The sequence below is a fragment of the Pseudomonas fluorescens genome, assembly GCF_002837185.1.
Taxonomy (GTDB): domain Bacteria; phylum Pseudomonadota; class Gammaproteobacteria; order Pseudomonadales; family Pseudomonadaceae; genus Aquipseudomonas; species Aquipseudomonas fluorescens_AM.
Window position 1 is genome coordinate 1 of the sequence record NZ_KZ478007.1, and the last position, 57149, is coordinate 57149.

The 57149-nt window shown below is 60.9% G+C and carries 51 protein-coding genes and 2 pseudogenes (1 of these 53 running past the window's edge); 25 read left to right on the forward strand and 28 right to left on the reverse strand.

Annotated features, from left to right (window positions below; all coding sequences use genetic code 11):
• Positions 1–305, forward strand: a 305-nt coding sequence (locus tag CIB54_RS19310; protein ID WP_157829743.1) for an integrase core domain-containing protein, incomplete at its 5' end; no start/stop codon positions are given.
• Between the two features lie 130 nt (positions 306–435).
• Here the strand turns inward: CIB54_RS19310 and CIB54_RS19315 are convergent.
• The 4 genes and pseudogenes from CIB54_RS19315 to CIB54_RS19330 all read right to left on the reverse strand — a co-directional run.
• The gene (locus tag CIB54_RS19315; protein ID WP_065949855.1) at positions 436–1014 is read right to left on the reverse strand and encodes a DUF4337 domain-containing protein; all 579 of its coding nucleotides are present in this window, start codon (positions 1012–1014) and stop codon (positions 436–438) included.
• A gap of 54 nt (positions 1015–1068) precedes the next feature.
• Positions 1069–1434 carry a DUF2784 domain-containing protein gene (locus CIB54_RS19320; RefSeq protein WP_101220690.1) on the reverse strand — a complete coding sequence of 122 codons (366 nt, stop codon included), beginning with the start codon at positions 1432–1434 and terminating at the stop codon, positions 1069–1071.
• A gap of 49 nt (positions 1435–1483) precedes the next feature.
• A complete protein-coding gene (locus tag CIB54_RS19325; RefSeq protein ID WP_101220691.1) occupies positions 1484–1810 on the reverse strand; it encodes a helix-turn-helix domain-containing protein in 327 nt (108 codons plus the stop codon).
• Positions 1794–2045: pseudogene (locus CIB54_RS19330) on the reverse strand (type II toxin-antitoxin system RelE family toxin); the annotation flags it as partial. The pseudogene CIB54_RS19330 and the gene CIB54_RS19325, both read right to left, overlap by 17 nt.
• A gap of 227 nt (positions 2046–2272) precedes the next feature.
• On the opposite strand from CIB54_RS19330, the gene CIB54_RS19335 reads away from it, so the two are divergent.
• On the forward strand, positions 2273–2959 hold the full coding sequence (locus CIB54_RS19335; protein ID WP_065949853.1) for an HAD-IA family hydrolase: 687 nt from the start codon (positions 2273–2275) through the stop codon (positions 2957–2959).
• Positions 2960–3103: 144 nt separating this feature from the next.
• Here CIB54_RS19335 and CIB54_RS19340 read toward each other — a convergent pair whose 3' ends face one another.
• On the reverse strand, positions 3104–3850 hold the full coding sequence (locus CIB54_RS19340) for a 3-oxoacyl-ACP reductase family protein (protein WP_101220693.1): 747 nt from the start codon (positions 3848–3850) through the stop codon (positions 3104–3106).
• Between the two features lie 106 nt (positions 3851–3956).
• On the opposite strand from CIB54_RS19340, the gene CIB54_RS19345 reads away from it, so the two are divergent.
• Complete coding sequence (locus tag CIB54_RS19345; protein ID WP_101220694.1) at positions 3957–4886, forward strand: LysR family transcriptional regulator; 930 nt, start codon at positions 3957–3959, stop codon at positions 4884–4886.
• 33 nt (positions 4887–4919) lie between these two features.
• On the opposite strand, the gene CIB54_RS19350 is transcribed toward CIB54_RS19345, so the two are convergent.
• The 3 genes from CIB54_RS19350 to CIB54_RS19360 all read right to left on the reverse strand — a co-directional run bounded on the left by CIB54_RS19350 (position 4920) and on the right by CIB54_RS19360 (position 8393).
• A complete protein-coding gene (locus CIB54_RS19350; protein ID WP_101220695.1) occupies positions 4920–5648 on the reverse strand; it encodes an aspartate/glutamate racemase family protein in 729 nt (242 codons plus the stop codon).
• Between the two features lie 13 nt (positions 5649–5661).
• On the reverse strand, positions 5662–7191 hold the full coding sequence (locus CIB54_RS19355) for an NCS1 family nucleobase:cation symporter-1 (RefSeq protein WP_101220696.1): 1530 nt from the start codon (positions 7189–7191) through the stop codon (positions 5662–5664).
• A gap of 467 nt (positions 7192–7658) precedes the next feature.
• A complete protein-coding gene (locus CIB54_RS19360; RefSeq protein ID WP_065949848.1) occupies positions 7659–8393 on the reverse strand; it encodes a phosphoadenylyl-sulfate reductase in 735 nt (244 codons plus the stop codon).
• A gap of 150 nt (positions 8394–8543) precedes the next feature.
• On the opposite strand from CIB54_RS19360, the gene thrH reads away from it, so the two are divergent.
• The gene (gene thrH / locus CIB54_RS19365) at positions 8544–9161 is read left to right on the forward strand and encodes a bifunctional phosphoserine phosphatase/homoserine phosphotransferase ThrH (protein WP_065949847.1); all 618 of its coding nucleotides are present in this window, start codon (positions 8544–8546) and stop codon (positions 9159–9161) included.
• A 68-nt stretch (positions 9162–9229) separates the two neighbouring features.
• Here thrH and CIB54_RS19370 read toward each other — a convergent pair whose 3' ends face one another.
• From CIB54_RS19370 to CIB54_RS19390, 5 genes are all read right to left on the reverse strand, one after another.
• On the reverse strand, positions 9230–9586 hold the full coding sequence (locus CIB54_RS19370) for a helix-turn-helix domain-containing protein (protein WP_101220697.1): 357 nt from the start codon (positions 9584–9586) through the stop codon (positions 9230–9232).
• 244 nt (positions 9587–9830) lie between these two features.
• The gene (gene pabB / locus CIB54_RS19375; protein ID WP_065949845.1) at positions 9831–11174 is read right to left on the reverse strand and encodes an aminodeoxychorismate synthase component I; all 1344 of its coding nucleotides are present in this window, start codon (positions 11172–11174) and stop codon (positions 9831–9833) included.
• 101 nt (positions 11175–11275) lie between these two features.
• Positions 11276–12262, reverse strand: coding sequence for an alpha-L-glutamate ligase-like protein (locus CIB54_RS19380; RefSeq protein WP_065949844.1), 987 nt, complete (start codon positions 12260–12262; stop codon positions 11276–11278).
• The gene (locus CIB54_RS19385) at positions 12262–13794 is read right to left on the reverse strand and encodes an osmotic stress tolerance membrane protein RloB (RefSeq protein ID WP_065949843.1); all 1533 of its coding nucleotides are present in this window, start codon (positions 13792–13794) and stop codon (positions 12262–12264) included. Before CIB54_RS19385 ends, CIB54_RS19380 begins: the two co-directional genes overlap by 1 nt.
• 5 nt (positions 13795–13799) lie before the next feature.
• A complete protein-coding gene (locus CIB54_RS19390; RefSeq protein ID WP_065949842.1) occupies positions 13800–14336 on the reverse strand; it encodes a retropepsin-like aspartic peptidase RloA in 537 nt (178 codons plus the stop codon).
• A gap of 265 nt (positions 14337–14601) precedes the next feature.
• Between CIB54_RS19390 and CIB54_RS19395 the strand changes: the two genes are divergently transcribed.
• The 6 genes from CIB54_RS19395 (at position 14602) to prpD (ending at position 23162) form a co-directional block, all read left to right on the forward strand.
• Positions 14602–15300: a GntR family transcriptional regulator gene (locus tag CIB54_RS19395; RefSeq protein WP_065949841.1), complete on the forward strand. Its 699-nt coding sequence runs from the start codon at positions 14602–14604 to the stop codon at positions 15298–15300.
• Between the two features lie 13 nt (positions 15301–15313).
• Positions 15314–16207, forward strand: a complete 894-nt coding sequence (prpB, locus tag CIB54_RS19400) for a methylisocitrate lyase (protein WP_101220698.1) — start codon at positions 15314–15316, stop codon at positions 16205–16207.
• A 162-nt stretch (positions 16208–16369) separates the two neighbouring features.
• Positions 16370–17497 carry a bifunctional 2-methylcitrate synthase/citrate synthase gene (gene prpC, locus CIB54_RS19405; protein WP_065949839.1) on the forward strand — a complete coding sequence of 376 codons (1128 nt, stop codon included), beginning with the start codon at positions 16370–16372 and terminating at the stop codon, positions 17495–17497.
• A 202-nt stretch (positions 17498–17699) separates the two neighbouring features.
• Complete coding sequence (gene acnD / locus CIB54_RS19410; RefSeq protein WP_101220699.1) at positions 17700–20294, forward strand: Fe/S-dependent 2-methylisocitrate dehydratase AcnD; 2595 nt, start codon at positions 17700–17702, stop codon at positions 20292–20294.
• A gap of 11 nt (positions 20295–20305) precedes the next feature.
• Positions 20306–21496 carry a 2-methylaconitate cis-trans isomerase PrpF gene (gene prpF / locus CIB54_RS19415; RefSeq protein WP_101220700.1) on the forward strand — a complete coding sequence of 397 codons (1191 nt, stop codon included), beginning with the start codon at positions 20306–20308 and terminating at the stop codon, positions 21494–21496.
• 181 nt (positions 21497–21677) lie between these two features.
• The gene (gene prpD / locus CIB54_RS19420; protein ID WP_065949836.1) at positions 21678–23162 is read left to right on the forward strand and encodes a 2-methylcitrate dehydratase; all 1485 of its coding nucleotides are present in this window, start codon (positions 21678–21680) and stop codon (positions 23160–23162) included.
• Positions 23163–23269: 107 nt separating this feature from the next.
• On the opposite strand, the gene CIB54_RS19425 is transcribed toward prpD, so the two are convergent.
• Genes CIB54_RS19425 through CIB54_RS19445 form a run of 5 tightly spaced genes read right to left on the reverse strand, consistent with a single transcriptional unit; the run spans position 23270 to position 28754 of the window.
• Positions 23270–24001, reverse strand: coding sequence for an alanyl-tRNA editing protein (locus CIB54_RS19425; protein ID WP_065949835.1), 732 nt, complete (start codon positions 23999–24001; stop codon positions 23270–23272).
• 2 nt (positions 24002–24003) lie between these two features.
• On the reverse strand, positions 24004–24996 hold the full coding sequence (locus CIB54_RS19430; protein ID WP_065949834.1) for a serine O-acetyltransferase: 993 nt from the start codon (positions 24994–24996) through the stop codon (positions 24004–24006).
• Between the two features lie 37 nt (positions 24997–25033).
• Complete coding sequence (locus tag CIB54_RS19435) at positions 25034–25948, reverse strand: PLP-dependent cysteine synthase family protein (protein WP_101220701.1); 915 nt, start codon at positions 25946–25948, stop codon at positions 25034–25036.
• A gap of 14 nt (positions 25949–25962) precedes the next feature.
• Positions 25963–27825 carry a molybdopterin-synthase adenylyltransferase MoeB gene (moeB, locus tag CIB54_RS19440; RefSeq protein WP_101220702.1) on the reverse strand — a complete coding sequence of 621 codons (1863 nt, stop codon included), beginning with the start codon at positions 27823–27825 and terminating at the stop codon, positions 25963–25965.
• Positions 27826–27860: 35 nt separating this feature from the next.
• On the reverse strand, positions 27861–28754 hold the full coding sequence (locus CIB54_RS19445) for a DMT family transporter (protein WP_162515426.1): 894 nt from the start codon (positions 28752–28754) through the stop codon (positions 27861–27863).
• Between the two features lie 160 nt (positions 28755–28914).
• On the opposite strand from CIB54_RS19445, the gene CIB54_RS19450 reads away from it, so the two are divergent.
• Positions 28915–30339: an aminotransferase-like domain-containing protein gene (locus tag CIB54_RS19450; RefSeq protein WP_065949881.1), complete on the forward strand. Its 1425-nt coding sequence runs from the start codon at positions 28915–28917 to the stop codon at positions 30337–30339.
• 97 nt (positions 30340–30436) lie between these two features.
• Here CIB54_RS19450 and ppsR read toward each other — a convergent pair whose 3' ends face one another.
• The gene (ppsR, locus tag CIB54_RS19455; RefSeq protein ID WP_003230310.1) at positions 30437–31255 is read right to left on the reverse strand and encodes a posphoenolpyruvate synthetase regulatory kinase/phosphorylase PpsR; all 819 of its coding nucleotides are present in this window, start codon (positions 31253–31255) and stop codon (positions 30437–30439) included.
• Between the two features lie 178 nt (positions 31256–31433).
• On the opposite strand from ppsR, the gene ppsA reads away from it, so the two are divergent.
• The 8 genes from ppsA to CIB54_RS19495 all read left to right on the forward strand — a co-directional run bounded on the left by ppsA (position 31434) and on the right by CIB54_RS19495 (position 39574).
• Positions 31434–33809 (forward strand): phosphoenolpyruvate synthase, encoded by a 2376-nt coding sequence (gene ppsA / locus CIB54_RS19460; RefSeq protein WP_065949830.1) that lies wholly within the window; start codon positions 31434–31436, stop codon positions 33807–33809.
• 106 nt (positions 33810–33915) lie between these two features.
• Positions 33916–34905 (forward strand): alpha/beta fold hydrolase, encoded by a 990-nt coding sequence (locus CIB54_RS19465; protein WP_101220704.1) that lies wholly within the window; start codon positions 33916–33918, stop codon positions 34903–34905.
• 231 nt (positions 34906–35136) lie between these two features.
• Positions 35137–35628: a ribonuclease E activity regulator RraA gene (gene rraA / locus CIB54_RS19470; protein WP_101220705.1), complete on the forward strand. Its 492-nt coding sequence runs from the start codon at positions 35137–35139 to the stop codon at positions 35626–35628.
• A gap of 25 nt (positions 35629–35653) precedes the next feature.
• Positions 35654–36649, forward strand: coding sequence for a zinc transporter ZntB (locus tag CIB54_RS19475; RefSeq protein WP_065949827.1), 996 nt, complete (start codon positions 35654–35656; stop codon positions 36647–36649).
• Between the two features lie 86 nt (positions 36650–36735).
• A complete protein-coding gene (locus CIB54_RS19480) occupies positions 36736–36981 on the forward strand; it encodes a CrfX protein (protein ID WP_065949826.1) in 246 nt (81 codons plus the stop codon).
• Positions 36982–36983: 2 nt separating this feature from the next.
• Positions 36984–37808, forward strand: coding sequence for a mechanosensitive ion channel family protein (locus CIB54_RS19485; protein WP_003193288.1), 825 nt, complete (start codon positions 36984–36986; stop codon positions 37806–37808).
• Between the two features lie 87 nt (positions 37809–37895).
• Complete coding sequence (sigX, locus tag CIB54_RS19490; RefSeq protein ID WP_057721193.1) at positions 37896–38486, forward strand: RNA polymerase sigma factor SigX; 591 nt, start codon at positions 37896–37898, stop codon at positions 38484–38486.
• Between the two features lie 107 nt (positions 38487–38593).
• Complete coding sequence (locus CIB54_RS19495) at positions 38594–39574, forward strand: OmpA family protein (protein ID WP_065949824.1); 981 nt, start codon at positions 38594–38596, stop codon at positions 39572–39574.
• Between the two features lie 60 nt (positions 39575–39634).
• Here CIB54_RS19495 and cobA read toward each other — a convergent pair whose 3' ends face one another.
• The 8 genes from cobA to CIB54_RS19535 form a co-directional block, all read right to left on the reverse strand.
• A complete protein-coding gene (gene cobA, locus CIB54_RS19500) occupies positions 39635–40378 on the reverse strand; it encodes a uroporphyrinogen-III C-methyltransferase (protein ID WP_065949823.1) in 744 nt (247 codons plus the stop codon).
• Positions 40379–40387: 9 nt separating this feature from the next.
• On the reverse strand, positions 40388–43096 hold the full coding sequence (locus CIB54_RS19505; RefSeq protein WP_101220706.1) for a nitrate reductase: 2709 nt from the start codon (positions 43094–43096) through the stop codon (positions 40388–40390).
• The gene (gene nirD / locus CIB54_RS19510; protein WP_057721197.1) at positions 43096–43413 is read right to left on the reverse strand and encodes a nitrite reductase small subunit NirD; all 318 of its coding nucleotides are present in this window, start codon (positions 43411–43413) and stop codon (positions 43096–43098) included. The genes CIB54_RS19505 and nirD overlap by 1 nt, the downstream gene beginning before the upstream one ends.
• Positions 43410–45863: a nitrite reductase large subunit NirB gene (nirB, locus tag CIB54_RS19515; protein ID WP_101220707.1), complete on the reverse strand. Its 2454-nt coding sequence runs from the start codon at positions 45861–45863 to the stop codon at positions 43410–43412. The genes nirD and nirB overlap by 4 nt, the downstream gene beginning before the upstream one ends.
• Positions 45864–46087: 224 nt before the next feature.
• Positions 46088–47758, reverse strand: a complete 1671-nt coding sequence (locus CIB54_RS19520) for a bifunctional protein-serine/threonine kinase/phosphatase (RefSeq protein WP_101220708.1) — start codon at positions 47756–47758, stop codon at positions 46088–46090.
• On the reverse strand, positions 47758–48969 hold the full coding sequence (locus tag CIB54_RS19525; protein ID WP_065949819.1) for a nitrate/nitrite transporter: 1212 nt from the start codon (positions 48967–48969) through the stop codon (positions 47758–47760). Before CIB54_RS19525 ends, CIB54_RS19520 begins: the two co-directional genes overlap by 1 nt.
• Positions 48970–49153: 184 nt before the next feature.
• Complete coding sequence (locus CIB54_RS19530; protein ID WP_065949818.1) at positions 49154–49729, reverse strand: ANTAR domain-containing response regulator; 576 nt, start codon at positions 49727–49729, stop codon at positions 49154–49156.
• A 10-nt stretch (positions 49730–49739) separates the two neighbouring features.
• Positions 49740–50966: a CmpA/NrtA family ABC transporter substrate-binding protein gene (locus CIB54_RS19535; protein ID WP_065949817.1), complete on the reverse strand. Its 1227-nt coding sequence runs from the start codon at positions 50964–50966 to the stop codon at positions 49740–49742.
• A 259-nt stretch (positions 50967–51225) separates the two neighbouring features.
• Between CIB54_RS19535 and CIB54_RS19540 the strand changes: the two are divergent.
• The 5 genes and pseudogenes from CIB54_RS19540 to CIB54_RS19560 form a co-directional block, all read left to right on the forward strand.
• Positions 51226–52044 (forward strand): annotated as a pseudogene (locus CIB54_RS19540) (secretin N-terminal domain-containing protein); the annotation flags it as partial.
• 106 nt (positions 52045–52150) lie between these two features.
• Positions 52151–52372: a FliM/FliN family flagellar motor switch protein gene (locus CIB54_RS19545; protein WP_065887857.1), complete on the forward strand. Its 222-nt coding sequence runs from the start codon at positions 52151–52153 to the stop codon at positions 52370–52372.
• A gap of 160 nt (positions 52373–52532) precedes the next feature.
• Positions 52533–52919 carry a winged helix-turn-helix domain-containing protein gene (locus CIB54_RS19550; RefSeq protein WP_101220709.1) on the forward strand — a complete coding sequence of 129 codons (387 nt, stop codon included), beginning with the start codon at positions 52533–52535 and terminating at the stop codon, positions 52917–52919.
• On the forward strand, positions 52912–53376 hold the full coding sequence (locus CIB54_RS19555; RefSeq protein ID WP_065949814.1) for a transglycosylase SLT domain-containing protein: 465 nt from the start codon (positions 52912–52914) through the stop codon (positions 53374–53376). The genes CIB54_RS19550 and CIB54_RS19555 overlap by 8 nt, the downstream gene beginning before the upstream one ends.
• 81 nt (positions 53377–53457) lie before the next feature.
• Positions 53458–54477, forward strand: coding sequence for a quinone-dependent dihydroorotate dehydrogenase (locus CIB54_RS19560; RefSeq protein WP_065949813.1), 1020 nt, complete (start codon positions 53458–53460; stop codon positions 54475–54477).
• 127 nt (positions 54478–54604) lie between these two features.
• Here CIB54_RS19560 and rmf read toward each other — a convergent pair whose 3' ends face one another.
• Positions 54605–54820, reverse strand: coding sequence for a ribosome modulation factor (gene rmf, locus CIB54_RS19565; protein WP_002553055.1), 216 nt, complete (start codon positions 54818–54820; stop codon positions 54605–54607).
• A gap of 532 nt (positions 54821–55352) precedes the next feature.
• Between rmf and rlmKL the strand changes: the two genes are divergently transcribed.
• On the forward strand, positions 55353–57149 hold the 5' portion of the coding sequence (gene rlmKL / locus CIB54_RS19570) for a bifunctional 23S rRNA (guanine(2069)-N(7))-methyltransferase RlmK/23S rRNA (guanine(2445)-N(2))-methyltransferase RlmL (protein ID WP_101220710.1). It continues 468 nt past the right edge of the window; the window shows 1797 of its 2265 coding nt (coding positions 1–1797); its start codon is at positions 55353–55355; its stop codon lies off the right edge, out of view.

Consider the following 57149-nt stretch of genomic DNA (forward strand, 5'->3'; position numbering starts at 1 on the left):
ATCCCCAGGATGTGTTGTTTCATTCTGACCAAGGTTGTCAGTACACCAGTCATAAGTTCCGAAACGAGCTGCTGAAACAGGGGTTTAGGCAGAGTATGAGCCGTAAAGGCGAATGCTGGGACAACGCCCCGATGGAGCGTTTCTTTGGCAGCTTGAAATCAGAGTGGGTGCCTGAAACGGGCTACAAACTGGAACATGAGGCCCGAGCAGACGTGCAGCGCTATGTCTCGCGCTACAACATCAGCAGGCCTCATAGCTACAACGACTACCGGTCGCCGGTCGTGAAGGAAAGGTTGGCGGCGTGAACCTTAATCAGTGTCCAAGATTACTTGACCAGTTCAGCTTGCCCCCGATAGCGGTGGGTCAACCAAAATCAATGTTTGCTGGGCCGACGTCTTCGCGGGCAAGCCCCCTCCCACATTTGCCCGCGCTCGGTCAGAGGTGCAGCCACGCCAGGCCGCCGAGTACCACGGCCACGCCGCCGGCGGTGTACGCCATGCGCTTGAGCCATTCCTTGCGCGTGAGCAAGGTGATCGCCGCCAGTGAGATCGCGATCTGAATCGCCGTCATCGCCTGGGCCCAGCGATGGTGCTGGTGCAGCGCTTGTTCGGATTTGCGGTCCCATTCCAGGGAGGTGGCTTCAAGCTTCTCGGCTTGTTTGCGCACCTCTTCCTTCTGGCTTTTATAGCGCTGGATTTCATCGTTGTAGTGGGCGGCATCCACGCCGGGAATATGCGTGGCCAACTCCGCCAGGTTCTGGCGGCTGGACTTGGCCTGGTAGTAATTCCACTGGTTGGCGGCCTCGGTCTTGATGATCGCGGCGTTGTTCTTGTCCATCGCCGCCTCGCTTTCGCTGGAGCCGGCCTGGTAGCTGAGCATGGCGCCGACGGTGGCCATGATGGCCGTCATCACCGCGATACGACTGGCAAAGGTATCGCCTCGACCGTGGGCCTGTTCGGTGGTGTGTTCGAGGTGCTTTTCGTGGGGGCTGGGGACTTCGAAGGCTTCGGACATGGCGGCGTCTACGAGGGAGCAGAGGGAGCCTGATTCTTCACCAGTGCGGCTGTCTCAAGCCTGTCGATAACGCCGGATCAGGTGCCCATACACCGCAATATTGATCAACAGCACCAGCGCGCCCAGCCCTAGCTGGATCTGCGGCGTGAGCCCGGCCGGGTAGATCAGCGCGAGGAGGTAATGTTCGATGAAGCCTGCGCCATAACCGTCTTGCCCGGCCAAATGGCGCAACAGGTTTTCCCAGCGGGTGAGCGGGCAGGGCAGGTGAAACACCTCGACGGCAACGCCCCAGGTGGCTGCGGGCAGGTGCAGCCAGATCAGCGGTCGCCATTTGAGCGCCAACAGGCCACCGAACAACACAAACAGGATGAAGCATAAATGGAACAGCACCAGGCTGTCGGCGGCTAAACGGTAGAGCATGCTTGGGTTCGCTTTGAGGGCGTCGAAGGCGCGGGCTTTGGAGATGAAGTTATAACTCAAGTTGACAGGCGTTTATGCCAACGGCCCTGGCGATTTTTTCCCGCGTGGTTCGACGTGGTTTGGTGACCGCTTCTTGCTGGGCGAATGCCGATTGTGAAATGCCCAGGCGCTTGGCAACTTCATCCTGGGTGAGGTTCAAGTGCTCGCGCCAGGCCCGTATGGGTGTCGCTCCATCTACCAGGCGGCTGACGACAGCGTGGGTAATCAGGTTCGGGTCGTTTTGCCGGGCCAGATAATGTTCATAGGGGATCACCACAAAGGCTGGCTTGCCCTCGATATTGTGGATGATCTGTACGGCAGTAGGGTCGTTCGTCACGTTTCTTGACCTCTAGAATGCTGACCCCATGGATGTCGCCGTCCCAGTCGAAAAGGACGCGATAATTACCCACCCGCAACCGATAGCCGTGTGGATGGTTGACCAACGCTTTGACGTTGACTGCATCGGGCATGCGCTCAAGCGCTGATACCGCATTGCTTACCTGTTGCTGATGGTAGGTATGCAGCCGAAGCAGTTGTTTGACCGATTTGCGGGTCCAGTGGATCGAATTCATTGGAGGCTAATAAGTCTTTTATAAGGTTTGCAAGGTGCATTGTTAGATCACGGTCGAAAGCTGATCGCTATTCACTCACAAACTCTAGACAGGCGCCGCGCACGCCTGCAGGTAAAACTGTTGCGTGGTATGAATGACCTATCGGGGTTTCACCGAGGTTGCTCGCAGGCAGCCGGGCCCGCTATTGTGCTGAATCCTTTTAGTCTTCCCCCAGGGTTTCTGTTGTGATGAACGCACCGCGTACCGCTGTCCCGATCAAGGCTGTGATTTTCGACATGGACGGGTTGTTGCTGGATACCGAAGGCATCTACACCGAAGTCACGCAAATTATTGCCGAACGCTACGGCCGCACCTATGACTGGAGCATCAAGCAGCACATCATCGGGCGCGGTGCACAGGACCTGGCCGACTATGTCGTCAAGGCGCTGGACCTGCCGATCACACCGGCTGAGTTTCTAGAGATTCGCGAGCCGCTGATGAGCGAGCGTTTCCCCAAGGCCCTGGGCATGCCCGGCGCCGAGGCGTTGGTGCGGCATTTAAAAGCGCATAACATTCCGATTGCCGTGGGCACCAGTTCGTCGCGTAATTCGTTCGGCCACAAGACGACGTTGCACCGTGAATGGTTTGGCCTGTTCGACACCATCGTCACTGCCGACGACCCGGAGGTCGGCGCCGCCAAGCCCGCGCCGGATATCTTCCTCACCGCCGCGCGCCGCCTGGGCGTGGCGCCTGAGGATTGCCTGGTGTTCGAGGACTCGCCGTTCGGCGTGACGGCAGCGAAAGCGGCGCACATGACCGCCATCGCCGTGCCCGATGAAGCCATGGCTGACAGTAAATATCAGCATGCCGACCAGATCATCCGCAAACTGGCGGATTTCGATCTGGCGGCCTATGGCTTGCCACCCATGGCCTGATTCAACATCGGTCTGAAACTGTGGGAGGGGACTTGCCAGTCAGTTAAGCGTACACCGCCCTCTCGTAGGAGCGAGCAAGCTCGCTCCTACAGACGGCATTAGGGCAAGCCCCCTCCCACAATTGGTTTGTAGTTCTGCAATAAACTATGCGCTGAACCCCCCATCGATGGTCAGGCTGGCACCGGTGATATAGCCCGCTTCCGGCCCGGCAAGATAGGCCACAAAACTGGCAATCTCCTCGACATGGCCATAGCGCCCCACCGCCATCAACCCGATCAAACTCTCGGCGAACTCACTGTTCGCCGGGTTCATGTCCGTGTCCACCGGCCCTGGCTGCACGTTGTTGATGGTAATCCCCCGTGGTCCCAGGTCTCGTGCCAAACCCTTGGTCAAACCCACCAGCGCCGCCTTGCTCATCGCGTAGGGGCCACCGCCGCCAAATGGCATGCGCTCGGCGTTGGTGCTGCCGATATTGATCACACGGCCACCTTCGCTCATATGCTTGGCGGCTTCCTGGGTGGCAATAAAGACGCTGCGCACGTTGATCGCCAGGGTCTGGTCGAAGTCTTCCAGCTTGAAGTCCGCCAGCGGAGCGATAGCCAGCACGCCGGCGTTGTTCACCAGGATATCCAGGCGCCCGAAGGCCTCGACGGTGGCGTTGACCGCAGTGCGAATCGCCGCGGCATCGGCACTGTCGGCCTGAATCGCCAGGGCTTTGCCGCCTGCGCTGATCACGCTGTCCTGCAAGGCTTGCGCCTTGTCGGCCGAGCTGACGTAGGTAAAGGCAACGGCAGCGCCCTGCGCGGCCAGGCGCTTGACGATGGCGGCGCCGATGCCGCGGGAACCGCCTTGAACCAAGGCGACTTTGCCAGTGAGGATTGCTGTAGTCATGTCGATCTCCAAGTAGTTGATGAGCCGAGTATCGGCCTCACACGACCAGGCCGGTAGAGCGAGATTGCTATAGTCTGTGTAAACCAAAAGTTTACAGTGGTGGTTCATGGAGAGCTTTGGCAGTATCGAATGCTTTGTGCGTAGCGCCGAGGGCGGTAGCTTCGCAGAGGCTGCACGACACCTCAGCCTGACGCCGGCGGCAGTCGGCAAAAGCGTGGCCAAGCTGGAAGCACGCCTGGGCGTCAGGCTGTTTCAGCGCAGCACCCGGCGCCTGACCCTGACCGAAGCCGGCAAGCTGTTCCTGGGCGAAGTCAGCGGTAGCCTCACCACGATTCAGAACGCCGTGGCCAATCTGGCCAGCGCCGAGGGGCGCCCGGTGGGCACGCTGGAGGTCAGCATGGGCACGGTATTCGGCAATCGGTATGTGGTGCCGTTGCTGGGTGAATTCATGCGGCGCTTTCCGGCGATCAGCCCGGATTGGCACTTCGATAACCGCCAGGTGGACTTGATCGGCCAGGGCTTCGACGCCGCCATTGGCGGTGGCTTTGAACTGCCCCAGGGCGTAGTGGCGCGCACATTGACCCCGGCGCACCGGGTGCTGGTGGCGTCGCCGGCTTATCTGGCGCAACACCCCGCAGTGCGTGCGCCCGAGGATTTGTCGCGTTGCCACGGCATCCTGATACGTTCGCCGCAGACAGGCCGGGTGCGTTCATGGCAACTGACCCACCGCGAGCGCGAGCACAGCCCGCTGCTGCTCAAGCCCGCCATGACCATGAGTGATTCCGAAGCCGCCTGCTGCGCCAGCGCCCAGGGCCTGGGCATTGCGCTGGTCAGCCTGCCGATGGCCGTGCCGTTCCTCGACAGCGGTGCGGTGGTGCGGGTGTTGCCGGACTGGTATGTGGATGACGGGAATATCTGCATCTACTATGCCGAACACAAGTTGCTGCCCGGCAAGACCCGGGCGTTTGTGGATTTCGTGATTGAGCAGTTTGCCGAGCAGCAATTGGGCCGCAGATTCAGTGCGGTCGCAAAGTAAACAGAGTTCCAAGTGTGGGAGGAGGCCTGATCTTCAGTGGCCGAACTTGCCGGGCCAGCCCAGGATTTTCTTCGGCCTTGGCGTCGCATAGGTCCTGACCTTGGACGTCGACAACCCCAACCGCACCAGCGACTCGGCGATCGTCACCGCCGCCGTCACCCCATCCACCACCGGCACCCCGGTGCGCTGGCGAATCTGCTCGTCCAGCCCGGCCATGCCGCCGCAGCCCAGGCAGATCACTTCTGCCTTGTCCTCAAGGATGGCCAGTTCCGCCTGGCGCACGATCGCTTCCATGGCCGCCACTGGGTCTTCTTCCAACTCCAGCACCGCCATGCCGCTGGCCCGCACCGAGGCGCAGCGCTGGTACAGACCGGCGAGCTTCAGGCGGTCTTCGATCAGCGGTACCGTGCGGTCCAGGGTGGTCACCACCGAGTAGGCATGGCCCAGGAACATTGCCGTGCTGGCCGCAGCCTCGGTGATATCCACCACCGGCACGTTGAGCAGCTCCTGCAAGCCTTCGCGGCCATGCTCGCCGTAGCCGGCCTGGATCACTGCATCAAATGGCTGGTCGTAGGCCATTACGCGGTCCATGACCGCGATGGCGGCCAGGTAGCTTTCAAAATTGCCCTCCACCGACTCGGCGCCGAAGTAGGGGGTCAGCCCCACAATCTCGGTGCCCGGCGAGGCCACGCTTCTGGCCTGCTCAGCGATGGTCTGGGTAATGGATTCGGTGGTGTTGACGTTGACCACGAGGATGCGCATGGAAAGTCCTTGTTTAATGACTGACGTTATCGACGGCAATGCTTTCGCCGCTGACGTCGGCGTAGAACGGCTGACGCTTGGCGATCAGCAGGTACAGCAACCCTGCAATACCGGCGCCAAACAGCCAGGAGAACGGCGAGACGCTGGCAAATCCGGGCAACAGTGCCAGCAGGATGGCAATCACCGCTGCCGGCACGAACGCCGCTACCGCGCGCAGGTTCACGCCCCGGCTGTAGTAATAAACCCCCTGCGCGTCTTCGCTGTACAGTTGCGGCACATCCACCTGGCTTTTGCGGATCAGCCAGTAGTCGACCATGATCACCCCATACAACGGCCCCAGCAGTGCGCCCAGCCCGGAAAGGAAATACACGATCACCAACGGGCTGTTGTAGAGGTTCCACGGCAAGATCAACACCGCGACGGTGGCGCTGATCAACCCGGCGCGACGGAAGTTCAGGTACTTGGGCGCCAGGTTGCTCAGTACAAACGCCGGGGCGACGAAATTGGCCATGATGTTCACCGCCACCGTGACGATCAGAAAGGCCAGGCAGCCGAGCACAAGGAAGAAAGTATTGGGAATGGCGGCGATGATTTCGGTCGGGCTTTCGATCACGCGGCCATTGAGCTGGAACTGCCCGCCGCACAGCAGCACGGTGATGGCGGCGAACACCAGGATATTCACCGGCAGGCCCCAGAAGTTACCCACCAGGATCGTCCTGCGGCAGGGCGAGGAGCGCGCGAAGTCGCAGAAGTTAAGGATGAGCGTGCCGTAGATGGCCAACCACAGTGCGCCTCCGGCAAAGATATTGCGCCACATCTCACCGCCGCTCAGTGGCTCGCGGATCGACCAGGCAATGTGGCCGCCTGCCTGGAAGTACATCCAGCCGGCGAGCGAGGCCACGGTGAGCAGAATCACCGGTCCGGCGAATCCTTCATAGCGACGTACCATTTCCATGCCATAGGCCAGGATCACCAATTGCACCAGCCAGATCGCCACGAAACACGCCCAGCCGAGCGATGACAGGCCGAGAATCGAGTTGTGATCGTAGTCGGCAAACCCTGGATGAATCGCCGTGAGCAGCACGCGAAACACCACCGAGGCCAGGTAGGTCTGGATACCGAACCAGGCAATCGCAATCACCGCACGGATCAACGCCGGAATCTGTGCACCGTGTATACCGAAGCTGATACGGCTGATCACCGGGAACGGCACGCCGGTCTTCTGGCCCATGTACCCCGACAGGTTCATGAAGAAATACACCAGTGCCGCCCCTATCCCCAGGGACAGCAGAATCTGCCAACCGCCCAGGCCCAATGCATACAGGCCGATGGCGAATGAATAGTTGGCGATGTTGTGCACATCATTGGTCCACAGCGCAAAGATGCTGTAGCGCCCCCAGCGGCGACCTTCGGCCTTGGTCGGCGCCAGGTCCTTGTTGTGCAGGCGTGGGCTGAGAACCAGCGGGCCGGGGCTGGCGGCCTCGGGATTCAGAGCGGAGGAGGGCAGATCCAATGCGACGTGATGGGAGAGGCTTGTACGCATTCCGGCGGGCTCCAGCACATCCGCAGCAATGCGGCAGATGGCAAAGTGTATGTAGGTTTTGTATTTATTGTATACAAAGCGTAAATACTCCTAAGCCACATGCGTGCCAGTTTTCGATCTATGAAAATAGAAGCTAATTTCTTTTTTATTGGCTGTTTAAATAACTGGCTGAATTTAAAGCGATATAAATTGACCGTTCGAACAGCTATTTATTTTCTTGAGGATGGGGAGTGATCTGGGAGGGCGAAAAATTTTAGAAAGGAAGTGTTACGTTTTGGTGCGCTTAAAACTCGATTGCACACATAAATGGCACCGATAGTTACAGGCGTGTGTACATTTGAAGTGCCAACGCGAACCCAATGTGGGAGGGGGCTTGCCCCCGATTGCGGTGTGTCAGTTAAAAATATGCTGACTGACACTCCCTCATCGGGGGCAAGCCCCCTCCCACAGTCTTTACCGCGTCAACTTCACGCCTTGCTGATGATATTCCCCGCGTGCAGCCCGCATTCCTTCTGCGTGGCTTCTTCCCACCACCAGCGGCCTTCACGCTCGTGCTGGTTGGGCAATACCGGGCGGGTGCAGGGCTCGCAGCCGATGCTGATAAAGCCGCGCTCGTGCAGGCTGTTATAGGGCAGTTCAAGCATGCGGATGTAACCCCAGACTTCCTCACTGGTCATCTGCGCCAGCGGGTTGAACTTGTACAGGGTACGTTCTGGGGTAGAGAACGCCGTATCGATTTCCAGCGCGGCCACCTGACTACGGGTGCCCGGGCTCTGGTCGCGGCGCTGGCCGGTGGCCCAGGCGCGCACGCCTGCGAGTTTGCGGCGCAACGGTTCGATCTTGCGGATGCCGCAGCACTCGCCATGACCGTCCTTATAGAAGCTGAACAGGCCTTTCTCCTTGACGAAGGGTTCCAGCTTGCTCTGGTCCGGCGAGATCAGTTCGATGTCGATCTTGTAGAAGTCACGCACCTGTTCGATAAACCGATAGGTTTCCGGGTGCAGGCGGCCGGTGTCGAGGCTGAACACCTTGACGTTCTTGTTCAGCTTCCAGGCCATGTCCACCAGCACCACATCTTCGGCGCCGCTGAAGGAAATCCACAGGTCGTCACCGAACTGGCTGAACGCCAGCTTGAGAATGTCCTGGGCGGACTTGTTGGCATAGGTCGTGGCGAGTTCAACGACGTCGAAGGCTTGGTTCATCAGGACGGTTCCTACAGGTCAGTGGCGCTGAGCGCTCTATAGGCGGCGATGGTATCAAAATCCGCCCTGCGTTGCGGCGGCGTGCGTGAGTCGCTAGAGTTCGGCAGTCCTTTTGCTCGCTCAACTTGAATAATACGAACGGAGTGTCTTGTGGAAATTGCCTGTCTCGACCTGGAAGGGGTACTGGTTCCGGAAATCTGGATCGCCTTCGCCGAAAAAACCGGTATTGAATCCCTGCGCGCCACCACCCGTGACATTCCCGACTACGACGTATTGATGAAGCAGCGCCTGCGCATCCTCGATGAGCACGGGCTCAAGCTTGCCGATATCCAGGCAGTAATCGCGACACTCAAGCCACTGGAGGGCGCCATCGAGTTCGTCAACTGGCTGCGCGAACGCTTCCAGGTGGTGATTCTCTCCGACACGTTCTACGAGTTCTCCCAGCCGCTGATGCGCCAGCTGGGCTTCCCGACATTGCTTTGCCACCGCCTGATTACCGATGAAAGCGACCGGGTGGTCGGCTACCAGTTGCGCCAGAAAGACCCCAAGCGCCAGTCGGTGCTGGCGTTCAAGACACTCTACTATCGGGTGATCGCTGCGGGTGACTCCTATAACGACACCACAATGCTGGGTGAGGCTGATCGTGGAATTCTGTTCCATGCGCCAGAGAATGTGATTCGTGAATTCCCGCAGTTTCCGGCCGTGCACACGTTTGAGGACTTGAAGCGGGAGTTTATCAAGGCGTCGAATCGGCAGTTGAGCCTGTAAATTATCCGGCGCGGCTGATGGCCTCATCGGGAGCAAGCCCCCTCCCACATGAGCCTCCCAGCCTGCGCCTAAATGCCTGCCAGCAATCGTTCGTAAGGAATACACAATCCCTCATGCAGGCGTTTGATCATCGCCAGGCTCAGTTTGCGCTTGCCGTTCAGAACTTCTGACACTCGCCCGCTCGGGCCGATAAAGGGCTCAAGATCGCGGGCGGTCAAGCCCATTTGTTCCATGCGGAATTTGATCGCTTCTACTGGATCCGAAGGCGGCATTGGAAAATGTTCCGCCTCGTATTTCTCGATGAGAACGGCGAGAATTTCCAGTTCGTCACCTTCGGGGCTGCCGGTGGCCGCTCCCCAAATCTGCTCGACGCGCGCGAGCGCAGCGGCCAGGTCTTCCTGAGAATGAATAGGTTTGATGTTCATCACACGGTCTGCGCGTTATTTTCCTTATCTCCCATTTTGGGAGATTGTGGGGCGAAGTGGCCGAAGATGCAATTCCTGAAACAAATCCTGACGATTGAGCAGTCGCATATGTGATCCTTCACAGACGGCCGGTGGGCGGTGGAAGACGGAAGCTATCGCGCAGCTCACCGTCGGTCCACAACCGTTCTGATTCAGGGTTTTTCGTGGCGAAGTCGCTGCCTTGCGCGGCAGGAATGGCCTGGTTCTAGAGCGCTTCCAGGGTGTGTAACAACACCCGTACCTTGGTCAGCGACTCTTGATATTCCGCCTCCCACTGCGAGTCCGCCACGATCCCGCCGCCGCCCCAGCAGCACACCTGTGCGTCCTTTACCAGCAAGCTGCGGATGGCAATGGAGCTGTCCATTTCGCCGCGCACGTCCAGGTACATCAGCGAGCCGCAGTACAAGCCACGTCGGGTCGGTTCCAGTTCGTCGATGATCTGCATGGCGCGGATCTTCGGCGCACCGGTGATGGAGCCGCCGGGGAAGCTGCCTTTGATGAGGTCGAGGGCATCCTTATCGTCGGCCAGTGTGCCGGTGACGCTGCTCACCAGGTGGTGCACGTTGGGGTAGCTTTCCAGGCTGAACAGCTCCGGTACGGTTACCGAGCCGATACGGCAACTGCGGCCGAGGTCGTTGCGCAGCAGGTCGACGATCATCAGGTTTTCCGCGCGATCCTTGGGGCTGGCCAACAGTTCGTTGGCGTGCGCCGCGTCAGCCTGCGGTGTCAGGCCACGGGGGCGGGTGCCTTTGATCGGGCGGGTTTCGACATGGCGCTCGCTGATACGCACGAAACGCTCGGGCGACAGACTCAATACCGCACCGTGATCCGGGAGGCTCTGGAATCCGGAGAACGGCGTCGGGCACGCTTGGCGCAATGCACAGTAAGCCACCCATGGATCACCGGCGCACGGCGCGCGAAAACGCTGGGCAAAGTTGACCTGATAACAGTCACCGGCCTGGATGTAGTCCTGGATGCGCACGATGGCCTGGCGGTACGCCTCGGCCGTGAGGTCCGGCGCCATCGGGCCTTGCAGCGTGAAGCTGGCCGTTGACTCAGTGAACGGCCGACTGAACAAGGCAATCAGGCGCTGCCGCTCACTGTCGACCAGTGTGGGATGAAACACCAGTTGGCTGGTCTGCGTCTGGTGATCACTGATCAGCGCCCAGGCGTACAGGCCCAAGCGCGCGTCCGGCAGGTGCAAGTCGTCCACCGCCAAGTGGGGCATGTGTTCCAGGTGTCGGCCGAAGTCGTAACTCAGGTAGCCGATCAAACCACCGGCAAAGGGCAGCTCTACACCGGCGGGCAGTGCCGCGTCGCCCAAGTGCGTCAGGCTTTCGCGCAAGCGTTGCAGGAAATTGCCGCCGCTCTCCTCAGGCTCAACCGCCAGGGTCGCCTCGGGCCAGGCACTGAGCAGGTCATAACGGCCACGCTCGGCAGCCGGTCGACCGCTGTCGAGCAGCACCGCGCCAGGGGCATGACGAATCGCCGCAAAGTAGTGGGCGGGGTTGGCCCGATAGGGCAGCGGATGTACGGAACAAGTCGACATGCGGGGTGGATCAGCCAGTGGCGCGGGGGGGAAGGAATTGTAGTCCCCTGTAGGATTTGCTCCTAGAGGGGATGTCGGGGATAGACAGTTTGAAGACCGGATCAGCCTTCCACCGGCGGAATATGGCCGAACATTTCCTGTACGAACTTGACCCGCTCTTCCACGGTTTCCGTCACGCCGGCGGCTTTCAGTTCTTCCAGCCGCGCCTCCACCGCATGGGTGCGCAGGGTCAGGCCGCAGTCGTTGGCAATCTGGATATTCAGCCCCGGCCGCGCATTCAGCTCCAGGATCAGCGGGCCTTTTTCCTGGTCCAGTACCATGTCCACGCCGATATAGCCCAGGCCGCACAGCTCATAACAGCCGGCCGCCAACTTCATGAAGCCGTCCCAGTTGGGCAGTTGCACGCCATCCACCGCATTGGTGGTATCGGGGTGTTTGGTGATGATGTTGTTCAGCCAGGTGCCACGCAGGGTCAGGCCGGTGGCGAGGTCCACGCCCACGCCAATCGCGCCCTGGTGCAGGTTGGCCTTGCCACCGGACTGACGGGTCGGCAAGCGCAGCATCGCCATCACCGGGTACCCCATCAGCACAATGATGCGGATATCCGGCACGCCTTCGTAGCTGATGCTCTTGAAGATCTGGTCGGGCACCACGCGGTATTCGATCAAGGCGCGGTCGCGGTGGCCGCCCAGGGAGTACAGGCCGGTCAGGATGCTGGAAATCTGATGCTCGATTTCTTCATGGCTGATGATCTTGCCGGACACCGTGCGATAGCGCCCTTCAAAACGGTCTGCCACCACCAGGATGCCATCGCCGCCCGCGCCCTGGGCGGGCTTGATCACGAAGTCGCTGCGCCCGCCAATAATGTCGTCGAGCCTGTCGATTTCCTTCTCGGTGGAGATCACCCCGTACATCTCCGGCACGTGGATGCCGGCCGCCAGGGCCCGCTCCTTGGTGATGATCTTGTCATCCACGATCGGGTACAGGCTGCGCTTGTTGTACTTGAGCACGTAGTCGGCGTTACGCCGGTTGATGCCCATGATCCCGCGCGCCTCCAGGGCTTTCCAGGTCTTCCAGAAGCCGAACATTACGAGTCAGCCTTCAGGAACGCCTTGAAACGTACCAGTTCGGTCAGGCGATAACCGCGATAACGCCCCATGGCCAGCATGAAACCTACCAGGATCAGCAGGATCGCCGGGAAGGTGAACACGAAGTAGATCAGCTCCGGCACGCTCATGATGATGTGCGCCAGGGAGGCCGCGAACAGCGTGCCGATCGCCACTTTCAGCGCATGGTTGGCGCCGCGCTCTTCCCAGGTGATCGACAGGCGTTCGATGGTCATGGTCAGGATCACCATCGGGAACAGCGCCACCGACAGGCCTCGCTCAAGGCCCAGCTTGTGGCTGAACAGGCTGATGGCGGCAATCAGCACCACCACGAAGGTCAGCACCACCGACAGCCGTGGCAGCATCTGCAGCTTCAGGTGCTCCAGGTAGGACCTGAGCGACAGCCCCAGCGCTGTAATAATGGTAAACAGCACAATGCCGAAGCCCAGTTGCGTCTCGCGAAATGCCAGGGCAATCAGTACCGGGGTGAAGGTGCCAAGGGTCTGCAGGCCGATCAGGTTGCGCAGGATCAGGATCACCAGCACGCCAATCGGGATCATCACCATGATCATGAACGTCTGTTGGGTTTGCAGCGGCAGGCCGTACAGCGAGTATTCGAGAAAGTTGGCGTCGGTGTTTTCGTCGGTCAGCTTGGCCAGGCGAATCGCGTTCATCTCGCTGTTGTTCAGGCTGAAGGTGACCATGGCTTTCTTGCCACCATCGACCGTGATCAGGTTTTCATCGCCGGTCCACCACAGCAGGCGGTCGGCGGGCAGGCCTTGTTCACCGGTTTCCGGGTTGAAGTACAGCCAGTCGTTGCCGTTGAAGCTGCGCAACCACAGTTCAGGCGATTGCGGCTGGTCGGCGACGAGGCGGATGGTGTGGACTTTTTCCACCGGAACATGAGCGATGGACAGCAGCAATTCGACGATCTTGGCCTTGTGCGACGTCGACGGGTCGCCCGCCAGCAGCAGCTTCACGTTGTCGTCGTTGAGGTTGTTGGTGCGCTTGATGGCTTCGGTGATAAAGGTTTCGACGTCTGCCGAGTGCTGGCGAATCGGCGCGAGCAAGGCTTCGGCGGCAATTTTTTCCGGGCCTTCCACGGCGATGCTGTCGCGAAAGGTCGGGCCCTTGATCTTGACCTTTTCACCGCTGTAGCGCTTGGTCAGCACCAGACGGTAATACAGCGTCTGGTTGCCCTTGGCGCGGCGCGCCGACCACGTGACCTTGCGGTTGCCGTCGGCGCGGTTGACGCTCACCCCGTAGTTGTTCGAGATAAAACTCTCATTGAGGCTGACGAAGTCGCGGCTCAACGGCGGCACGAACATCGAAATCTTCACCGGGTCCTTGGGACTGGCGACGAACTCGACCTTGGCGTCGATGTTCCACAAGTCGTCGGTGGCGTCCTCGGTGACAGGGATGCCCAGCACGAAGATCTGGTAGGCGGTGACCGAAATACCCAGCACCACCAGAATGGTGATCAGGATTTTCAGGTGCAGGGTCAGAGAGCGCATTCGGTTTACTCGGCGGTATGAGCGTCGGCGGCGCAGGCAGGTTTGCCTGCTGCATATTTAAGGCTGGGGTCGATCAGCGCGTCAAAGCGCTTGAGCGCTTCGGAGCCGATCAGCAGCGGATATTGGAAGGTGCTGCGGTCAGTCAAGTTCACTTCGATGCTGCGTAAAGCGCCGCCCATGCAGATATCCAGGGCAATCACCGGACGAGCGGTGTACTTCTTGTCCTCATCGGGATCGTAATCATCGGCGCGGCGCTTGATTTTGCTGACGCGGGCCAGGGGACGTTCGATGGGATGGGAGTGGGCGGTATCGATGGCCAGGTAGAAACGTACCCAGGATTCGCCGTTGCGCTTGAAGCGTTTGATATCGCGCGCACTCAGCGAGGCAGTCTTGGCGCCCGTGTCGAGTTTTGCCGCGACTTCCAGGTCGATGCCCGCCAGCTTGGCGTATTCGTTCAGGCCATACACCGTCTTCTCGGCGGCAACGCCAAGGCTCGGTATGGACAATAGGCATAACAGTAGGGGGAAGGGCTTGAGTCTCATAATTCCTGAGGCGATGCAGTGCGAAATTCAAGGCGACTGGCATTACTGCGCAAGCTCCCTCGTGCGCCATTTCATCTGGAGATGTCAGGCAAAAGCGGCGGGCATTCTAACATGATGCTTTTTTGGCGCCAGCGCTGGCAGGCGGCCATGCTCGTCAATGTCAAAGGAGGTTATTAGACGATTGTCGACAATGTGGATTTATTCTTTGACTAAGTAGTGGGTATTAGCTAGTTTTTGCCACATTGCTTTTAGAGGTGTCGACAATATGCTGGGTCAACCGGAATTTCCGCCGGCGCTGTCGGATGAATCCCAAACTATGTCGGAAAACGTCTTCCGGCGCATCCAGGCCGCCATCGTCAAGGGCGAGATCGCCCCCGGCACGAAGATTTCCGAACCGGAGCTGGCGCGTACCTATGGCATCAGCCGTGGCCCGCTGCGCGAGGCGATTCACCGTCTGGAAGGCCAGCGCCTGCTGGTGCGGGTGCCCCATGTCGGCGCGCGGGTGGTGTCATTGAGTCACGCCGAGCTGATCGAGCTGTATGAAATCCGCGAGTCATTGGAAGGCATGGCTTGCCGGCTGGCGGCCGAGCGCATGACCGACGCGGAAATCGAAGAACTGCGCCAGGTATTGCACACCCATGAACGGGATGCCGCGTTTCAGGCCGGTGTCGGCTATTACCAGCAGGAAGGTGACTTCGATTTTCATTACCGGATCATTCAAGGTGCCGGTAACCGCACCCTGACCCAGATGCTCTGTGGTGAGCTGTACCAATTGGTGCGCATGTACCGCATCCAGTTTTCCACCACCCCCAATCGTCCACGTCAGGCCTTTGCCGAGCATCACCGCATTCTTGACGCGATTGCCGATCGCGACGGTGAACTGGCCGAACTGTTGATGCGTCGGCATATCGGCGCTTCGAAACGCAACATCGCCCGTCACTTTCCGGACGGCGCTCCCCAATAAATAGAGGTGAGTCATGAGTTCCACGAACAAGAGCACCCCAGGCCAGCGTTTTCGTGACGCGGTCGCCAGTGAACAGCCGCTGCAGGTGGTTGGCGCAATCAACGCCAACCACGCCTTGCTGGCCAAGCGCGCCGGCTTCAAAGCCATCTATCTGTCAGGCGGAGGCGTGGCCGCCGGCTCCCTGGGCGTTCCGGACCTGGGCATCACCGGCCTGGATGATGTGCTGACCGATGTACGCCGTATCACCGATGTGTGCGACCTGCCGCTGCTGGTGGACGTGGACACCGGTTTCGGCTCCTCGGCGTTCAACGTGGCGCGCACCGTTAAGTCGATGATCAAGTTTGGCGCCGCCGCCATCCACATCGAAGACCAGGTCGGCGCCAAGCGCTGCGGCCATCGCCCCAACAAGGAGATTGTGTCCCAGCAGGAAATGGTCGACCGCATCAAGGCCGCCGTGGACGCGCGCACCGATGACAGCTTCGTGATCATGGCCCGCACCGACGCCCTGGCCGTGGAGGGTTTGGAGTCCGCCCTGGAACGCGCCGCCGCCTGCATCGAGGCCGGCGCCGACATGGTGTTCCCGGAAGCCATTACCGAACTTGAGATGTACAAGCTGTTCGCCTCGCGGGTCAAGGCACCGATCCTGGCCAACATCACCGAATTCGGCGCGACCCCGCTGTACACCACCGAACAGTTGAAATCTGCCGATGTTTCCATCGTGCTGTACCCGCTCTCGGCCTTCCGCGCCATGAACAAGGCCGCCGAGAATGTGTACACCGCGATCCGTCGCGACGGTACGCAACAGAACGTGATCGACACCATGCAAACCCGCATGGAGCTATACGATCGTATCGACTACCACACCTTCGAGCACAAGCTCGACGCGCTGTTTGCCGCGAAGAAGTAACGGCTATCCGCTTAACTGCTGTAGGAGCGAGCTTGCTCGCGAAAATCGTCAACGATAACGCGGGAAACTTGAAGATACGCGGTGAATGTGCGGTCTTCGCGAGCAAGAACCAGGCGTCCCCCTCGCTCCTACAGTGATAAATACAAAAATGGGAGAAGAACCATGGCTGAAGCAAAAGTATTGAGCGGTGCCGGCCTGCGTGGCCAGGTGGCCGGGCAGACCGCACTGTCGACCGTGGGCCAGGCCGGTGCCGGCTTGACCTATCGCGGCTATGACGTGCGTGAACTGGCCGCCGATGCGCAATTTGAAGAAGTCGCTTACCTGCTGCTGTACGGCGAACTGCCGACCCGCACCGAACTGGCTGCCTACAGCGCCAGGCTGGGCAAGCTGCGCGACTTGCCGCAAGCGTTGAAGGAAGTGCTCGAACGCATTCCCGCCGACGCCCACCCGATGGACGTGATGCGCACCGGTTGTTCGTTCCTGGGCAATATCGAACCGGAAAAAGACTTCAGCGTGCAGCATGACGTCACCGACCGCCTGCTCGCCGCGTTCCCGGCGATCATGTGCTACTGGTACCGCTTCAGCCACGATGGCGAGCGCATCGATTGCGTCACCGACGAGCCGAGCATCGGCGGGCACTTCCTGCACCTGCTGCATGGCAAGAAGCCGAGCGAGCTGCATGTCAAAGTGATGAACGTGTCGCTGATCCTCTACGCCGAACACGAATTCAACGCCTCGACCTTCACCGCCCGGGTGTGTGCTTCGACCCTGTCCGACCTGTATTCCTGCGTCACCGCCGCCATCGGTTCCCTGCGCGGCCCGCTTCACGGCGGTGCCAACGAAGCGGCGATGGAGATGATCGAGCGTTTCGGATCGGCCGAAGAAGCCGTCGAAGGCACCCTCGGCATGCTGGCGCGCAAGGACAAGATCATGGGGTTTGGCCACGCGATCTACAAGGACAGCGACCCGCGTAACGAAGTGATCAAGGGCTGGTCGAAAAAACTCGCGGACGAGGTGGGCGACACGGTGTTGTTCCCGGTGTCCGAAGCCATCGACAAGACCATGTGGGACCAGAAGAAGCTGTTCCCCAACGCCGATTTCTACCATGCCTCGGCGTACCACTTCATGGGCATTCCCACCAAGCTGTTCACGCCGATTTTCGTCTGCTCGCGGCTCACCGGCTGGGCGGCGCACGTGTTCGAGCAGCGCGCCAATAACCGCATCATCCGTCCCAGCGCCGAGTACATCGGCGTTGAGCAGCGCAAGTTCGTGCCAATCGAACGTCGCTGAATGAGAGGACCGACGGGCCCGGGATTGGAATGCGATCAAAGTGTGGGAGGGGGCTTGCCCCCGATAGCAGTGTGTCATGCAACACATGTGTCGACTGATACACCGCTATCGGGGGCAAGCCCCCTCCCACATTTGGATTGCATTTCAATTTTCCGACCGGCGTAGGTCTTCCTTTTGCAATCACCGTGACCGAGTCCTGACGATGAACACTGAATTTCGCAAACCGCTCCCCGGCAGCCGCCTGGATTTCTTCGACGCCCGTGCGGCTGTCGAGGCAATCAGCGCTGGCGCCTACGCCACCTTGCCTTATACCTCACGCGTACTCGCGGAAAACCTGGTGCGCCGCTGCGACCCGGCCACCCTCAACGCGTCCCTGAGCCAACTGATCGAACGCCGGCGTGACCTCGATTTCCCCTGGTTCCCGGCCCGCGTGGTCTGCCATGACATCCTTGGCCAGACCGCGCTGGTGGATCTGGCCGGCCTGCGCGACGCCATTGCCCTGCAAGGCGGCGATCCGGCGCAGGTCAACCCGGTGGTGCCCACCCAGTTGATCGTCGACCATTCCCTGGCCGTCGAAGCCGGTGGTGCCGACCCTCAGGCGTTCGAAAAAAACCGCGCCATCGAAGACCGCCGCAACGAAGATCGCTTCCACTTTATCGAGTGGACCAAGAAGGCCTTCAAGAACGTCGATGTGATCCCACCCGGCAACGGCATCATGCACCAGATCAACCTGGAGAAAATGTCGCCGGTGATTCAGGTACGCGACGGCGTGGCGTTTCCCGACACGTGCGTGGGCACCGACAGCCACACCCCGCATGTGGATGCCCTGGGCGTGATCGCCATCGGCGTCGGTGGCCTTGAAGCCGAAAGCGTGATGCTTGGGCGTGCTTCGTGGATGCGCCTGCCCGAAAGCGTCGGCGTGGAGTTGACCGGCAAGCTGCAGCCGGGTATCACCGCCACCGATATGGTGCTGGCGCTGACCGAGTTCCTGCGCCAACAGAAGGTCGTCGGCGCCTGGTTGGAGTTCTTCGGGGAAGGGGCATCGGCGCTGACCCTGGGCGACCGTGCGACGATTTCCAACATGGCTCCGGAATACGGCGCCACGGCGGCAATGTTCTACATCGACCAGCAGACCATCGCCTACCTGAAACTCACTGGCCGAGAAGACGAACAAGTCGCCCTGGTAGAACAATACGCGCGCCACACCGGCCTGTGGGCCGATGATCTCAAGGGCGCGCAATACGAGCGTGGCCTGACATTCGATCTCTCCAGCGTTGTGCGCAACATGGCCGGTCCGAGCAATCCGCACGCCCGTGTCGCCACCCGCGACCTGGCGTCAAAAGGCATCAGCGGCCAGTGGGACGAAGTGCCAGGGCAAATGCCCGACGGCGCGGTGATCATCGCCGCTATCACCAGTTGCACCAACACCAGTAACCCGCGCAACGTGATCGCCGCCGGCCTGCTGGCGCGTAACGCCAACAGGCTCGGGCTGACGCGCAAGCCGTGGGTCAAGTCGTCCCTGGCGCCGGGATCGAAAACCGTGGCCATGTACCTGGAAGAAGCAGGCCTGGGGCATGAGCTGGAAACACTCGGGTTTGGCGTGGTGGCCTTTGCCTGCACCACCTGCAACGGCATGTCCGGCGCGCTCGACCCGCTGATCCAGCAGGAAATCATCGACCGCGACCTGTACGCCACTGCCGTGCTGTCGGGCAACCGCAACTTCGATGGGCGTATTCACCCGTACGCCAAGCAAGCCTTCCTCGCTTCGCCGCCGCTGGTAGTGGCCTATGCGATTGCCGGCACCATCCGGTTCGATATCGAGAAAGACGTGCTCGGGCTCGACGCCGACGGCAAGGAAATCCGCCTGCAGGACATCTGGCCAAGCGACGAAGAAATCGACGCGGTGGTCAAGGCGTCGGTCAAACCGGAGCAGTTTCGCGCGGTGTACATCCCGATGTTCGCGATTCACGAAGATACCGGTCCCAAAGTCGCCCCGCTGTACGACTGGCGCCCGCAAAGCACCTATATCCGCCGCCCGCCGTATTGGGAAGGCGCATTGGCCGGTGCGCGTCCGCTCAAGGGCATGCGCCCGCTGGCGGTGCTGCCGGACAACATCACCACCGATCACCTGTCGCCGTCCAACGCGATCATGCGGGACAGTGCCGCCGGCGAGTACCTGGCGAAAATGGGCCTGCCGGAAGTTGACTTCAACTCCTACGCGACGCACCGCGGCGATCACCTGACCGCGCAACGCGCGACCTTCGCCAACCCGAAACTGTTTAACGAAATGGTGCAGGAAAACGGCAAGGTCAAGCAGGGCTCCCTGGCGCGTATCGAGCCTGAAGGCAAGGTCACGCGGATGTGGGAAGCCATCGAAACCTACATGGAACGCAAGCAGCCGCTGATCATTATCGCCGGTGCCGACTACGGCCAGGGCTCGTCCCGCGACTGGGCGGCCAAGGGCGTGCGCCTGGCCGGGGTGGAAGCGATCGCCGCCGAGGGTTTCGAGCGTATCCACCGCACCAACCTGGTCGGCATGGGCGTATTGCCCCTGGAGTTTCTGCCGGGTACCGACCGCCACACACTCATGATCGACGGCAGCGAAACCTATGACGTGGTCGGCGAACGCACGCCGCGCGCGCAACTGACCCTGGTGATCAATCGCAAGCATGGCGAGCGTGTCGAGGTGCCGGTCACCTGTCGCCTGGACACCGCTGAAGAAGTGTCAATCTACGAGGCGGGCGGCGTGTTGCAACGTTTTGCCCAGGACTTCCTGGAATCGGCGGCGACCGCCTGAAGAGGATAACCATGGCACACGCAGCGCAAATCAAGATCCCCGCCACCTATATGCGTGGCGGCACCAGCAAGGGGGTTTTCTTCAGCCTCGAGGACCTGCCGCCATCGGCCCGGGTACCGGGTGCTGCCCGTGACGCCTTGCTGTTGCGGGTGATCGGCAGCCCCGACCCCTATGACAAACAAATCGACGGCATGGGCGGCGCCACGTCCAGCACCAGTAAAAGCGTGATCCTGTCCAGGAGCACCCGTGCCGGGCATGACGTGGACTACCTGTTTGGCCAGGTCTCCATCGACAAGCCATTTGTCGACTGGAGTGGCAACTGCGGCAACCTGTCGGCGGCGGTCGGTTCGTTCGCCATCAGCGCCGGCCTGGTCGACCCAGGCCGCGTGCCCCACAACGGCGTGGCCGTGGTGCGCATATGGCAGGCCAATATCGGCAAGACCATCATTGCCCACGTGCCCATGACCGACGGCGCGGTGCAGGAAACCGGCGATTTCGAACTCGACGGTGTGACCTTTCCAGCCGCTGAAGTGCAGCTGGAATTCATCGACCCGGCGGCGGAAGAGGAGGGGGGTGGCGGCTCGATGTTCCCCACCGGCAACCTGATCGACGAACTCGAAGTGCCGGGTGTCGGCACCTTCAAGGCCACCCTGATCAATGCTGGCATTCCGACGATTTTCATCGATGCCCAAGACCTGGGCTATACCGGCACCGAGCTGCAAGGCGCAATCAACGGCGACCCGCAGGCCCTGGCCATGTTCGAAACCGTGCGTGCCTATGGCGCGTTGCGCATGGGCCTGATCAAACACCTGGACGAAGCGGCCCAGCGCCAGCACACGCCGAAGGTTGCGTTCGTGGCCAAGCCTGCCGATTACGTGGCCTCCAGCGGCAAGGCGATCAAGGCCGGCGATGTGGACCTGCTGGTGCGAGCCTTGTCCATGGGCAAGTTGCACCACGCCATGATGGGCACGGCGGCGGTGGCGATCGGCACGGCGGCGGCGATTTCCGGCACCCTGGTCAACCAGGCGGCCGGTGGCGTGGCGCGCAATGCCGTGCGCTTCGGGCATCCGTCGGGCACCTTGCGCGTCGGCGCCGAAGCGACGCAAGTCAACGGTGAGTGGGTGGTTAAGAAAGCCATCATGAGCCGCAGTGCGCGGGTGTTGATGGAAGGTTTCGTGCGCGTCCCCGGTGACGCTTTTTAACTGTGGGAGGGGGCTTGCCCCCGATTGCGGTGTGTCAGTCGACACATTCATCAGCTGACCCACCCCCATCGGGGGCAAGCCCCCTCCCACAGGGGATTTCTATTCCAAGGCAGGCAACCAGACCTGCCCTGATGATCAACCGTGACCCTGAGGAATAAACCAACCTTTTTGGAGAACTGCCATGAGCGCCAACGTCGACCAGAACAACCGCCCCGACTACGACCAGGTCCTGCAGGACATTGCCGACTATGTCCTCACTTACCGAATCGAGTCCGAGTCCGCCCTGGACACCGCACGCAACTGCCTGATGGACACCCTCGGCTGCGGCCTGCTGGCGTTGCGCTTTCCCGAGTGCACCAAGCACCTGGGGCCGCTCGTCGAAGGCACCGTGGTGCCGTTCGGCGCACGGGTGCCGGGCACTTCGTTGCGGCTGGACCCGGTCAAGGCTGCCTGGGACATCGGCTGCATCGTGCGCTGGCTCGATTACAACGACACCTGGCTCGCGGCGGAGTGGGGCCACCCTTCGGACAATCTGGGCGGCATCCTCGCGGTGGCTGATCATCTGTCGCAGCAACGCGTGGCCAACGGCGACGCACCGCTGAGCGTACGCACCGTGCTGGAGGCGATGATCATGGCCCACGAGATCCAGGGCGTGATTGCCCTGGAAAATGCCTTCAACCGCGTCGGCCTCGACCATGTGCTGCTGGTCAAAGTCGCCTCGACGGCAGTTACCGCCAAACTGATGGGCGCCAACCGCGAGCAACTGCTCGCCGCCTTGTCCCATGCGTTTGTCGACGGACAAGCGTTGCGCACTTATCGCCATGCGCCCAATGCCGGTTCGCGCAAGTCCTGGGCGGCGGGCGATGCGTCGAGTCGCGGGGTGCGCCTGGCGGATATCGCGTTGCGCGGCGAGATGGGCATCCCCGGTGTGCTGAGCGCGCCGCAGTGGGGCTTCTACGACGTAGTGTTCAGCCACACCAACAAGGACCTGGCCCTCAAGCCTGAAGAACAGCGTCGCTTCAGCCTGTCCCAACCCTATGGCACCTACGTGATGGAGAACGTGCTGTTCAAGATCAGCTTTCCCGCCGAGTTCCACGCGCAGACGGCCTGCGAAGCGGCGGTCACCTTGCATCCGCTGGTCAAGCGGCGCCTGCATGAAATCGAACGTATCGTGATCACCACCCACGAGTCGGCCATTCGTATCATTTCCAAGGTCGGCCCATTGGCCAACGCGGCGGACCGTGACCATTGCCTGCAATACATGACCGCCGTGCCCTTGGCCTTCGGCGACCTGGTGGCCGAACATTATGAAGACCACTTCCATGCGGCCCATCCAATCATCGATGAACTGCGCGGGAAAATGGTCATCGTTGAAGACCCGCGTTACAGCCGCGAATACCTGGAGGCCGACAAGCGCTCCATTGCCAATGCGGTGCAGGTGTTCTTCACCGACGGCACCTGCACCGAGCAGGTGACGGTAGAGTATCCGATTGGCCATCGCCGTCGTCGTGAGCAAGGCATTCCTCTGCTGGAAGCCAAGTTCAAAGCCAATCTGGCGACGCGCTTCCCCGCGCAGCGCAGCGCCGAGATTTTTGCCTTGTGCAAGGACCAGGCACGGCTTGAGGCTACGCCAGTCAACCGTTTCATGGACCTGTTCATGATCTAGAAAACAACTCGGCCAGTGTGGGAGGGGACTTGCCCCCGATAGCGGAGTGTCAGTCAGTGCATCAGGTACTGATCCACCGCCATCGGGGGCGAGCCCCCTCCCACATTTCAGCCTTCAAACCGCAAAATCACCCTGCGGTTGTGCTTGCTCTTCTTCTCGATCTTCTCGCAGAACACCCGGCCGATTTCCTCGGTATTGAGCACATGGGTGCCGCCGCACGGCTGGATGTCGATGCCCGCAATTTCAATCACCCGCACCGAACCCTGGATGACCGGCGGCGCCACGGCCTGGGTGCGGGTGATCTGCAGCAGGGTGGCGTACTCGGTAGCGGCCAGCGACAGGGTTTGCACCGGGTGCGCCTGCTCGATCAGTGCGTTGAGGTCGCGCGTGATGCTGTCCTTGTCCAGGGTCATTTCCGGCAGGTCGAAATCCAGGCGACCCTTGTCCGCGCTGATACTGCAACCGGTGACGGGCGCGTCGATGATGGAGCAGAGCAAGTGCAGGCAGGTGTGCATCTTCATATGCTGGTAGCGGCGCTCCCAGTCCAGGCCGGCGTCTACCTGGGCGCCGGCGATCAGTTGCGCCGGGCGATGTTCCACCTGGTGCCAGATGATCGAGCGCAGCACCGGATCGCGCACCGTGCCGGTGACCTGCACGCGGCTGCCGTCGGCCAGGATGAGGTGGCCGGTGTCGCCCGGTTGTCCACCGCCGGTGGGGTAGAACAGGGTGTGCTCCAGCGCGACGCCGTGCTCGCTGACGGCAATCACCCGGGCGCTGAAGGCGTTTTGATAGGGTGCGCTGTCGAACAGCGCCAGGGTTTCCATGGTGTGCACGGACATGTTCAACCTCCGACGATCAGTGGGCTGGCTTGCAACAAGTGACGCACCATCGCACTCAAGCCAGGGGGAGAGAGCAGGGTAATTTCGAACGCCGGCCCGCAGACTTTCAGGTTCAGCGGCAGGCGTGGCAGTTGTTCGCCGAGGTCGAGACGGCGCAGGCGAAATTGCAGGTGATGGCGCTCCTTCACCGTAGGTTCGAGCATCAGCCCCGGCAGTGGATGAAAGTCGGCGTCCAGCACCGTGACCTTGTGCCCCGCATCGACCTCGCCGACCACGTGCAGGCGCTCATCCAGGGCGAACGCGCCGAGGTAGCTGCTGTGCTCCGATTCATCGTTTTTCTGCAACTGGATCTGGTTGACCACTTTGACCTTGGTGCCCGCCGGCACGTCCTGGGTAATGACGCAGGACGGGCTGATAAACACGTTGTCACCGATCTGCACATAGCCCAGCACCCGCGCCCCGGCGCCGACCTCGACATGGTTGCCCAGGCGTGGATGACGCTTGCCGTCCGGGTTGTTGGCGATACCGCGAGCGCCCAGGGTCACGCCGCAGAGGATGTAGCAATCGTGACCGATCTCGCAGGTTTCACCGATGACCGTGCCGTAGCCATGGTCCAGCACAAAGCGCCGGCCGATGCGCGCAGCCGGGTGAATCTCGGCCCCGGACAGGATCTTGCCCTGGTTGCTGAGCTTGAGAGCCATGCGCGTAAATACGCCGTGGGCGGGCTCCGGAAAATGCCACACCAGGTGCGCAAGCCGGTAGAACAACACCGCCTTGAACGAAGCGTAGGATTCCAGGATCAGCTCACCGCGTCCGCGCGATGCCGGGTCGCGATAGGCGTAGGCGATCAGGTCCTCGGCCACCGCCTGGGAAGCGTTCTGGATCAGCGGCGCCAGGTGCGGTTCCAGCTGCTTCATCTGCCCGGGCGTCAGGGTCTGGATGAGGTGGGTCAGCAACTCATCGTGCAGCTGTTGCATGTCGATAAAGCCTCCCATGGAGGCACCCCCGCATTCTGTTTGGTTGGGTAACCGGCTATTCGAAACTGGGCAGGTAGCTGTCGGCATTGTCGTAGACCATGGTCAACACCACCGTTTCAGGCGGCAGTTCCGGGGCGAGTTGGGCGATGGCGACCATATTGGCGGCCGAGGACAGCCCCAGGCTGATGGCGTCGGTGCGCATGATGCGTTTGATCATCTCCAGGCACGCCCCATGCGACACCTTGAGCATGCCGTCCAGCACGTCCAGGTTGAGAATGCTCGGGATCAGGCCAATCGACAGGCCCTGGATGGCGTGCGGGGCGTGCCGGTCCTTGAGCAGGTCGCATTCCTCCGGTTCCACGCCCATCACGCGCAGTGCCGGCCAGGCGGCCTTGAGGGTTTCGCCGATCCCGGTGAGATGCCCACCGGTGCCGATGCCGCTGACGAAGTAGTCCACACGCCGTTCGCCAAAGGCACGGAGGATTTCCGGCGCGGTGGTGTCGCGGTGGGTTTGCGGGTTGGCGCCGTTGCGTTGCTGGTTGAGCATCACGTAGTTGGGATTTTCCAACAGCAGCTCCATGCACTTTTCGCCGTGGGAGTTGTTACCCAGACGGCTGTCCGAGAGCACCACCCTGGCGCCATACAGGCGCAGCAGCTTCTGTTTTTCCGGGCTGTAGTTGTCCGGAATCACCAGCACCACTTTGTAGCCGAGCACATTGCCAGCCATCACCAGGCCGATGCCGGTATTGCCACCGCTGGGTTCGATGATGGTTTGCCCAGAGTCGCGCATCAACACACCCCGGCGCTCGGCGTCGAGGATCATGCCCAGGGCGATGCGCGCCTTGTGGCTGCCGCCCGGGTTGAGGGATTCCAGCTTGGCGTAGACCTCGATGCCGAGGTCTTCGGAAAACTGCGCCAGACGCACGATCGGGGTCTGGCCGATCACGTCGAGAATGGAGTTATGCAGCATCGGTCGGCCCCCGGTCAGTACAGCGGCATGTCGGGTTCGACGTCGCGCACCCAATGTTTCATACCGCCCTGCAGGACTTTGGTGTTGGCGAAGCCCGCCGCCAGCAAGGTGCTGGCGGCCTGCTCGGCGCGGGTGCCGGCGTAGCAGATCAGGTAATGGGTGTTGTCGCGGCTCAGGCTGCCGAGCTGCTCATCGAGCTCGGCCAGGGGGATGTGCACCACGCCTGGCAATTTGCACACTTCCAGTTCGCTGGCGTCGCGTACGTCGAGCAACACGTCGGCGCTGCGGGGGTTGTCGATCACTTGCTTGAGCACGCGGGGCTCAATGTAGCGCTCGTCGGCCAGGGACGGGTGGCTCGGCACGGCGTCCGCGCACACCGCTGGCGTGGCGGTCTGGCTGTGGCGCAGGTCTGAGCAGCACGGGCAGTCGGCACGGCGCTTGAAACGGATTTCGCTGAATTTCATGGCCAGCGCATCGAAGCGCATCAAGCGGCCGGACAAAGGTTCGCCAATGCCGATAAGCAATTTGATCGCCTCGGTCGCCTGGATCATGCCGACCACCCCCGGCAACACGCCGATGACCCCGCCGGCGCTGCAATTGGGGGCCAGCTCTGCGGGCGGGGCCTTGGGGAACAGGCAGCGGTAGCACGGCCCGCCTTTATGGTTGAGCACACTGATTTGCCCGTCGAAGCGGTAGATGGCGCCGTATACCAGAGGCTTGCCCAGCTGCACGCAGGCGTCATTGACCAGGTAGCGGGTGTCGAAATTGTCTGTGCCATCGATCACCAGGTCATAGGCGCCCACCAGTTCCAGGGCGTTGTCGGTATCGAGCGCGGTGTTGTGTGTGTTGATCTGGATGTGGGGGTTCAGATCCTGCAAACGTTGCCTGGCGGACTCCACCTTGGGCATGCCCAGGGTGCTGTTGCCGTGTACGATCTGGCGTTGCAGATTGCTGCTTTCCACCACGTCGAAGTCCACCAGGCCCAGGGTGCCGATGCCGGCCGCCGCCAGGTACAGGCTGATGGGTGAGCCCAGGCCACCGGTGCCGATGATCAGCACCCTGGCTTTCTTCAGGTTCAACTGACCTTCACGGCCGACACCGGGCAGAGTGATATGGCGTACGTAGCGTTGCACTTCTTCGTTGCTCAGGGTGTCGACGTCGATGCCGCCGGAGGTCGCCAGCAGCACTTCGATCCGGGCCTTTTCCGGCAAGCTGTCGTCGGCGTCGATCAACGCTTCCTCGGCGGTAAACAGGAAGTGTTCCTTGAGCTGGTTGTTCTGCTCGTGAAACAGATGCGGGCGCAACTGTGGGTGACTGTCGCAGAGGTTTTCAATGACTTCGCGCAATGTCGATCCTGCGCCCTCGAGGGTCGATTGCGGCAGCTTGGCCACGCGAACCAGAATGTCGGGGAAAGAGACAGCGTTCATGGACAACTCCGTGTGCAGGTCGTTGAAAGGTTGAAGGGCGAAATGCTTGCCATCCCAGGCAAACAGCTTTGACCCCAGGGCCTGGCCCTGGCGAACATCCACCACCAGGTAGCCTACAGGGTAGATCGGCTCGCCCAGGAACAGCGCCTTGTCCTGGTCTTCATCACTGAAATAGGCGCCGACATCCGGGTGCGAGTGGTAGATCACCACCACCGGGTTGTCGCTGCGAAACGCCTTGTTCAGCAGCAGCGTATCGGCGACTGAAAAGGTGTAGCCGTTGGCCGCGCTGCGCGGGTACATCTGCGGGTTTCTGCGGTGCAACTCGTTCTGGATATTGCTGCCCAGGTACACACTGCCGTCGGCGAAGATAAAACCGCAGCACTCCTCGGGATAGCTGCGGCTGGCGTGGGCGTAGATCTGTTCCAGGGCTTCGGGGCGCAGGACATCCATGTTTCTCTCGCGTCGCTGGGTGATGGGTGCAGGGGTCAATTTTTGTTGGCCAGCAGTTTTTCGATGGGCAGCTTGGTGATCGCAAAGCCGGCCAACAGGATCGCCGAGTACAGCATCAGGTCACGGGAAATCTCCACCCCTTCGTACCAGGCACCGATGATGACTGCGAACACCGGAAAGATGATGAACACGAATGACAGGATGATCGGGCTCAGGCGCTTGAGCAGCATGAAATACACAATGAAACCGCCCACCGAAGCGACCAGCCCAAGGTAGAACAGCGCGCTCCAGGAGCGCAGGGTGATGGCGTCGAACGTCGGGTTTTCAAACCACAGGCCGGCCACGAACAGCATCAGCCCGGCAATGCCGATGGGCAGGGTGTTATAGGTGATGACACTGATGGCGCTGCCTTTTTGTTTGGTAATCACGTAGCACAACGCGTGCATGATCGCGGCGGTCAGAATCGCCAGTACGCCGAAGAACTCGGCATGGTCCAGGTGCAGGCCCTGGCTCTTGATGATCATGTAGAGGCTGCCGAAACCGATGCCGATGCCGACCACCTGGGACAGGTAGATGCGCTCACGCAGGAACAGCGCGGAGAAGATCAGAATGAACACCGGCATGCAGCTGAACAGCAGGGCAGTCAGACCGGACGAGACGTGCATCTCGCCGTAGTTGAGCAGGTAATAGGGAATGCTGAAGTAGGACAGGGTCACGAACACGAAGAACCAGCGGCTTTCCCGTGGGAACACAATCGGCTCACGGCGCACCATGGCGAAACACAGGAACAGCGGGAAGGCGATCAGGAAGCGCAGGCCTGCTGACGTCAGCGGCGGCACGCTTTCCACCGCAATCTTGATGCCCAGCCAGGTAGTGCCCCAGCTCAGGCACACGATCAGGAACATCACGCTGGTGATCAAGCCGGCCAGCCATTGTTTCCGGGTTTTGGTTTTTGCGGTGTTTTCAAGAATGGCGGACATTGGCATCGTTTATTGCTTCCCTGAGCCGGAATTGAACTCTATATTGAACTTGTTATAAGTGATTCAATCCGGTGATTGAACCCGCAAAAGCACACTATTAGGGCGAATGATGACTGTCAAAACAAATATTGACATGGTGTCAATTATGCGTGAGGGGTTGTCCAACGGTCAGGGCGTGAAGTACAAGCGCCTGTCCGATGTCATGGAACGGGGCATCCTTGAAGGCACGATTGAACCGGGAAGAAAACTGCCGCCTCATCGGGTGCTTTCCGACAATCTGGGCGTCACTATCGGCACCATCAGCCGGGCCTACGGTGAGCTGGAGCGGTTGGGTTTGGTGGTGGCGCGTGTGGGTGACGGTACATTCGTGCGCAAGCGTGGGATGGAGCGCCAGCGTGATGAAGGCTTTCGCAACTTCAGCGAGGAGCCACGGCAGTACTTCGACATGAGCCGCAACATGCATATTCCGGGGCAGGAAACGGTATTCCTTGCCCAGAGCTTCCAAACCCTGTCGACCAACGGCAAATTTCTCCAGGACATCAGCGCCTATACCCCGGACGCGGGTCTGCCGCGCTATCGCGAGGCCGGTGCGCAATGGCTGGTGCAGCGCGACTTTCATCCGATTCCCGAGCAGGTCATCTGCGTCAATGGCGGCCAGCATGGCTTGCTCTGCGCGATGATGGCGTTGCTGCGCGCCGGCGACACGGTGGTCACCGAGCAACTGACTTACCCGGGGCTTATCACCGCCGCGCGGATGCTGGGTGTGCGGTTGATCGGGCTGGAGATGGATGAAGAAGGCGTGCTGCCGGGTGCGCTGGATGAAGTCTGTCGAAATCACCGGGTTTCGGCGCTGTATTGCACGCCAACGATCCAGAATCCCACAACCGCAGTGTTGTCAGTCCCGCGCCGTGAAGCGTTGGCCAAGGTCTGTCGTGAACATAATCTGCTGATTCTGGAGGATGAAGCCCATGGCGTGCTGGTCGAGGATCGTCCTCCGCCCCTCAGTTACTTCGCCCCTGAACGTACGATCCTGATCAGCAGCTTGAGCAAGGCGGTATCGGCCGGGCTGCGCGTGGGCTATGTGCATGCGCCGCCGGCGCTGGTCAGCCGGGTGTCGGCGGCACTGCGTTCGACCTGCTGGATGGCCACCCCGGTGACCCTGGAACTGGCGACCCAATGGATCGAAAACGGCACGGCGGAATACCTGCTGCGCCAGCAGATCAACGAGATAAGCCGGCGCAAGGCCTTGGTCGAGGGCTTATTGAGCGGTCTGCAGTATCGCACTCACCTCAACAGCCCGCACTTCTGGATCGAAGTGCCGGAACCCTGGCGCGCGTCGGAAATCGAGGCAGAACTCAAGCAGAACAACTACCTGATCGCGACCGCCGAAGCGTTTGCCGTGGGGCAGACGGCGGTGCCGCAGTTTATCCGGGCAAGTATTTGCAATACCTCGGGGGATGATCAGTTGCTGCGGGCGGGGTTCGATGCGCTGGCGACGGCGCTGGGGCAGGGGGGTGGAAGGTTTCAGTTGTAGGTGTTAAGGCGCAAGACGTAAGCTTCAAGCTTCAAGCTTCAAGACGAGAGCCGAGTGGCATGTTCTTGCAGCTTATAGCTTGCAGCTTGCCGCTGCCTCACTTAAACCTGCGCTCCACACCCTTCTCCACCAGAATCTTCGCCGAAATCTCTTCCACCGAAAAATGCGTGGAATTGATGTGCGCAATATTTTCGCGACGGAACAGATTTTCCACTTCGCGCACTTCGAACTCACACTGGGCGTAACTTGAATAACGGCTGTTGGGCTTGCGTTCATTCCGGATCGCGGTGAGGCGGTCCGGGTCGATGGTCAGGCCGAACAGCTTGTGCGAATGGGCGCGCAGGGCGGCGGGCAGCGTCAGGTGTTCCATGTCGTCTTCCGTCAGCGGGTAGTTGGCCGCGCGAATACCGAATTGCATGGCCATGTACAGGCAGGTCGGGGTCTTGCCGCAGCGCGACACGCCCACCAGGATCAGGTCGGCCTTGTCGTAATAGTGCGTGCGGGCGCCGTCGTCGTTGTCGAGGGCGAAGTTCACTGCCTCGATACGCTCCATATAGTTGGAATTATGACCAATGGAATGGGACTTTCCGACGGAGTAAGAGGAATGCTCGCTCAACTCCTGTTCCAATGGCGCCAGGAACGTGGAGAAAATGTCGATCATGAAACCATTCGAGGTCGCGAGAATCTCACGAATGTCTTGATTGACGATGGTGTCGAAAATGATCGGGCGACAACCGTCTTTTTCAGCCGCCAGATTGATTTGTTGTACCATGGCCCGCGCTTTATCCACGCTGTCTATATAAGGTCGCGTGAATTTGGCGAAGGTAATGTTTTCGAACTGCGCGAGCAGGCTCTGGCCCAGTGTTTCGGCCGTGATGCCGGTGCCATCGGAAATAAAGAAAGCAGATCGTTTCATTTGAGCCCTGGGCCTTAAGCTGATGGCGAATCTTGGATATGATAGGCGCGATTTTGCCGTCCCGCAGTGGGCCGCATTCTCACTTATTTTCCAGGTCCAGGCCACAAGCGCTGGCGTTCGCTCCTACTGAGCAAGCCGCGTCCTGAGCTTTTCCAACACAGAAAGTGGAGAGATCACCTTGGTAGAGTACGTAGTTTCCCTCGATAAGCTCGGCGTCCATGATGTAGAGCACGTGGGGGGCAAGAACGCATCCCTCGGCGAGATGATCAGTAATCTTGCAGGCGCCGGTGTCTCGGTGCCGGGTGGTTTCGCCACCACGGCCCAGGCTTACCGTGATTTCCTCGAGCTGAGCGGCCTGAACGCCCAGATCCACGCCGCGCTGGACGCTCTGGACGTCGATGACGTCAACGCCCTGGCCAGAACCGGCGCCCAGATCCGTCAATGGATCATGGAAGCCGAGTTCCCCGAGAAGCTCAACGAAGAAATCCGCACCGCCTTCGCCACCTTGTCCGCCGGCAACCCGGACATGGCTGTCGCCGTGCGCTCCTCGGCCACCGCCGAAGACTTGCCGGACGCCTCTTTCGCCGGTCAGCAGGAAACGTTCCTGAACATCCGCGGCGTGGAAAACGTGATCCGCGCGGCCAAGGAAGTTTTTGCCTCGCTGTTCAACGACCGCGCCATTTCCTACCGCGTGCACCAGGGTTTCGACCACAAGCTGGTGGCCTTGTCTGCCGGTGTGCAGCGCATGGTACGTTCGGAAACCGGCACCGCCGGTGTGATGTTCACCCTGGACACCGAATCGGGCTTCCGTGACGTGGTGTTTATCACCGGCGCCTACGGCCTGGGCGAAACCGTCGTACAAGGCGCGGTCAACCCTGACGAATTCTACGTGCACAAGCACACCCTTGAGGCCGGACGCCCGGCCATCCTGCGCCGCAACCTGGGCAGCAAGGCGATCAAGATGATCTACGGCGACGAGGCCAAGGCTGGTCGCTCGGTTAAAACGGTTGACGTCGACAAGGCTGAGCGTGCGCGTTTCTGCCTGACCGACGCTGAAGTCAGCGAGCTGGCCAAGCAAGCGATGATCATCGAGAAGCACTACAAGTGCCCGATGGACATCGAGTGGGCCAAGGACGGTGACGACGGCAAGCTGTACATCGTGCAGGCCCGTCCCGAGACCGTTAAGAGCCGCACGTCGGCCAACGTCATGGAACGCTACCTGCTCAAGGAAACCGGCACCGTGCTGGTGGAAGGCCGCGCCATCGGCCAGCGCATCGGCGCCGGCAAGGTGCGCATCATCAAGGACGTGTCCGAGATGGACAAAGTCCAGCCGGGTGACGTGCTGGTCTCCGACATGACCGATCCGGACTGGGAGCCGGTGATGAAGCGCGCCAGCGCCATCGTCACCAACCGTGGCGGGCGCACGTGCCACGCAGCGATCATCGCCCGTGAGCTGGGGATTCCCGCGGTTGTCGGTTGCGGCAACGCCACGCAGCTGTTGAAAGATGGCCAGGGTGTGACGGTGTCCTGTGCCGAAGGCGACACCGGCTTCATCTTCGAAGGCGAGCTGGGCTTCGACATCAAGCAGAACTCCATCGACGCCATGCCGGACCTGCCGTTCAAGATCATGATGAACGTCGGCAACCCGGACCGCGCCTTCGACTTCGCGCAGTTGCCGAACGCCGGTGTGGGCCTGGCCCGCCTGGAATTCATCATCAACCGCATGATCGGCGTGCACCCCAAGGCCCTGTTGAACTACGCCGGCCTGCCGCTGGACATCAAGGAAAGCGTCGACAAGCGCATCGCCGGTTACAACGACCCGGTGGGCTTCTACGTCGAGAAGCTGGTGGAAGGCATCAGCACCCTGGCGGCGGCGTTCTACCCGAAAAAGGTCATCGTGCGGCTGTCGGACTTCAAGTCCAACGAATACGCCAACCTGATCGGCGGCAAGCTTTACGAGCCGGAAGAAGAAAACCCGATGCTGGGTTTCCGTGGCGCCTCGCGTTACATCAGCGAGGCCTTCCGTGACTGCTTCGAACTCGAGTGCCGCGCCCTCAAGCGTGTGCGCAACGAGATGGGGCTGACCAACGTCGAAATCATGGTGCCGTTCGTGCGTACCCTGGGCGAGGCGAGCCAGGTGGTTGATCTGCTGGCCGAAAACGGTCTGAGCCGCGGCGAAAACGGCCTGCGCGTGATCATGATGTGCGAGCTGCCGTCCAACGCCATCCTGGCCGAGGAATTCCTGGAGTTCTTCGACGGTTTCTCCATCGGCTCCAACGACCTGACCCAGCTGACCCTGGGCCTGGACCGTGACTCCGGGATCATCGCCCACCTGTTCGACGAGCGAAATCCTGCGGTCAAGAAGCTGCTGTCCAACGCCATCCAGGCCTGTAACAAGGCCGGCAAGTACATCGGTATCTGTGGCCAGGGCCCGTCCGATCACCCTGACCTGGCCAGATGGCTGATGGAACAGGGTATCGAAAGCGTCTCGCTGAACCCCGATTCCGTGCTTGAAACCTGGTTCTTCCTGGCTGAAGGTCAAGCGTCCGCTTAAAGCCGCTACGTCAAAAGTGCCGGTCACCTGTCGAGGGTGACCGGCATTCTTATCTGTACAGGGCGGAATTCCTACCGAACGCCGCCCTTTTTTGTGCAAGAGCATTATGCAAAGCAGCAGCAACCTGTTTCCCGTCGCCCTGATCAGCGCTGAACGTCGTGGCGACCTGAGTGAAGATGTGTACCGTCTCAAACCCGGCAACAGCCCCGACGCTACCGTCGAGCTGGCGGTTACCCGGTTGGGCCTGGCCGATGTCCCGGAAAACCGGGGCACGCCGGTTATTTTCCTGCACGGCAGTTTTTCCAATCGGCGCTTCTGGTATTCGCCCAAGGGCATTGGCCTGGGCGCTCACCTGGCGCGCCGCGGTTTTGATGTGTGGATCCCGGAAATGCGCGGCCATGGCCTGTCCAGGCGCAACCACGACTACGTGCGCAACCGTGTCGCCGATTATGCGCGCTACGATTTGCCGGCCATCGGCGCCTTTGTGCACGAGCAAAGTGGGCAGGTGCCGCACTGGATCGGGCATTCCCTCGGCGCCACGACGTTGGCTGCGGCCCTGGGAGGGCAAACCTTGAACGCGCAGTCAGTGGCCTCAGTGGCGTTATTTGGTTGCCAGGTCAGCCGCACGCATTGGCCGTTGAAAATTCCACCGGTGGAGTGGGGCGGTCGATTTATCCTGAAGCGTCTAGCTCAGGTGTCTGGCCCACGCTTCAAGCGTGGACCGGAGGACGAACCGGCCGGTGTGATAATCGAAGCGCTGCGTTGGAATGGCCTGTTCGGCCGCTTTGGCGACGGCGAGCGGGATTGGTGGAAAGGCCTGGCAGCGGTCGACGTGCCGTTGTTGGCGGTCAGTGCGGCGGGCGATCGGCAGGATCCGGACTGGGCGTGTCGCAAGCTGTTCGAGCAAGTCGGCAGCGAGCATCGCCAGTACCTGTGCCTGGGACGTGGGCAGGGTTTTACCGAAGATTTCGGGCATGTACAAATGCTGGTCAGCAAAGCCGCGCAGGCCCAAGTGTGGCCCTTGGTGGAACGCTGGTTGAAAGATCCGCTGACACCTGTGCTCGGCACCCGGCCAGAGGTGGCTGTGGCGGTTTGACGAAGCGCGCCATCGAGGCCGTTTCACTCTTGAGTGGTTGCGGCTAAGATATGACGCCTCAGGCGCTTCTGGTCATATTCAGTCGCGTAACGACTATTGCGTTGCGTTGATTGCGCTTTGATCATGGCCGGCGCCAGTGGCCGAGCACTTAAAGAATGCCTGCTGCAGCACGTTTTTCCTGATATATGCCGTGAACTGTTCGACCCCTTCTTTGATGACAGGAGTTTCGCGATGGACCATTACGTGACCCCCGACCTGTGCGACGCCTACCCGGAGTTGGTGCAGGTGCTTGAGCCGATGTTCAGCAATTTCGGTGGCCGAGACTCCTTCGGCGGCGAGATTGTCACCCTCAAATGCTTCGAGGATAACTCCCTGGTCAAGGCACAGGCCGAGCAGCCGGGCGCCGGCAAGGTGTTGGTGGTCGATGGAGGTGGTTCGCTGCGGCGTGCGTTGCTCGGTGACCTGATTGCCGAGAAAGCCGCGAAAAACGGCTGGGAAGGTATGGTGATCTACGGTTGCATCCGCGATGTCGACATCCTTGCCCAGACCGACCTGGGCGTGCAGGCCCTGGCTGCCCATCCGATGAAAACCGACAAGCGTGGCCTGGGTGACCTGAACGTGGCGGTGACCTTTGCAGGCGTGACGTTCCGCCCGGGTGAATACGTGTACGCCGATAACAACGGGGTAATCGTCTCGCCCAGCCCGCTGAAAATGCCTGAATAAACCGCAGTAGCCGAAAGGGATGAGGATGTTCGAGGAAGACAACGCGCAGTGGGGGCTGGTGCATGCCCTGGTGCTGGACGGTAAAGGCGGTGCGCGTTCGATTGCCCGGACCGAGCTTGACGAGTTGCAACTGCAGCCCCAGGAAAGCCTGTGGCTGCATTGGGACCGCAGCCATCCGCAAACCCAGACCTGGCTGCGCAAATCCAGCGGTTTGAGTGAATTTGCCTGTGACCTCCTGCTGGAAGAAAACACCCGTCCGCGGCTGCTGCCGCTGCCGGATGCGGAACTGCTGCTCTTTCTGCGCGGGATCAATCTCAATCCCGGCGCGGAACCGGAAGACATGGTTTCGGTACGTATATTCGCGGCAGCCAATCGGGTGATTTCCCTCAGGTTGCGCCCGTTACGCGCCACCGATGAGCTGCTGGTGCAATTGGCCGAGGGCAAGGGCCCCAGAACTGCATCGGAACTGATCCTTTATATGGCGCAGTACCTGACCAACAAAGTGCAGGATCTGGTCACTGGGCTGTCCGAAATTGTCGATGCCGAAGAAGAAAAACTCGATGCCGACGAACGGTATACCCCCGAGCACGGCAGCGTCTTGCAGATCCGTCGGCGAGCGGCCGGGCTCAAGCGTTTCCTGGCGCCGCAACGGGATATTTTTGCGCAGCTGACGCGAATCAAACTGGCGTGGTTCTGTGATGACGACGCTGACTATTGGAACGAATTACACAACAGCCTGACCCGTTACCTTGAAGAGCTCGAATTGGCTCGGGAGCGTGTGGGGCTTGTACTTGAGGCCGAAGACCGGCGCCTGAGCCTGCGCATGAACCGCACCATGTACCGCTTCGGCATCATCACCGGCATCTTCTTGCCGATGAGTTTTCTGACCGGCTTGCTGGGCATCAATGTAGGGGGAATACCGTTTTCCAGCAGCCCTTACGGATTCATGATTGCCTGCCTGCTGATGATCTCGGTGGCGCTGGGTCAATGGTGGCTTTTTCGACGGTTACGCTGGGTTTGAGCTGAATATGAGCTGAACGTAGGAAAGGGTCGATGTGACCCGATGAATTTTACCCTCGTCTTTTAAATCACTTGCGAGAGGTCTCTATGCACGATCCGTTCGAACAGTCTTTGCGTGACATGCTCAATGCTTCGCCATCCAACCGTGATGACGATGCCTGCCTGGGCCGCGTACTGAAAACCGCCAACCGTCAGGTAGGGGCGGGGGACCTGTTCGGTCTGCTCGGGCGTTGGGTGCCGGCGTTGATGATGGCCCTGAACAACGGTTCGGCCCATGTATCACCGGTTTCCCGGCATAAACCTCTTGCTCGCACTGCTGATAAGGCTGATTGAATATGGAACTTGATCTCTGGACCCAGAGCCTGGTCACCGCAATGACCGCATTGTGGACCAAGGTGGCGAATTTCATTCCCAACCTCTTTGGTGCCCTGGTCCTGGTACTGCTGGGCTTTGTCGTGGCCAAGCTGCTCGACACCCTGTTGTCCAAATTGCTCGCCAAACTCGGGCTGGATCGCCTGATGGCCGGTACCGGCCTGACCAAGCTGCTGGGCCGTGCCGGGCTGCAGGTGCCGATTTCAACGCTGATCGGCAAGATCGTTTATTGGTTCGTTCTACTTATTTTTCTGGTTTCTGCGGCTCAGTCCCTTGGACTTGAGCGAGTTTCAGCTACGCTCGACATGCTGGCACTGTATTTGCCGAAAGTATTCGGCGGCGCGCTGGTGCTGCTGGTCGGCGTTTTACTCGCGCAACTGGCCAATGGCCTGGTACGCGGAGCCGCTGAAGGTGTCGGCCTGGACTATGCGGCAGGCCTGGGGCGAATTGCCCAGGGACTGGTGATCATCATCAGTATTTCGGTCGCGATCAGCCAGTTGGAGGTCAAAACTGACCTGCTGAACCACGTTATCGTGATTGTTTTGATTACCGTTGGTCTGGCCGTTGCTCTGGCCATGGGCTTGGGAAGCCGGGAAATTGCCGGTCAGATTCTTGCGGGAATCTACGTGCGTGAGCTGTATCAGGTAGGGCAACAGGTGCGTGTGGGCGAGGTCGAAGGGCAAATCGAGGAGATCGGCACCGTCAAGACGACCGTGCTGACCGATGACGGGGAACTGGTGTCGCTGTCCAACCGGATTCTCCTGGAGCAGCAGGTCAGTAGCCGCTAAACCGGCAAACCCTGCTAATGTACGCCGCCGCGAACCCGGCTGACCGGGTTGCAGCGGACATTGACCTGACTGCCGGCACGACTTGTTTTGAATAAAGCCCAAACGCTGTCCACGCGCTATGACCCCCGTGAGCTCTCTGATGAGGAGTTGGTCGCGCGTTCGCACACGGAGCTGTTTCACGTAACACGCGCGTACGAAGAATTGATGCGCAGATATCAACGCACTCTGTTCAACGTTTGTTCAAGGTATTTGGGGAACGATAGGGATGCGGACGATGTCTGTCAGGAAGTGATGCTCAAGGTGCTGTACGGCCTGAAGAACTTCGAGGGAAAATCGAAGTTCAAGACCTGGCTCTACAGCATCACGTACAACGAGTGCATCACGCAGTATCGAAAGGAACGGCGAAAGCGTCGCTTGATGGACGCCTTGAGTCTGGACCCCCTTGAGGAAGCGTCTGAAGAAAAGGCGCCGACACCCGAGGAGAAGGGCGGACTCGATCGCTGGTTGGTGCATGTGAATCCGATTGACCGTGAAATTCTGGTGCTACGATTCGTCGCAGAATTGGAATTTCAAGAAATCGCTGACATCATGCATATGGGCTTGAGTGCTACAAAGATGCGTTACAAACGTGCTCTTGATAAATTACGTGAGAAATTTGCGGGCGAGACTGAAACTTAGTGCGTAGCAAATATCTCTTACGTGTAGGCAAGTTCTGTTAGACTTGTCGCCGAGTTGTCCCCCGGTTTGTGGGACTGCTTTACAATCACCAGATGGGGATTTAACGGATGAAACTGAAAAACACCTTGGGCTTGGCCATTGGTTCTCTTATTGCCGCTACTTCTTTCGGCGTTCTGGCACAAGGCCAAGGCGCAGTTGAGGGCGAGCTGTTCTACAAGAAGCAGTACAACGATAGCGTCAAGCACATCGAAGACGGCTTCAACCCTGGCGCTCGCATCGGTTACTTCTTGACCGACGACCTGTCCTTGAACCTGTCCTACGACAAGACTAACCACACCCGTTCGAACGACGGTACTGGCAACCAGAAGATCAAAGGTGATACCGGCAGCCTCGTTGCCCAATACCACTTCGGTCAAGCTGGCGTTGACAGCCTGCGTCCATACGTTGAAGGCGGTTTCGGCCACCAGAGCCGTACCAACGTGCAAGCTGACGGCCACAGCGGTCGCGACCAGACCACTTTCGCTACCATCGGTACCGGCGTGAAGTACTACTTCACCAACAACCTGTACGCTCGTGCTGGTGTTGAAGCTGACTACGGTCTGGACAACGGCAAGTGGGACTACTCCGCACTGGTTGGCCTGGGTGTGAACTTCGGCGGTAACGCTGGCGCAGCTGCTCCAGCTCCTACCCCAGCACCAGCTCCAGAGCCAGTTCCAGAGCCAGAAGCTCCGGTTGCTCAGGTTGTTCGTGTTGAGCTGGACGTTAAGTTCGACTTCGACAAGTCCGTTGTTAAGCCTAACAGCTACGGCGACGTGAAAAACCTGGCCGACTTCATGGCTCAGTACCCAGCTACCAACGTAGAAGTTGCTGGTCACACTGACTCCGTAGGTCCAGACGCTTACAACCAGAAGCTGTCCCAGCGTCGTGCTGACGCTGTTAAGCAAGTCCTGGTTAAAGACGGCGTGGCTCCTAGCCGTGTAACTGCTGTAGGTTACGGCGAATCCCGCCCAGTTGCTGACAACGCAACTGAAGCTGGTCGCGCTGTTAACCGTCGCGTAGAAGCGTCGGTTGAAGCTACCGCTCAGTAATTACTGAGTAGTAGAGAAAAGCCCGGCTCAGGCCGGGCTTTTTTTCGCCTGCGATTTACCTCAAGCGCTGGCCGCTGCCGCATCGCATGCCATTTGCGCCGCGCCGGCAACACGGCCAATCACCAGGATTGCCGGGCTTTTCAGCGCAAAAGCCTGCGCGTCTTCGTGCATGGCGGCGAGGTGGCTACGGCATTCGCGCTGTTCGGGCAACGATGCATTTTCAATCATCGCCACCGGCATATCCGCAGCCATGCCGCCCTCCAGCAGCTGTTGCCGGATCTCTTCGAGCTTGGCCACGCCCATGTACACCACCAGCGTCGTTCCGCCCTCGGCCAGTGCGCGCCAGTTCAGGCTGCTGTCATCCTGGGTATGCGCGGTGACCAGGGTTACGCCACGGCTGACGCCGCGCAAGGTCAACGGGATATGGCAATTCGTCGCTCCAGCCAGTCCCGAGGTGATGCCGTTGACCAGCTCCACCTCGATCCCACGCTCGCGCAGCCACGTCGCCTCTTCGCCACCCCGCCCGAAAATACACGGATCGCCGCCTTTAAGCCGCACCACACACTTGCCCTGGCGTGCATAGCGCAGCATCAGACGGTGAATGAACGCCTGCGGCGTAGAGCGACAACCGCCGCGCTTGCCGACGGTAATCACGCGCGCGTCCGTGCAGTGTTCCAAGACAACCGGGTTGACCAGATCGTCGATCAACACCACGTCTGCTTCATGCAGGGCCCTTACCGCTTTGAGGGTGAGCAATTCCGGATCACCGGGCCCAGCGCCTACCAGCCACACTTTTGCGCTCATGTTTTCCCCTCACACACTGATTGCGATTGGCTGCGGGCTGGCGGCCAGCAGACGTTTGATTTCCGGCACGCAGGAGCCGCATTGCGTGCCGCATCCCAGTTGCTGTTTGAGCCCGGTCAGGTCCATGCCACGGGCAATTGCGGCGCACACCGCGTTTTCGCTGACATTCTTGCAATTGCACAGGATCTTGCTGCTGGCCGGCGCTCCCCCCGGTGGCGCGCTCAGGGGCGCCAGGAGCCAGCGCCGCAGTTGATCGTCGGTGCGGCCCTCCAACCACAGGCTTTGCAGCCAATGCCGGGCCAGGGTTTCGCCGGCCAGACGAACCGCTGTAATACGGCCCTGTTCGATTTTCACCCGTTTGCCGATAGAGCGGCGCGGGTCGTCATAGGCCATCACCGGGCCGTCGTGCAGGCCCAGCAACTGGTCGATACGGGTCAGTATCTGCAGGTCGGGCGCCTCGGTATGGGCTGCGCGCACCAGCAGCGCCGGCCGCTCGCGCCCGCTCAGGCTCAGGCTGACGTAGGCAAATTCTTCGCACAGCGGGCGCAGGGCGTCGAAATGTCGTTGCACGTCACCCTCGATCAGCGCGAACAGCTGCCACGGCAGTTGCACCGCTTCCAGGCGCACACCGCTGTGTTTGAGTTCCGGCTGTTTCGATAACGGATCGAACGCCGGCTGAGTGAGCACATTGACGCCGCCTTTGAGAAACCGGTCGCCCCAATGCATCGGCAGGAACGCTTGACCGGGGCGCACGCTGTCATCGCTGGTGACCGCGACCACCACATTGCCCCGACGGCTTTTCAGGTTGACCAGGTCGCCTTCCTTGAAGCGGTGACGACGCAACTCGTCCGGGTGCAGGCTCAACAGCGCCTCGCTGACATGCCCGAACAGCTGCGCCGCCGTGCCGGTGCGGCTCATGCCGTGCCACTGGTCGCGCAGGCGACCGGTGATCAGGGTCAGGGGAAAGCGTGCGTCACGCTGCTCCTTGGCGGCGCGATAAGGCTCGGCGACAAATTGCGCACGGCCGTTATCAGTGGGGAAAATGCCGTCGACGTAGAGTCGTGGTGTTCCGGCTTGTGCGCCCACGGGAAACGGCCACTGTTGCGGGCCGAGTCGGTCAAGCAGGGCATGGCTGAGGCCTGACACATCCAGGTCACGCGCTTGAGTCAGCAGCTTGAACTCGTCAAAGATCTGCGCGGGTTGCTCAAAGGCAAACAGGCTGTCCAGCCCCGGCCGCAGACGGCGCTCCAGGCGCTGCGCGAAATCCACGGTAATCGCCCAGTCCGGTCGCGCTTCGCCCGGTGGGGTGATGGCGCGACGCACGTGGGAAATACGCCGTTCGGAATTGGTCACCGTGCCTTCTTTTTCACCCCAACTGGCGGCGGGCAGCAGCAGGTCGGCGTAGGCGGCGGTCTCGGTGGTTCGAAAGGCCTCCTGCAATACCACGAACGGACACGTCGCCAGCGCTGCACGCACTGCATTCTGGTCCGGCAACGATTGGGCCGGGTTGGTGCAGGCGATCCACAGCGCCTTGATCGTGCCCGCCTGCACCTGTTCAAACAGTTCGATAGCCGTGAGGCCGGTGGTTGCGGGCAGTTGGTCGACACCCCAGTAAGCGGCTACTTCTGCGCGGTGTTCGGGGTTGGCGGCGTCGCGGTGCCCAGGCAGCAGATTCGACAAACTGCCGGTTTCGCGCCCGCCCATGGCATTGGGTTGGCCGGTCAGGGAAAACGGCCCGCAGCCTGGCCGGCCAATCGTACCGGTGGCCAGGTGCAGGTTGATCAGCGCGCTGTTTTTTGCACTGCCCGCGCTCGATTGGTTAAGGCCCATGCACCACAGCGACAAGAAGCTACTGGAGGTGCCCACCCACTGCGCGCACAGGCGCAACTGCTCGATGCTGATGCCGCACAGTTGCGTGACCATTTGCGGCGTGTAGTCATGCACCAGGCGTTTGAGCGCTGCCAGGCCGTCGGTATGGGCGTGAATGAAATCGCGGTCGATCCAGTCTTCCCACAGCAGCAGATGCAAAATCCCATGGAACAGTGCGACATCCGTGCCCGGCAGGATCGCCAGGTGCAGGTCAGCCAAGTCGCAGGTGTCGGTACGGCGTGGATCGATCACCACCACGTTCATCTGCGGCCGTCGCGCCTTGGCCTCCTCCAGGCGTCGGTACAGTACCGGGTGCGCGTAGGCCATGTTGCTGCCGACGATCATCACACAGTCGCTGGTCTCCAGATCTTCATAGCTGCACGGTGGCGCATCGGCGCCCAGGCTACGTTTGTAGCCCACCACTGCCGAGGACATGCACAGCCGTGAGTTGCTGTCGATATTGTTGGTGCCGACCAGCGCCCGCGCCAGTTTGTTGAAACTGTAGTAGTCCTCGGTCAGCAATTGCCCGGAGATGTAGAACGCCACGCTGTCGGGGCCGTGTTCGGCAATGGTGTGGGCGAATACGGTGGCCGCATGTTCCAGGGCGCTGTCCCAGTCGGTGCGGGCGCGGGCCAGGTCTTTGCCCAGACGCAACTGCGGGTACAAGGCACGGGCGTCGAGGTCACCGGTCAGGTGCAGGCTGGCGCCCTTGCTGCACAGCTTGCCGAAGTTGGCCGGGTGGTCCGGGTCGCCTTGCACGCCGAGGATCCGGGTGTCGTCATGCTCGATCAGCACGCCGCAGCCCACCCCGCAATAACAGCAGGTGGACGCCGTGACCTGGCGGTTCATCACCCTGCATCCCGCAGGGCCAGCATCACTCGGCCGTTTTCCACGCGGGCGAGGTGATGATGGGCGCAACCGATATCCGGCGCCTGGGCTTCACCGGACGCCAAGTCGATCTGCCAGTTATGCAGCGGGCAGGCCACGCGTTTGCCATAGATCAAGCCCTGGGACAGCGGCCCGCCTTTGTGCGGGCAACGGTCATCGAGTGCGAAGACTTCATCGTCGCTGGTGCGAAAAATCGCAATGTCGCCCTTGGGCCCGTTGATGATGCGCGAGCCCAGGGCGTTGATTTCTTCCAGGGCGCAGATATCCAGCCAGTTCATGCCGGCACCTCCAATTGCTTGACCGGGATCACATCGAATTCTTTTTTCAGCAGCGGCTGTTCCAGGCGTTCTTTCCAGGGGTCTTGCTCGAACGACAGGGAAAACTGCAGACGCTCGTTGAGGGCCTGGCGCCGGGCCGGGTCTTCCAGCACGGCTTTCTTGATATGGTCCATGCCGACCCGCTGCAGGTAGTGCACGGTGCGCTCCAGGTAGAAGGCTTCTTCGCGGTACAGCTGCAGGAATGCGCCGTTGTATTCGCGCACCTCTTCAGCGGTCTTGAGCTTGACGAAGAACTCCGCGACTTCGGTCTTGATCCCGCCGTTGCCGCCGATATACATCTCCCAGCCTGAGTCCACACCGATAATTCCGACGTCCTTGATGCCCGCTTCCGAGCAGTTGCGTGGGCAACCGGACACCGCCAGCTTGACCTTGTGCGGCGACCACATGTTGAACAGGTCGTGCTCCAGCTCAATGCCCAGTTGCGTGGAGTTTTGCGTACCGAAGCGGCAGAACTCGCTGCCTACGCAGGTCTTCACGGTACGGATGGATTTGCCGTAGGCGTGCCCGGACGGCATATCAAGGTCCTTCCACACGCCAGGCAAATCCTGCTTCTTGATGCCGAGCAAGTCGATGCGCTGGCCACCGGTCACCTTGACCATCGGCACGTTGTACTTGTCGGCCACGTCGGCGATACGGCGCAGTTCCGACGGGTTGGTCACGCCGCCCCACATCCGTGGGACGACCGAATAGGTGCCGTCTTTCTGAATGTTGGCGTGGGCGCGCTCGTTGATCAGGCGCGATTGCGGGTCGTCCCTGGCTTCGCCCGGCCAGGTGGAGATCAGGTAATAGTTCAGCGCCGGACGGCAGGTGGCGCAACCGTTGGGCGTGCGCCAGTTCAGGTAGCTCATGGTGCCGGCGATGGTCAGCAGGTGCTGTTCGCGAATGGCCTGGCGGATCTGCCCGTGGTTGAGGTCGCTGCAGCCGCAGATGGCTTTTTCGCTTTTGGGCTTGACGTCGGCGGCCCCGCCCACGGTATTGATCAGAATCTGTTCCACCAGCCCCACGCAGGACCCACAGGAGCTGGCCGCCTTGGTGTGCTTCTTCACGTCATCGACGCTGAACAGCCCCTGTTCCTGGATCGCCTTGACGATGGTGCCCTTGCACACGCCATTGCAGCCGCAGACTTCGGCGCTGTCGGCCATGCTCATGGCTTTGTCCTGGCCTTGATGGCCCACATCGCCCAGCGCATTTTCGCCAAACATCAAGTGATCGCGAATCTCGCCGATCGCGTGGTTCTCACGGATCTGGCGGAAATACCAACCGCCATCGGCGGTATCGCCGTACAGGCAGGCGCCGACCAGGATGTCGTCCTTGATCACCAGTTTCTTGTACACGCCGCCGATGGGGTCGGAGAGGGTGATGGTCTCAGTGCCTTCGCCGCCCATGAAGTCGCCCGCGGAGAACAGGTCAATGCCGGTAACTTTGAGCTTGGTGGAGGTCACAGAACCTTTATAGGTGGCGAAACCCAACTGGGCGAGATGGTTGGCGCATACCTTGGCCTGTTCGAACAGCGGTGCGACCAGGCCGTAGGCGATCCCACGGTGGCTGGCGCATTCACCGATCGCATAGATGCGCGGGTCGTAGGTTTGCATCGTGTCGTTGACCAGAATCCCACGGTTGCAGGGGATGCCGGACTTTTCCGCCAGTTCGGTGTTGGGGCGGATACCGGCGGCCATCACCACCAGGTCGGCGGGGATGATGTCACCGTTCTTGAACTGCACCGAGCCGACACGGCCATTGCCGGCGTCGTGCAGGGCCTGGGTCTGTTCGCACAGGCGAAACACCAGGCCACGGCTTTCCAGCTCGGTTTGCAGCAACTGGCCACTGGTCTTGTCCAGTTGCCGTTCCAGCAGCCATTCACCGATGTGCACCACGGTCACCTGCATGCCGCGCAGCATCAAGCCGTTCGCGGCCTCCAGGCCGAGCAGTCCGCCACCGATCACCACCGCGTGCTTGTGGGTCTTGGCGGTGTCGATCATGGCCTGGGTGTCGGCGATATCGCGGTAGCCGATCACGCCCTGCAAGGTGTTACCTGGAATGGGCAGGATAAACGGCGTGGAACCGGTGGCGATCAGCAGGCGGTCGTATTCGGCTTCGGTACCGTCCTCGGCGATGACGCGGCGCTTGACCCGGTCGATCTGCACCACCTTGCGGTTGAGCAGCAGCTTGACGTGGTTGTCGAGGTACCAGTCCAGATCGTTGAGCACGATCTCTTCGAAGGTCTGCTCGCCGGCCAGTACCGGTGAGAGCAGGATGCGATTGTAGTTGGTGTGGGGCTCGGCGCCGAATACCGTGATGTCATAGAGGTCGCTGCTGAGCTTGAGCAATTCTTCCAGGGTGCGAACCCCGGCCATGCCGTTGCCGATCATCACCAGTTTGAGTTTTTTCATGTCGCTCTCCGACCAATCACGCGCAAACAAAAAAAGGCGTCCCCGCTATTTACCTAGCGAGGACGCCTTTGTCCTGGTCCCGTTCTCTCGGGAAGCTCGATCCTTCGACGTTGAAGGCGCGGCTGTATGTGGGTTGTTGAAGAGGCTAATGCAGCAGCTGTGCCAAGTGTCGCTTACCCCGGTTTTATTAGGGATTCAACGCGGATGCGTAAGAATTTTGCCCGTTAGTGGTGCAATAGCCAGAACAGCAGCACCAGATTGATCAGCAGCGAAGCCGTCGCCAGGGTCTGCCAGACCTTGAGCGGTTCACGCTCCAGCAAGGGGCGCGGGCGTATGCTCAGTTCGCGGCGGTCGGCCTGTTCCAGCACCAGCAGCCATTCTTCGGCGGTCTCATAGCGCTGCTGCGGTTGCGCGGCCACGGCGCGTTCCAGGCTTGCAGGCAACCAGTCCGGCACATCGGGACGGTAGCGGCTGGCGCTGACCGCCTGAGTGAAGCGCGGGCGTTGGAAGGCTTCGATTTCGCCATAGGGATAGTGGCCGGTCAGCAGGTAATAGAGCGTGACGCCGACGCTATACAAATCCTGTTGTGGCGTAGGACGTTCACCGCTGAATGACTCCGGCGCGATAAAACTCGGGGTGCCGGGCAGCACGCTGGCACGGTCTTGCGACAGCCCCGGGCAGTAGGCCAGGCCGAAATCCAGCACGCGCAGTTCGCCGTCGTCTCCCAGCAACAGATTTTCCGGCTTGATATCGCGGTGCAGGATCTGCCGTCGGTGCAGCAGGCCGACCGCGCGCAGTAAACGCTCGGCGATGGACTGCCATTGCGCCAGGGGCAACGGGCCCTGGCGCTTGAACAGTTCGGCAAGGGTTAGCCCCGGGTATTCGCGCATCACGTAGTACAAGTGCTGGCGTCCACTGGCGGCATGCACTTCAGGAAACGCGCGGCCGGCGACCCGCCGCAGAAACCATTCTTCCGAGAGCAGGGCCTGGGCGGCGTCAGTGTCGTCGTCGCGGCTTGACGCCAGGGTTTTCAGCAGCCAGGGACGCTGCTGATCATCCTGTACCCGATACAGCAACGACTGTCGGCTCTGCGCCAGCAGGCTGTGCACCTGCCACCCCTCGAAACGTTGCCCGGCCTTGAGCGGCGGCGGCAGCGGCCACTGCTGCAACTGCACCAGTGCGTCGCCCAGCGTGGCGGCGCCGAGGGCATCGACGCGCACCAGCAAGGCGCTGGCATTGTCCTGGCTGCCCGCCAAATGCGCGGCATTGACCAGGGTGTTGACCGCCAGGTCCAGGTCGGTCTGCTCGCGCAGAATCGCGTTGATGCTGTGCTCACCCAACGTGGCCCAGACCCCGTCGCTGAGCAGCAGGAAGCACTCGCCTGCGCGCAGTTCTCCATCGAGAAAATCCAGTACCAGGTGCTGGTCCAGGCCGAGGGCGCGCTTGAGCACATGCTGCATGCCCGGTTGTTCCCACACATGGTCCTCGCTGATGCGCTGCAGCTCGCCGTCCAGCCAGCGATAGGCGCGGCAATCGCCGACGTGGGCGAGGGTGAAACGCTGGCCGCGAAACACCAGGGCGCTGAGGGTGGTCAGCAGCGGCTGACCGCCGCCATTGGCTTGCAGCCAGCGGTTCTGTGCGACCAATAAGCGCTCCAGCGCCTGGGCCACGCCCCAGGTCTGCGGCGTGGCGTAGTAGTCCAGGGCCAGTGCCTGCAAGGTCGAGCGCGCGGCCAGGCCACCGTCGGCGCATTGGCTGACGCCGTCGGCCAATGCGCACAGGTAGCCTTTGCTCGCGGCCAACTCCGCCCTGGGTGTGACGACCCGCAACGCATCCTGGTTTTCTGCCCTGGGGCCAATCGCACTGGCCTGGGCGATGCTCAGTTGCAGGCTCATCAGACGCGTGCAGCGGTCACGGCAGCCGAACCCCAGGTGGTTCTCCAGCGGCGTTTGACGCCGTGCAGGCCAAACCAGGCCAGCACGCCGAGGCTGGCGAACAACCACAGCGCCAATTGGTAACTGCCGGTACTCTGCTTGATCGCGCCCATGCCGGCGGCCAGCGCAAAACCGCCGATGCCGCCGGCCATGCCGATCAGGCCGGTCATGACGCCGATCTCACTGCGAAAACGCTGGGGCACCAGCTGGAATACCGCGCCATTACCGGCGCCGAGGCCGAGCATGGTGCAGACGAAAAGCGCCAGCGCAGCGTAGGAGCTGGGCAGGTTGAAACCCACCGCCGCAATGCAGATCACCGCCACGCTGTACATGCCGAGCAGGGTCTTGATCCCACCGAAACGGTCCGCCAGGGCGCCGCCCAGCGGGCGCATCAGGCTGCCACCGAAGACACAGGCCGCGGTGTAGTAGCCGGCGGTCACCGGGCTCAGGCCGTACTGGTCGTTGAAGTAGCCGGGCAGGGCGCTGGCCAGGCCGATAAAGCCGCCAAAGGTCACGCTGTAGAAGAACATGAACCACCAACTGTCGCGATCACCCAGGGCTTTGAAATAGTCGGCCATCGCCTTGGCTTTCGGGCGTTGCGGAGCATTGCGCGCGAGCCAGGCGAACACGATCAGGGTGAGGATCAGCGGAATCAACGCGAAGCCGAATACATTGCTCCAGCCAAAGGCAGCCGCCAGTACCGGTGCCAGCAGGGCGGCAAACACGGTGCCGGAATTGCCGGCGCCGGCGATGCCCATGGCTTTGCCCTGGTGCTCGGCCGGATACCATTGCGAGGCCAACGGCAGGGCGACGGCAAAAGAGGCACCGGCCATGCCCAGGAACATGCCCAGCAACAGCGCTTGCTCGTAGCTGTGAATGCCCAGTTTCCAGGCGCAGAACAACGCCACGATGACAATCACCTGGCCAATCAGCCCGGCAGTCTTGGGCGACAGCTTGTCAGCCAGCATGCCCATGAGAAAGCGCAGCACCGCGCCCGCCAGGATCGGCGTAGCGACTACCAGGCCGCGCTGTTGAGTGGTCAGGTGCAAGTCGGCGGCAATCTGTACCGCCAAGGGGCCCAGCAGGTACCAGACCATGAAACTCAGGTCGAAATACAGGAACGCGGCAAACAGGGTCGGGGTGTGCCCGGATTTCCAGAAGCTTGATTTCATCACGCACCTCAACGGTTGGGGGGGCTTGTCAGAAGGCCTGGTGACCCCATGCGCTGGGGCCGGAACGAAAAAAAACGCCGCCACCGGGTTCGCGAGGGCAAACCGGGTGTGCGACGTCTTTGTCGTTGGTGGGGCAACCGCCGTTGGCTACCTGTGACGGTTCTATAGCAAGAGCCGCGCCAGATCAGCCGAGCAGTTCGCTCATGGCAATAATCTGTTCGGCCACCTGAATCAGTTTCTGCTGCCGGCTCATGGCCTGGCGGCGCATGAGGGTGTAGGCGTCTTCCTCGTTGCAGTCCTTCATTTTCATCAGCAGGCCCTTGGCCAGCTCGATGCGCTTGCGTTCCGCCAACTGTTGATCGCGGGCATGAAGCTGGGCGCGCAAGGCCTGGTCGCTTTCGAAGCGTGCCATGGCCACCTCGAGGATCGGTTGCAGACGCTGGGCCTGGATGCCTTCGACAATATAGGCGCTGACCCCGGACTTGATCGCCTGGCGCATGACATTCGGGTCATGTTCATCGGTGAACATCACGATAGGGCGGGGCTGGTCGCGGCTGACCAGCACCACCTGTTCCATCACATCGCGGCCGGGTGACTCGGTATCGATCAGGATCACGTCGGGGCGCACTGTTTCGACGCGTGCGGGCAAGTCGATGGTCAGGCCGGATTCATCGATCACCTCAAAGCCGGCCTCGGTCAGCGCGGCCTTGAGCCGGCCGACTTTGCGCGGGGTGTCGTTGATCAAAAGGATTCGCAGCATGGTCGTGCTCCTAGCGCAGCGCTTGGCGGCTGATGTCATCCGCCATGGCGTGCAGGCGGAAGCTGCGGGCATAGCCGGCGGGGTCGGAGCCGTCCCAGATCCTGCCGTCGATCAACTGGCTGCTGCGCATGTCCTGGCCATTGGTGGCGACGCCGACGGCGCTCGCGGCTTGACGGTACACATCCAGTTGTTGCACCTGACGGGCAACGGCAAGATAGTCCGGGTCTTCGCGCAGCAGGCCCCAGCGACGAAACTGGGTCATGAACCACATACCGTCGCACAGGTAAGGCAGGTTGACCGCGCCATCGGCGAAGAACCGCAGCGCATGCGGGTCCTGCCACTGGTTGCCCAGGCCATCTTCGTAGTGGCCCAGCAGCCGTGGCTCGATACAGTCCAGGGGGGCGTCGAGGTACTCGCGGGCGCTGAGCAGTTGGGCGGTGGAACGACGGTTTTGCGTGCTCGCTTCGATAAAGCGACTGGCCTCGAGAATCGCCATCACCAATACGCGCGCCGTATTGGGATACTGGTCGACGAAAGCTTGGGTACAACCGAGGACTTTTTCCGGATGATTCGGCCAGATCGACTGGCTGGTCGCCAAGGTGAAGCCCTGGTTCTGCTTGACGGCGCTGGCGCACCAGGGTTCGCCGACACACAGGCCGTCGATGCGCCCCGCTTGCAGGTGCGCAACCATTTGCGGTGGGGGCACCACCACGCTGTCCACATCCCGCAGCGGGTGGATGCCTTGGCTCGCCAGCCAGTAATACAGCCACATGGCGTGGGTGCCTGTCGGAAAGGTCTGGGCGAAGGTGAGTTTTGTGCGGCTTTGGTGCACGTGGCGATCCAGCGCCTCAGGAGTGACCACGCCCTGCTGTTGCAGCCCACGGGACAGGTTGATGCTCTGTCCGTTCTGATTCAACCCCATCAGCACCGCCATCGGGCTCGGCGCAACGCCACCGATGCCCAGATGCACGGCGTAGATCAGGCCGTAGAGGCTATGGGCGGCGTCCAGCTCACCGCTGACCAGTTTGTCGCGCAGGTTGGCCCATGACGATTGGCGCTTGAGGTTCAGTGTGAGGCCGTAGGGTTGCGCAAACCCCTGGGTGGCGGCGACCACCAGCGAGGCGCAATCAGTCAGGGCCATGAAACCCAGGTCCAGGCTGCTCTTTTCCGGGGCGTCACTGCCGTTTACCCAGGCCAGCGCGGGATTCACCGGGCTGCTGTCGACCGAATCGTTCATCAACACCTACCTTTTCTCTCAAAAAAAAACGTCGCGCCCTCGGATGGCTATACCAGCCATTACAGGGAAACGACGCCTTTGTCCGTAGGCCCGTGCCGTCGCTGGCGCGCGCCCTGATAGAGAGTGCTTAGCAAGGCACATGCCACGGGGGCGGCCGTCAGCTTTCCATCATGATTGAACCTCGCCTGCCTTTCAGTATGGCCGCTCTTTTGCGTCCTACCTCCCCCAGGAAAAACCCACGGTGCATGCTGATGCCTCCATTACGACGAACCGCCACCGCCTCGGTCGCACGCTGCTGTGGGTGGCGCTGTTGCTGGTCAGTTGTGTGGTTCGGGGTGAGCCGTATCAGGCCAGGGATGAAAGCCTGGACAGTTTTTTCACTGCGCTGTCGGTGCCGCTGGGGATGCCTGTGGTGGTCAGTCGGGAAGCGGCGCACAGGCGTGTCAGCGGGACATTTGATTTTGACGCACCGCAACAGGTCCTTGAAGCGCTGGCCCGGCAGGAAGGTCTGATCTGGCACAGCGACGGGCAAGCGGTGCATCTCTACAACGCGAGCGAAGCCAGAACCTCTGCGGTGGCGCTGCGGTACATTTCGGTCAACCGGCTGCGCGGCATCATGCGCCGAACAGGCATGGATGAATCGCGCTATCCCTTGCGCGACAGCGGGGTGCGTACGTTCTACGTGTCCGGGCCGCCAAGCTATGTCAGCCAGGTGCTGCGGCTGGCGCAATTGACGGACCGGCAACGCAGTGAGCTGCGTGTGGGGGCGCACGCCTTTGGTGTGGTGCAGGTGTTCAATACCCACGTCGAGGATCGGCAGCATGGGAGCGGCGCAAACAAAGTCACGGTGCCGGGCATGGCATCCGTCATTCAAGGCCTGCTGGCCAGTGAGCAGAAGGGCCCGCTGGCGGACAAGAACCTGACGTTGATCGCCTATCCGGACACCAACAGCCTCCTGATCAAGGGCAAACCTGCTCAGGTCAGCCTGATCGAAAAACTGGTGGATGAATTGGATGTGCCCAAGCAAGTCAACGAAATCTCGTCATGGCGTATGGACGCGGGTCGTGACGAATCGAAGCCCCCGGCCGGGCCGCCGCCATTGACGGCCGCGCAATATGAACGTGTGCAACGTGCGTTCGTCAGGTCGGGCCGCGAGCTTTCTCCCTGAATAAAGGCGTTAGTCCATGTACCTGGAAATACTGCTGCAGGAGCAACTGATCAGCCGCAAGCGACTGGCTGCGTTTGCGCCGGGGAAAGTCTTGCCTCTGGCGCCCGAGGTCATCCACTGCGTGGAGGTACGGGTCAATGGGCAACTGATGGCGGTGGGTGAGTTGGTGCAGTTGGAGGATCGGTTGGGAGTTGAGCTGCATGAGGTGTATCAGGAGTGGCTACCGTATTCCGGTTGAGTCGTGAATTGTCTTACAGCAAAACGCTGAAAGACGCTGATTGAATCGGGTTTTTCCTAACGTGATACGCGAGGCAGGTTTTTATAGTCATGGCATCGGGCAAGTGGGCCCTTACAGGAAGAATGGATTGAATGTCAGCAGTCGAACGTGCAGGTGCCTTATGGCAGTCGTGATTGAAGAATCGACAAAGTCCCTCGTTTTCGCTGATTGGACCTTGCATGACGATGGTCGGCTGACAGGCAGGCAAACCGATATTCAACTGCCGCCCAAAGAGGGCAGCGTGCTGCGCTTGTTGCTGGTTTCCGGCGGTTCGTTGATGACCAAGGACCGCCTGTTGGCGCTCGCCTGGCCCAGGGGCGAGGTGGCCGATGAGTCATTGACCCGTTGCATTTATGCTTTGCGCAAACACTTGAGCGCCGATAAAGGGTTTATCAAGACCGTGTATGGCAAGGGGTATCGTTTTACCTGCCCCGTGCAGGTGAAAGACGCTGAGTCGAAGCGGGCCGTGCACATGTGCGCGGCATGCGGACAGATCAGCAATGTATAAGCCGTGGGGCAGGGGCCTGATCCTCGGCCTGCTGCTGGGCAGCAACCAGGCCCTGGCCTACTGCTGGGATGAGGTGGCGCGTCGCTACGACTTCGAGCCGGAGTTGCTGCAGGCGATCGCGGCGGTGGAGTCGGGCTACCGCGCGGAGGCGATCAATTATGCCAACGCCAATGGCACCCACGATATCGGTTTGATGCAAATCAACAGCAGTCACTTGCCTCGCTTGCTCAAGCTGGGCATTACCGAAGAACGGCTGGTGAACGAGCCGTGTCTGTCGGTGGAGGTTGGCGCCTCGATTCTTGCCGGGTTCGTTCAGCGTTTCGGCTATAACTGGACGGCGGTGGGCTCCTATAACGTGGGGGCGGGCGCCGGGGCGGAGCGTGACGCGTTGCGCATGCGATACGCCGAAAAAGTCTGGGCACGTTATGAGGCGTTGATGGCCCATCGTAATGGATGATGGGGCGCACGCCTCGCATGCAGCCCGTCCGCCCGGCTATAATCGCGTCACCTTTCGCCGCCATCCGAGTCTAGCCCGCCCATGTATACCCTGGCCCGCCAGCTGTTGTTCAAACTCTCCCCGGAAACTTCCCACGATCTGTCCCTGGACCTGATCGGCGCCGGTGGCCGCCTGGGGCTCAATGGCCTGGTATGCAAGGCTGCGGCGAAGGTGCCGGTGTCGGTGATGGGGCTCGAGTTTCCCAATCCGGTCGGGCTGGCTGCCGGTCTGGACAAAAACGGCGCGGCCATCGACGGGTTTGCGCAGCTGGGTTTCGGTTTCGTCGAGATCGGCACCGTGACCCCTCGTGCGCAACCGGGCAACCCCAAGCCACGGATCTTCCGCCTGCCCGAAGCCGAGGCGATCATCAACCGCATGGGCTTCAACAATCTGGGCGTGGACCATTTGCTGTCGCGGGTACAGGCCGCGAAGTACAAGGGCATCCTGGGCATCAACATCGGCAAGAATGTCGACACGCCGGTGGAGCGCGCGGTGGACGATTACCTGATCTGCCTGGATAAAGTCTACGCCCACGCCAGCTACGTCACCGTCAACGTCAGTTCGCCCAACACCCCGGGCTTGCGCAGCCTGCAGTTCGGTGACTCGCTCAAGCAATTGCTCGAAGCATTGCGCCAGCGCCAGGAAGACCTGGCGGTGCGCCATGGCAAGCGGGTGCCGTTGGCGATCAAGATCGCGCCCGATATGAGCGATGAAGAAACCGTACTGGTGGCCCAGGCCCTGGTGGACGCGGGCATGGATGCGGTGATCGCGACCAACACCACCCTCAGTCGTGTGGGCGTCGAAGGCCTGGCCCACGGTGACGAGGCGGGCGGTCTGTCCGGCGCGCCGGTACGGGATAAAAGCACCCATATCGTCAAGGTATTGGCCGCCGAACTGGCAGGGCGCTTGCCGATCATCGCCGTGGGCGGGATCACCGAAGGCAGGCACGCGGCTGAAAAGATCGCGGCGGGCGCAAGCCTGGTGCAACTGTATTCGGGCTTTATCTACAAGGGCCCCGCGCTGATTCGCGAATCGGTGGACGCGATCGCCGCGTTGCGCTGAGCAATCGTCAGGCAATAAAAAGGGCTCCCTGAAGGAGCCCCTGGGCCGAAGCCCGCCGTCCGGATAGGACGTGCGTGGTTAAGTCGCTATCTATTCAAGTTGATGTGTCGGAATATAAATGCCCTGATTAGCCGACGGCGTGAAGTTCGTTGAGTCTGTGGATGCCCGCAGTGCCAGTCATACCGTCCCAGTTGTCGCCGCGTCCTTCTCGCCAGCCATTGATCCAGGCTTGGCGTACCGACGGTAGAGTAAATGGGCAAAGCTCACGGGATTTTCCATGAACGCCATATTGATATCCGCGTAAAAATGCTCTTTCCAACGGATCACGCTTAAGTCTTCTCATAGGGTGTTTCCCTCACTTGTTGACTGTCTAGATATCCTTCGGCCTCGTGTGAGGCCGGGCAGAGTTTTTCTGCCGTTGGTGGGCTCGCTGCCGGCGTGGCGAGCCGATGTGTCGGCGTCGTTACGGCGCCAACCTGTGTTGAGTTCTAACCAATAGGTCACATGGATTCAATGATCGTTTTGTCATAAGCACGTAACGATAACGATGCTATAGCCATAAGCTGGGATGGTTTTTCGCCCCTTTTATGAGGCAAAGCCAGCTATGATGTGCCCTGCGAAGACAATGTGTTTAATCCTTTGGTGAGAATGACCACCTGTTGCAGTCGGTTATTATTCGACGAAGGGTCGGAATATTTCTTTTTGTTGCTTCAAATTCTTCTTCTGCACCGTCAATAAAGGCTCGAAGGCCTGTCAGACGGGGTGGAGCGGCACAGGTGTGCCACGCGAGCGCTCTTCAAGAAAAGTGCTTGTTTGAAAACCGAGCCGGCGATGCGTCGCCCGTTCATTTATTGCTGAAAAGCCTGGAATGCCCCATGTCGGACCGTTTTGAACTCTTCCTCACCTGCCCCAAGGGCCTCGAAGGCCTGCTGATCGAGGAGGCCGTCGGGCTTGGCCTTGAGGAGGCCCGCGAGCACACCTCGGCCGTGCGCGGCATGGCCGACATGGAAACCGCCTACCGCCTGTGCCTCTGGTCGCGTCTGGCCAACCGCGTGCTGCTGGTACTCAAGCGCTTCCCGATGAAGGACGCCGAAGACCTCTACCACGGCGTGCTGGATATCGAATGGGCCGACCACATGGTCAGCGACGGCAGCCTGGCGGTGGAGTTCAGCGGTCACGGCTCGGGCATCGATAACACCCACTTCGGCGCGCTCAAGGTCAAGGATGCGATTGTCGACAAGCTGCGCACCCCGACCGGCGAACGTCCGTCCATCGACAAGATCAACCCGGACCTGCGCATCCACCTGCGCCTGGACCGTGGCGAAGCCATCCTGTCCCTTGACCTGTCCGGCCACAGCCTGCACCAGCGCGGCTACCGCCTGCAGCAGGGCGCCGCGCCGTTGAAGGAAAACCTGGCGGCGGCGATCCTGATCCGCGCCGGCTGGCCGCGCATTGCTGCCGAAGGCGGCGCATTGACCGACCCGATGTGCGGCGTGGGCACCTTCCTGGTTGAAGGCGCGATGATCGCCGCCGACATGGCCCCCAACCTCAACCGCGAACTGTGGGGCTTCACCACGTGGCTCGGACATGTCCCGGCGCTGTGGAAAAAACTGCACGCCGAGGCCGCTGAACGCGCCGCCATCGGCATGAACAAAACCCCGCTGTGGGTGCGTGGCTACGAAGCCGATCCGCGCCTGATCCAGCCGGCGCGCAACAACATCGAGCGCGCAGGCCTGAGCCACTGGATCAAGGTGTACCAGGGCGAAGTCGGCACATTCGAGCCGCGCCCGGACCAGAACCAGAAAGGGTTGGTGATCTGCAACCCGCCGTACGGCGAGCGCCTGGGTGATGAGGCCAGCCTGTTGTATCTCTACCAGAACCTCGGCGAGCGTCTGCGCCAGGCCTGCATGGGTTGGGAAGCCGCCGTGTTCACCGGCGCGCCGGACCTGGGCAAGCGCATGGGCATTCGCAGCCACAAACAGTATTCGTTCTGGAACGGCGCCTTGCCGTGCAAATTGTTGCTGATCAAGGTCAACCCCGATCAGTTCGTCACCGGCGAGCGACGGACTCCGGAGCAGCGCCAGGCTGAGCGTGAGCAAGCGGCCTATGACCAGTCCCCGGCAGAGCCGGCCGAGCGTCAGTACAACAAGAACGGCAACCCGATCAAGCCGGCGCCGGCCCCGGTGGTCGAACAGGCGCGCTTGAGCGAAGGCGGGCAGATGTTCGCCAACCGCCTGCAGAAAAACCTCAAGCTGCTGGGCAAGTGGGCCAAGCGTGAAGGCGTGGATTGCTACCGCGTGTACGATGCCGACATGCCGGAATATTCCATGGCCATCGACCTGTATCACGATTGGGTGCACGTGCAGGAATATGCTGCGCCCAAGTCCATTGACCCGGAGAAGGCCTCGGCGCGCATGTTTGACGCGCTCGCTGCGATTCCCCAGGCGCTCAACGTCGACAAGAGCCGCGTGGTAGTCAAGCGTCGCGAGCGCCAGAGCGGCACCAAGCAGTACGAGCGCCAAAGCGCCCAGGGCAAGTTCACCGAGGTCAGCGAAGGTGGCGTGAAGCTGTTGGTCAACCTCACCGATTACCTGGACACCGGCCTGTTCCTTGATCACCGGCCGATTCGCATGCGCATTCAGAAGGAAGCCGCCGGCAAGCGTTTCCTCAAC

What these genes read in the sequence shown, in the direction of transcription:
- CIB54_RS19560 (WP_065949813.1), top strand. Translation starts at nt 53,458, where the DNA reads ATGTATACCCTGGCCCGCCAGCTGTTGTTCAAACTCTCCCCGGAAACT.
- pabB (WP_065949845.1), bottom strand. Translation starts at nt 11,174, where the DNA reads ATGTCGACTTGTTCCGTACATCCGCTGCCCTATCGGGCCAACCCCGCC.
- CIB54_RS19395 (WP_065949841.1), top strand. Translation starts at nt 14,602, where the DNA reads ATGCTGGGTCAACCGGAATTTCCGCCGGCGCTGTCGGATGAATCCCAA.
- prpB (WP_101220698.1), top strand. Translation starts at nt 15,314, where the DNA reads ATGAGTTCCACGAACAAGAGCACCCCAGGCCAGCGTTTTCGTGACGCG.
- CIB54_RS19530 (WP_065949818.1), bottom strand. Translation starts at nt 49,729, where the DNA reads ATGCTGCGAATCCTTTTGATCAACGACACCCCGCGCAAAGTCGGCCGG.
- CIB54_RS19480 (WP_065949826.1), top strand. Translation starts at nt 36,736, where the DNA reads ATGCACGATCCGTTCGAACAGTCTTTGCGTGACATGCTCAATGCTTCG.
- CIB54_RS19380 (WP_065949844.1), bottom strand. Translation starts at nt 12,262, where the DNA reads ATGTTCGGCTTCTGGAAGACCTGGAAAGCCCTGGAGGCGCGCGGGATC.
- CIB54_RS19520 (WP_101220708.1), bottom strand. Translation starts at nt 47,758, where the DNA reads ATGAGCCTGCAACTGAGCATCGCCCAGGCCAGTGCGATTGGCCCCAGG.
- cobA (WP_065949823.1), bottom strand. Translation starts at nt 40,378, where the DNA reads ATGAGCGCAAAAGTGTGGCTGGTAGGCGCTGGGCCCGGTGATCCGGAA.
- CIB54_RS19355 (WP_101220696.1), bottom strand. Translation starts at nt 7,191, where the DNA reads ATGCGTACAAGCCTCTCCCATCACGTCGCATTGGATCTGCCCTCCTCC.
- CIB54_RS19475 (WP_065949827.1), top strand. Translation starts at nt 35,654, where the DNA reads ATGTTCGAGGAAGACAACGCGCAGTGGGGGCTGGTGCATGCCCTGGTG.
- nirB (WP_101220707.1), bottom strand. Translation starts at nt 45,863, where the DNA reads ATGAAAAAACTCAAACTGGTGATGATCGGCAACGGCATGGCCGGGGTT.
- CIB54_RS19505 (WP_101220706.1), bottom strand. Translation starts at nt 43,096, where the DNA reads ATGAACCGCCAGGTCACGGCGTCCACCTGCTGTTATTGCGGGGTGGGC.
- CIB54_RS19435 (WP_101220701.1), bottom strand. Translation starts at nt 25,948, where the DNA reads ATGCTGCATAACTCCATTCTCGACGTGATCGGCCAGACCCCGATCGTG.
- CIB54_RS19535 (WP_065949817.1), bottom strand. Translation starts at nt 50,966, where the DNA reads ATGAACGATTCGGTCGACAGCAGCCCGGTGAATCCCGCGCTGGCCTGG.
- CIB54_RS19335 (WP_065949853.1), top strand. Translation starts at nt 2,273, where the DNA reads ATGAACGCACCGCGTACCGCTGTCCCGATCAAGGCTGTGATTTTCGAC.
- CIB54_RS19340 (WP_101220693.1), bottom strand. Translation starts at nt 3,850, where the DNA reads ATGACTACAGCAATCCTCACTGGCAAAGTCGCCTTGGTTCAAGGCGGT.
- rmf (WP_002553055.1), bottom strand. Translation starts at nt 54,820, where the DNA reads ATGAGAAGACTTAAGCGTGATCCGTTGGAAAGAGCATTTTTACGCGGA.
- CIB54_RS19360 (WP_065949848.1), bottom strand. Translation starts at nt 8,393, where the DNA reads ATGAACCAAGCCTTCGACGTCGTTGAACTCGCCACGACCTATGCCAAC.
- CIB54_RS19315 (WP_065949855.1), bottom strand. Translation starts at nt 1,014, where the DNA reads ATGTCCGAAGCCTTCGAAGTCCCCAGCCCCCACGAAAAGCACCTCGAA.
- CIB54_RS19430 (WP_065949834.1), bottom strand. Translation starts at nt 24,996, where the DNA reads ATGGGAGGCTTTATCGACATGCAACAGCTGCACGATGAGTTGCTGACC.
- CIB54_RS19345 (WP_101220694.1), top strand. Translation starts at nt 3,957, where the DNA reads ATGGAGAGCTTTGGCAGTATCGAATGCTTTGTGCGTAGCGCCGAGGGC.
- CIB54_RS19450 (WP_065949881.1), top strand. Translation starts at nt 28,915, where the DNA reads ATGACTGTCAAAACAAATATTGACATGGTGTCAATTATGCGTGAGGGG.
- CIB54_RS19370 (WP_101220697.1), bottom strand. Translation starts at nt 9,586, where the DNA reads ATGAACATCAAACCTATTCATTCTCAGGAAGACCTGGCCGCTGCGCTC.
- CIB54_RS19525 (WP_065949819.1), bottom strand. Translation starts at nt 48,969, where the DNA reads ATGAAATCAAGCTTCTGGAAATCCGGGCACACCCCGACCCTGTTTGCC.
- CIB54_RS19545 (WP_065887857.1), top strand. Translation starts at nt 52,151, where the DNA reads ATGTACCTGGAAATACTGCTGCAGGAGCAACTGATCAGCCGCAAGCGA.
- moeB (WP_101220702.1), bottom strand. Translation starts at nt 27,825, where the DNA reads ATGGATGTCCTGCGCCCCGAAGCCCTGGAACAGATCTACGCCCACGCC.
- CIB54_RS19320 (WP_101220690.1), bottom strand. Translation starts at nt 1,434, where the DNA reads ATGCTCTACCGTTTAGCCGCCGACAGCCTGGTGCTGTTCCATTTATGC.
- nirD (WP_057721197.1), bottom strand. Translation starts at nt 43,413, where the DNA reads ATGAACTGGCTGGATATCTGCGCCCTGGAAGAAATCAACGCCCTGGGC.
- CIB54_RS19555 (WP_065949814.1), top strand. Translation starts at nt 52,912, where the DNA reads ATGTATAAGCCGTGGGGCAGGGGCCTGATCCTCGGCCTGCTGCTGGGC.
- CIB54_RS19350 (WP_101220695.1), bottom strand. Translation starts at nt 5,648, where the DNA reads ATGCGCATCCTCGTGGTCAACGTCAACACCACCGAATCCATTACCCAG.
- rraA (WP_101220705.1), top strand. Translation starts at nt 35,137, where the DNA reads ATGGACCATTACGTGACCCCCGACCTGTGCGACGCCTACCCGGAGTTG.
- prpD (WP_065949836.1), top strand. Translation starts at nt 21,678, where the DNA reads ATGAGCGCCAACGTCGACCAGAACAACCGCCCCGACTACGACCAGGTC.
- CIB54_RS19485 (WP_003193288.1), top strand. Translation starts at nt 36,984, where the DNA reads ATGGAACTTGATCTCTGGACCCAGAGCCTGGTCACCGCAATGACCGCA.
- acnD (WP_101220699.1), top strand. Translation starts at nt 17,700, where the DNA reads ATGAACACTGAATTTCGCAAACCGCTCCCCGGCAGCCGCCTGGATTTC.
- CIB54_RS19385 (WP_065949843.1), bottom strand. Translation starts at nt 13,794, where the DNA reads ATGCGCTCTCTGACCCTGCACCTGAAAATCCTGATCACCATTCTGGTG.
- ppsR (WP_003230310.1), bottom strand. Translation starts at nt 31,255, where the DNA reads ATGAAACGATCTGCTTTCTTTATTTCCGATGGCACCGGCATCACGGCC.
- CIB54_RS19465 (WP_101220704.1), top strand. Translation starts at nt 33,916, where the DNA reads ATGCAAAGCAGCAGCAACCTGTTTCCCGTCGCCCTGATCAGCGCTGAA.
- CIB54_RS19390 (WP_065949842.1), bottom strand. Translation starts at nt 14,336, where the DNA reads ATGAGACTCAAGCCCTTCCCCCTACTGTTATGCCTATTGTCCATACCG.
- CIB54_RS19425 (WP_065949835.1), bottom strand. Translation starts at nt 24,001, where the DNA reads ATGTCCGTGCACACCATGGAAACCCTGGCGCTGTTCGACAGCGCACCC.
- prpF (WP_101220700.1), top strand. Translation starts at nt 20,306, where the DNA reads ATGGCACACGCAGCGCAAATCAAGATCCCCGCCACCTATATGCGTGGC.
- CIB54_RS19550 (WP_101220709.1), top strand. Translation starts at nt 52,533, where the DNA reads ATGGCAGTCGTGATTGAAGAATCGACAAAGTCCCTCGTTTTCGCTGAT.
- CIB54_RS19495 (WP_065949824.1), top strand. Translation starts at nt 38,594, where the DNA reads ATGAAACTGAAAAACACCTTGGGCTTGGCCATTGGTTCTCTTATTGCC.
- prpC (WP_065949839.1), top strand. Translation starts at nt 16,370, where the DNA reads ATGGCTGAAGCAAAAGTATTGAGCGGTGCCGGCCTGCGTGGCCAGGTG.